General features: G+C 38.3%; 48 protein-coding genes, 1 other RNA gene and 2 other annotated features (2 of these 51 cut by a window edge). Of the genes, 36 read left to right on the forward strand and 13 right to left on the reverse strand.

Annotated elements, in window-relative coordinates; translation table 11 throughout:
* The 7 genes from H5S10_RS03475 to H5S10_RS03505 form a co-directional block, all read right to left on the reverse strand.
* Positions 1-622, reverse strand: the 5' portion of a protein-coding gene (locus H5S10_RS03475; protein WP_182588707.1) for an aldo/keto reductase. 221 nt of this gene lie to the left of the window's left edge; 622 of the gene's 843 nt are visible here — the first part of the coding sequence; the start codon lies at positions 620-622; its stop codon lies beyond the left edge, outside the window.
* On the reverse strand, positions 615-1,712 hold the full coding sequence (locus H5S10_RS03480) for a GntR family transcriptional regulator (RefSeq protein WP_182588708.1): 1,098 nt from the start codon (positions 1,710-1,712) through the stop codon (positions 615-617). The genes H5S10_RS03475 and H5S10_RS03480 overlap by 8 nt, the downstream gene beginning before the upstream one ends.
* 110 nt (positions 1,713-1,822) lie before the next feature.
* On the reverse strand, positions 1,823-2,311 hold the full coding sequence (locus H5S10_RS03485; protein ID WP_003666602.1) for a universal stress protein: 489 nt from the start codon (positions 2,309-2,311) through the stop codon (positions 1,823-1,825).
* An 83-nt stretch (positions 2,312-2,394) separates the two neighbouring features.
* Positions 2,395-2,691, reverse strand: coding sequence for a hypothetical protein (locus tag H5S10_RS03490; RefSeq protein ID WP_019252601.1), 297 nt, complete (start codon positions 2,689-2,691; stop codon positions 2,395-2,397).
* An 81-nt stretch (positions 2,692-2,772) separates the two neighbouring features.
* A non-coding RNA gene (ssrS, locus tag H5S10_RS03495) (6S RNA) lies at positions 2,773-2,960 on the reverse strand.
* Between the two features lie 36 nt (positions 2,961-2,996).
* The gene (locus H5S10_RS03500) at positions 2,997-4,301 is read right to left on the reverse strand and encodes a replication-associated recombination protein A (RefSeq protein WP_182588710.1); all 1,305 of its coding nucleotides are present in this window, start codon (positions 4,299-4,301) and stop codon (positions 2,997-2,999) included.
* A gap of 3 nt (positions 4,302-4,304) precedes the next feature.
* Positions 4,305-4,793 carry a YueI family protein gene (locus tag H5S10_RS03505; RefSeq protein WP_042746802.1) on the reverse strand — a complete coding sequence of 163 codons (489 nt, stop codon included), beginning with the start codon at positions 4,791-4,793 and terminating at the stop codon, positions 4,305-4,307.
* Positions 4,794-4,926: 133 nt separating this feature from the next.
* Here H5S10_RS03505 and H5S10_RS03510 point away from each other — a divergent pair, with 133 nt between their 5' ends.
* Entirely contained in the window at positions 4,927-5,199 is a 273-nt protein-coding gene (locus H5S10_RS03510; RefSeq protein WP_182586022.1) for a hypothetical protein, read from the forward strand.
* A gap of 57 nt (positions 5,200-5,256) precedes the next feature.
* Here the strand turns inward: H5S10_RS03510 and H5S10_RS03515 are convergent, their stop codons facing one another.
* Both H5S10_RS03515 and H5S10_RS03520 read right to left on the reverse strand, forming a co-directional pair.
* The gene (locus tag H5S10_RS03515; RefSeq protein ID WP_182588712.1) at positions 5,257-5,664 is read right to left on the reverse strand and encodes a VOC family protein; all 408 of its coding nucleotides are present in this window, start codon (positions 5,662-5,664) and stop codon (positions 5,257-5,259) included.
* Positions 5,665-5,688: 24 nt separating this feature from the next.
* Positions 5,689-6,432: a hypothetical protein gene (locus H5S10_RS03520; RefSeq protein WP_003666612.1), complete on the reverse strand. Its 744-nt coding sequence runs from the start codon at positions 6,430-6,432 to the stop codon at positions 5,689-5,691.
* 251 nt (positions 6,433-6,683) lie between these two features.
* On the opposite strand from H5S10_RS03520, the gene yaaA reads away from it, so the two are divergent.
* Complete coding sequence (gene yaaA / locus H5S10_RS03525) at positions 6,684-7,433, forward strand: peroxide stress protein YaaA (protein WP_182588717.1); 750 nt, start codon at positions 6,684-6,686, stop codon at positions 7,431-7,433.
* A gap of 227 nt (positions 7,434-7,660) precedes the next feature.
* Here the strand turns inward: yaaA and murI are convergent, their stop codons facing one another.
* The 3 genes from murI to H5S10_RS03540 all read right to left on the reverse strand — a co-directional run bounded on the left by murI (position 7,661) and on the right by H5S10_RS03540 (position 11,438).
* Positions 7,661-8,449: a glutamate racemase gene (murI, locus tag H5S10_RS03530; protein WP_182588719.1), complete on the reverse strand. Its 789-nt coding sequence runs from the start codon at positions 8,447-8,449 to the stop codon at positions 7,661-7,663.
* A gap of 14 nt (positions 8,450-8,463) precedes the next feature.
* The gene (gadC, locus tag H5S10_RS03535) at positions 8,464-9,924 is read right to left on the reverse strand and encodes a glutamate:gamma-aminobutyrate antiporter (protein WP_182586025.1); all 1,461 of its coding nucleotides are present in this window, start codon (positions 9,922-9,924) and stop codon (positions 8,464-8,466) included.
* Positions 9,925-10,031: 107 nt separating this feature from the next.
* Entirely contained in the window at positions 10,032-11,438 is a 1,407-nt protein-coding gene (locus tag H5S10_RS03540) for a glutamate decarboxylase (protein WP_182586026.1), read from the reverse strand.
* 452 nt (positions 11,439-11,890) lie between these two features.
* On the opposite strand from H5S10_RS03540, the gene H5S10_RS03545 reads away from it, so the two are divergent.
* Positions 11,891-13,225: an NCS2 family permease gene (locus H5S10_RS03545; protein WP_182588721.1), complete on the forward strand. Its 1,335-nt coding sequence runs from the start codon at positions 11,891-11,893 to the stop codon at positions 13,223-13,225.
* A gap of 129 nt (positions 13,226-13,354) precedes the next feature.
* On the opposite strand, the gene rpsD is transcribed toward H5S10_RS03545, so the two are convergent.
* The gene (gene rpsD, locus H5S10_RS03550) at positions 13,355-13,960 is read right to left on the reverse strand and encodes a 30S ribosomal protein S4 (protein ID WP_003666632.1); all 606 of its coding nucleotides are present in this window, start codon (positions 13,958-13,960) and stop codon (positions 13,355-13,357) included.
* 390 nt (positions 13,961-14,350) lie between these two features.
* Here rpsD and ezrA point away from each other — a divergent pair, with 390 nt between their 5' ends.
* The 33 genes from ezrA to alaS all read left to right on the forward strand — a co-directional run.
* A complete protein-coding gene (ezrA, locus tag H5S10_RS03555; RefSeq protein ID WP_325064750.1) occupies positions 14,351-16,054 on the forward strand; it encodes a septation ring formation regulator EzrA in 1,704 nt (567 codons plus the stop codon).
* Positions 16,055-16,276: 222 nt separating this feature from the next.
* Positions 16,277-17,425, forward strand: a complete 1,149-nt coding sequence (locus H5S10_RS03560) for a cysteine desulfurase family protein (protein ID WP_182586028.1) — start codon at positions 16,277-16,279, stop codon at positions 17,423-17,425.
* A 21-nt stretch (positions 17,426-17,446) separates the two neighbouring features.
* Positions 17,447-18,667, forward strand: a complete 1,221-nt coding sequence (thiI, locus tag H5S10_RS03565; RefSeq protein WP_003666641.1) for a tRNA uracil 4-sulfurtransferase ThiI — start codon at positions 17,447-17,449, stop codon at positions 18,665-18,667.
* Between the two features lie 42 nt (positions 18,668-18,709).
* Positions 18,710-18,921: a binding site (T-box leader), on the forward strand.
* Between the two features lie 72 nt (positions 18,922-18,993).
* Positions 18,994-21,648: a valine--tRNA ligase gene (locus H5S10_RS03570; RefSeq protein WP_182586030.1), complete on the forward strand. Its 2,655-nt coding sequence runs from the start codon at positions 18,994-18,996 to the stop codon at positions 21,646-21,648.
* A 382-nt stretch (positions 21,649-22,030) separates the two neighbouring features.
* Positions 22,031-23,449, forward strand: a complete 1,419-nt coding sequence (locus H5S10_RS03575; RefSeq protein WP_003666643.1) for a cytochrome ubiquinol oxidase subunit I — start codon at positions 22,031-22,033, stop codon at positions 23,447-23,449.
* Complete coding sequence (gene cydB / locus H5S10_RS03580; protein ID WP_182586031.1) at positions 23,450-24,466, forward strand: cytochrome d ubiquinol oxidase subunit II; 1,017 nt, start codon at positions 23,450-23,452, stop codon at positions 24,464-24,466. It abuts the gene before it with no gap.
* 5 nt (positions 24,467-24,471) lie between these two features.
* The gene (gene cydD, locus H5S10_RS03585; protein ID WP_182588725.1) at positions 24,472-26,202 is read left to right on the forward strand and encodes a thiol reductant ABC exporter subunit CydD; all 1,731 of its coding nucleotides are present in this window, start codon (positions 24,472-24,474) and stop codon (positions 26,200-26,202) included.
* Positions 26,195-27,940, forward strand: coding sequence for a thiol reductant ABC exporter subunit CydC (gene cydC / locus H5S10_RS03590; protein ID WP_182588727.1), 1,746 nt, complete (start codon positions 26,195-26,197; stop codon positions 27,938-27,940). Before cydD ends, cydC begins: the two co-directional genes overlap by 8 nt.
* A 53-nt stretch (positions 27,941-27,993) precedes the next feature.
* Positions 27,994-29,208 (forward strand): NAD(P)/FAD-dependent oxidoreductase, encoded by a 1,215-nt coding sequence (locus H5S10_RS03595; protein WP_182588729.1) that lies wholly within the window; start codon positions 27,994-27,996, stop codon positions 29,206-29,208.
* Between the two features lie 102 nt (positions 29,209-29,310).
* Positions 29,311-30,624 (forward strand): bifunctional folylpolyglutamate synthase/dihydrofolate synthase, encoded by a 1,314-nt coding sequence (locus H5S10_RS03600; RefSeq protein WP_182588731.1) that lies wholly within the window; start codon positions 29,311-29,313, stop codon positions 30,622-30,624.
* A 62-nt stretch (positions 30,625-30,686) separates the two neighbouring features.
* On the forward strand, positions 30,687-31,319 hold the full coding sequence (locus tag H5S10_RS03605; RefSeq protein WP_182588732.1) for a JAB domain-containing protein: 633 nt from the start codon (positions 30,687-30,689) through the stop codon (positions 31,317-31,319).
* 135 nt (positions 31,320-31,454) lie between these two features.
* Positions 31,455-32,456, forward strand: a complete 1,002-nt coding sequence (locus H5S10_RS03610) for a rod shape-determining protein (RefSeq protein WP_003666650.1) — start codon at positions 31,455-31,457, stop codon at positions 32,454-32,456.
* A gap of 133 nt (positions 32,457-32,589) precedes the next feature.
* Positions 32,590-33,447: a rod shape-determining protein MreC gene (gene mreC / locus H5S10_RS03615; protein WP_003667606.1), complete on the forward strand. Its 858-nt coding sequence runs from the start codon at positions 32,590-32,592 to the stop codon at positions 33,445-33,447.
* Between the two features lie 6 nt (positions 33,448-33,453).
* On the forward strand, positions 33,454-33,990 hold the full coding sequence (gene mreD / locus H5S10_RS03620; protein WP_182586037.1) for a rod shape-determining protein MreD: 537 nt from the start codon (positions 33,454-33,456) through the stop codon (positions 33,988-33,990).
* A 51-nt stretch (positions 33,991-34,041) separates the two neighbouring features.
* Positions 34,042-34,275: a binding site (T-box leader), on the forward strand.
* Between the two features lie 185 nt (positions 34,276-34,460).
* Positions 34,461-35,108 (forward strand): amino acid ABC transporter permease, encoded by a 648-nt coding sequence (locus tag H5S10_RS03625; RefSeq protein WP_003666654.1) that lies wholly within the window; start codon positions 34,461-34,463, stop codon positions 35,106-35,108.
* Between the two features lie 14 nt (positions 35,109-35,122).
* Entirely contained in the window at positions 35,123-35,773 is a 651-nt protein-coding gene (locus H5S10_RS03630; RefSeq protein WP_182588734.1) for an amino acid ABC transporter ATP-binding protein, read from the forward strand.
* A gap of 17 nt (positions 35,774-35,790) precedes the next feature.
* Positions 35,791-36,642: an amino acid ABC transporter substrate-binding protein gene (locus H5S10_RS03635; protein WP_182588736.1), complete on the forward strand. Its 852-nt coding sequence runs from the start codon at positions 35,791-35,793 to the stop codon at positions 36,640-36,642.
* A 203-nt stretch (positions 36,643-36,845) separates the two neighbouring features.
* Positions 36,846-38,093, forward strand: coding sequence for an EF-P 5-aminopentanol modification-associated protein YfmF (gene yfmF, locus H5S10_RS03640; RefSeq protein ID WP_182586039.1), 1,248 nt, complete (start codon positions 36,846-36,848; stop codon positions 38,091-38,093).
* Positions 38,094-38,097: 4 nt separating this feature from the next.
* Positions 38,098-39,396, forward strand: a complete 1,299-nt coding sequence (gene yfmH, locus H5S10_RS03645; protein ID WP_182588738.1) for an EF-P 5-aminopentanol modification-associated protein YfmH — start codon at positions 38,098-38,100, stop codon at positions 39,394-39,396.
* A gap of 98 nt (positions 39,397-39,494) precedes the next feature.
* Entirely contained in the window at positions 39,495-40,532 is a 1,038-nt protein-coding gene (locus H5S10_RS03650) for a helix-turn-helix domain-containing protein (protein ID WP_182588740.1), read from the forward strand.
* A 26-nt stretch (positions 40,533-40,558) separates the two neighbouring features.
* Positions 40,559-41,146: a CDP-diacylglycerol--glycerol-3-phosphate 3-phosphatidyltransferase gene (gene pgsA / locus H5S10_RS03655; protein ID WP_182586042.1), complete on the forward strand. Its 588-nt coding sequence runs from the start codon at positions 40,559-40,561 to the stop codon at positions 41,144-41,146.
* Between the two features lie 125 nt (positions 41,147-41,271).
* Entirely contained in the window at positions 41,272-42,519 is a 1,248-nt protein-coding gene (locus H5S10_RS03660) for a competence/damage-inducible protein A (RefSeq protein WP_182588742.1), read from the forward strand.
* 89 nt (positions 42,520-42,608) lie between these two features.
* A complete protein-coding gene (gene recA / locus H5S10_RS03665) occupies positions 42,609-43,694 on the forward strand; it encodes a recombinase RecA (protein ID WP_182588744.1) in 1,086 nt (361 codons plus the stop codon).
* Between the two features lie 230 nt (positions 43,695-43,924).
* Positions 43,925-45,466: a ribonuclease Y gene (gene rny, locus H5S10_RS03670; RefSeq protein WP_011953420.1), complete on the forward strand. Its 1,542-nt coding sequence runs from the start codon at positions 43,925-43,927 to the stop codon at positions 45,464-45,466.
* Between the two features lie 181 nt (positions 45,467-45,647).
* Positions 45,648-48,272, forward strand: a complete 2,625-nt coding sequence (gene mutS, locus H5S10_RS03675) for a DNA mismatch repair protein MutS (RefSeq protein ID WP_220480928.1) — start codon at positions 45,648-45,650, stop codon at positions 48,270-48,272.
* 11 nt (positions 48,273-48,283) lie between these two features.
* A complete protein-coding gene (gene mutL / locus H5S10_RS03680; RefSeq protein WP_182588749.1) occupies positions 48,284-50,290 on the forward strand; it encodes a DNA mismatch repair endonuclease MutL in 2,007 nt (668 codons plus the stop codon).
* 12 nt (positions 50,291-50,302) lie between these two features.
* On the forward strand, positions 50,303-50,902 hold the full coding sequence (gene ruvA / locus H5S10_RS03685) for a Holliday junction branch migration protein RuvA (protein ID WP_182588751.1): 600 nt from the start codon (positions 50,303-50,305) through the stop codon (positions 50,900-50,902).
* Positions 50,903-50,916: 14 nt separating this feature from the next.
* Positions 50,917-51,933 carry a Holliday junction branch migration DNA helicase RuvB gene (gene ruvB, locus H5S10_RS03690; RefSeq protein ID WP_182586048.1) on the forward strand — a complete coding sequence of 339 codons (1,017 nt, stop codon included), beginning with the start codon at positions 50,917-50,919 and terminating at the stop codon, positions 51,931-51,933.
* 12 nt (positions 51,934-51,945) lie between these two features.
* Positions 51,946-53,034, forward strand: coding sequence for a tRNA-ribosyltransferase family protein (locus tag H5S10_RS03695; protein WP_182588753.1), 1,089 nt, complete (start codon positions 51,946-51,948; stop codon positions 53,032-53,034).
* Between the two features lie 71 nt (positions 53,035-53,105).
* Positions 53,106-53,570, forward strand: a complete 465-nt coding sequence (yajC, locus tag H5S10_RS03700; protein ID WP_182586050.1) for a preprotein translocase subunit YajC — start codon at positions 53,106-53,108, stop codon at positions 53,568-53,570.
* 126 nt (positions 53,571-53,696) lie between these two features.
* Complete coding sequence (locus H5S10_RS03705; protein ID WP_182586051.1) at positions 53,697-54,656, forward strand: DHH family phosphoesterase; 960 nt, start codon at positions 53,697-53,699, stop codon at positions 54,654-54,656.
* 13 nt (positions 54,657-54,669) lie between these two features.
* Positions 54,670-56,043: a DEAD/DEAH box helicase gene (locus H5S10_RS03710; protein ID WP_003676050.1), complete on the forward strand. Its 1,374-nt coding sequence runs from the start codon at positions 54,670-54,672 to the stop codon at positions 56,041-56,043.
* Between the two features lie 258 nt (positions 56,044-56,301).
* Positions 56,302-57,671, forward strand: partial view of an alanine--tRNA ligase gene (alaS, locus tag H5S10_RS03715; RefSeq protein ID WP_182588755.1) — the 5' portion only. It continues 1,285 nt past the right edge of the window; 1,370 of the gene's 2,655 nt are visible here — the first part of the coding sequence; it begins with the start codon at positions 56,302-56,304; its stop codon lies off the right edge, out of view.

Raw genomic sequence — 57,671 nt, forward strand, 5'->3', positions numbered from 1 at the left:
TAGCAGCAATCTTATTGAGGGTTGGATTATCGAGGATGGTTCCACGCCCAAGCGGACTCCACGCCTGGGTAGCAATATCATGTTCCTTATCGTATTGGAGCAAGGGTTGTTGGTTGAGGCGTGGGTGACGTTCAATTTGATTGATGACGGGCATCTCATGTGCTTGGGTAGCAAGATATTGGAGGTGGATCATTTGGTAGTTGCTAACACCAATTGAACGAGTCAGACCTTCTTTCTTTAATTCTTCAAGGGCTGCCCAGGTGTCAAAGAAAGCTCGTTCAATTGGCCAATGAATAAGCAGAAGGTTAACATAATCAAGTTTCAACTTTTGAAGTGAGTCTTTAACAGAGGTGATTGTTTGCTTAAACCCTTGATTAGGTTCCGATACTTTTGTAGTAATAAAAAGTTCCTCGCGAGGTAAGCCAAGTGCCTGTAAAGCATTTCCAACTTCTGCTTCGTTTTTATATAATTGCGCGGTATCAAAAAGACGATAGCCAGCATCATAGGCATACTTTATCGCTGAGGTAATCGTACTTTGATCAGTAATTTTATATAAGCCAAATCCTTCTTGAGGCATTGATTGACCATCAGCAAGTAATAATTGTTTTACTTCATTATTCATTGGTATTCTCCTTTGTAATAAGCGGAGCAGTCGATTGTCCCTTAATTATTGTTGGGGTATAAACTTTTGAAGTGACTTCTTCGCCTGCAATCATTTTTAAGATCATTTTCCCGGCATCTTCCCCTAGTTGACGTTTGGGGTGATTAGCAGTAGTGAGGCTAGGGGAGATAATTTGTGCCATTTCATAGTTATCAAAACCTATTACTGAAATATCAGTCGGCACTTGTTTTCCTTGTTTCTGAAGATGACTAATAACTCTTGTTGCAAGGCGGTCATTATAGCAGGCAATAGCAGTAATATCATTATTACTATTAAGCATCATATCGATTTTTTTAATAATATCTTCGTAATTTTCGCTCGATTGGTACATAATAACATTTGATTTAGTGGTGGGGATATTATTATCTTGATATGCTTTGATCATTCCAGCCATGCGGTCAACCCCTTGTTGATCATCTATTTGGAATACTCCTAAAATATTAGTGTGTCCAAGACTAAAGAGGTATTTCACTAAACCCTCCTCTGCTTCCCGATCTTTTGTCAGTAAAGAAGGAAAATCAAAGCCAGGATAAGTGGAGTGAAATAGGATTGTTGGAATTTTATATTTCTGGACTTGACGATAAAGGTCTAAGTTAGGATTAGGCATGGCACTTTCAGACGGCTCAATAATTAATCCAGCAATTTGAAGATCCAACATATTTAAGATTGTTTGGCGTTCACGTTTATGGTCATTAAGCGTATTCCCAACGATCATTGAGTAACCTTGTTCTGTTACTATACTATCAATTCCGGAAATGATTGGAGGAAAGATATAGTCAGCCATATGAGTGCTGATTACCCCAATGATTTTATTCTTTTCACTTTTTGTCCAATCACGTTGCCAGTCTTGAACAAACATCCCACCACCTTGAATACGGTAAATATAGTGCTCGTTTTCTAGGTCACCAACAGCGCGACGAATTGTATACCGAGAGACATTGAACCGTTTCATTAAGGCACTTTCGGTTGGCAATTTTTCATTGATTTTGTACTTTCCATCAATAATTTCGTTTCGTAAAGTTTGCTTTACTGTTTCATACTTCACTTCCAATACTTTGCGCTCCTATCTTAATAAAAGTAGTTTTGAATATATAAAAAATGCCCCATATAATTAGCAACCTGCTAACGCCTATGAAGCATTTGATTGATTTTATCTTGATATTAGAACCGACGCTTCTTTGGATTTTCGATTGGCTTGTTATCCAAATCGGTCCGTACTACTAGAACATCACAAATTGCTGTTCGGGTAACAAATTCGGTAACAGAACCGATCAAAATTCGTTCAACAGCGTTTAGCCCAGTAGCACCAATCATGATGAGGTCAGCACCCATTTCCTTTGGCATATCCCGAGCAATAATTGTCTTTGGAGCACCATATTCAATGGAGTAACTAGCATTTTCAACACCGTGCTCTTTAGCATAGTCGATGTACTTGTCTAAAGTCTTCTTTGCAGTTTCTGTAACTTGCTCAACCATTGAAGTATCGAAACTAGAAATATTTTGGAATGCACGTGTGTCAACAACGTGAAGTAAACGTAATTCAGTGTCTGCACCATTACGTTTTGCTACAGCGACAGCTTTCTTAAAAGCCAATTCAGCTTCTTTAGAACCATCAACAGGAACTAAAATGTGTTTGTATTCTTGTGCCATAATTGTAGTGCCCTCCTGAAATCTTTATATTATATACTTATTATACACTTTTTCACTATTGAGCGTAAAGCGCCTACGAAACATTACTTACGATGATTTATGCGAAAATCAGCAGTAATTGCGAAGGCCATTAATGTTTCGCTTACACAGCCAATGATTATCATAATAACTAGGAATCCAGTATTGTTTGTCCATCCAGAAATGATACTTAGAATGCCGACGATGGTCATCACAATCCCCCAATTTTTTAATTGTGGAGCTAAATATTTGCTTTTAGTAGGGTCAAAAACAAGAAACGGTTTATGGATGTGAGTTAAGAGAAAGATTCCTTCAAAAAGAGCAATCAAACCAAACAGGGTCATTAGAAGTGGTAACAACATAAAAATCTATCCTATCTATAATGAAATTAAAATGAGGGTGAGAAAAAGCAAAAGTCTTTCTCACCCTCACTAAATATGTACGAAAACTCCGTTGGTGCCGTTAATTGTCATTCAGTGTTGACCTGTATTTAAGACAGGTGGGACACGGCTGCCTAATATTCAACTACCAAGTGTAAAGGCATGTTGTCCAAAAGGCAATGCACTAGTCCCAAAGTAATAAGATTGTAAGGCAAACCTGCGTTTAGACAACGCGTACACTACAGAATTTTCACTTTTATAATAGCATTTTTAAGTAGTTGGCGCAATTATTTGCTCGGGTGATGTTTACCTCGTAAAGTATGTTGTTGTGCCTTCCGTAATTGCCAATATTGACGGCCTAAACTGGCTTCAAAACGACCATTATTTTTTGGCTGGTAATATTGAGCATCTTTGATTCGGTCAGGCAAGTATTGTTGAGCTACCCAATCTTGGGGATGGTCATGAGGGTAATCATAATCTAGCCCGTGGCCTAACTTAGCAGCTCCTTTATAGTGGGCATCTTTAAGGTGAGCTGGAACGTCACCAAAGCCACCTTGCCGAACCTGAGCAAGAGCTTCGTCAATTGCATTAATTCCCGAATTGGATTTTGGTGACAGGCATAATTCGATGACAGCATCTGCTAAGGGAATTCGTGCCTCTGGAAAGCCAACTCGTTCTGCCGTTTGAACTGCCGTAACAGCTCGTTGCACAGCAGGCATATTGGCGAGACCGATATCTTCGTAGGCTGTGACCATTAAACGTCGTGCAATAATAGGCAGGTCACCGGCTTCGATTAAACGTGCAAGATAGTGGAGGGCTGCATCAGTATCTGACCCGCGAATAGATTTTTGAAAGGCCGAAATGACATCATAATGAGCATCGCCATCTTTATCAGCGGATAATGCTTTCTTTTGGACGCTTTCCTCGATAATTGGTAGCGTAAGATGTACTTTTCCATCTTCACTTGGATCAGTTGATTTGGCCGCAAGTTCTAGCCCATTTAATGCACTTCGAAGGTCACCATTGGTTGCTGCTACTAGTTGGTCCTCAGCATTTTCTTCAAGGACTAATGGTAAATTACCTAAGCCGCGTTCCTTATCAACCAATGCATGCTGGATAGCAATCTTCATCTCATCAGTCGAAAGTGGGTGAACCGGAAAAATTTGGGTTCGACTACGAATTGCGGGATTAATGCTGATATATGGATTTTCTGTTGTCGCCCCGATGAGGATGATTCGTCCATTTTCGAGGTGCGGAAGAAGAAAATCTTGTTTTACTTTATCTAACCGATGAATTTCGTCGAGTAGTAAGATTACCGTCCCGCTCATCTTAGCTTCTTCTGTGACAATTTGTAAATCCTTTTTTGTATCAGTTGCCGCATTTAGTTTTCGAAAAGCATATTTAGTTGAACCGGCAATCGCACTGGCAATACTAGTCTTACCAGTTCCGGGAGGACCGTACAGAATCATTGAAGAAAGCATTTTTGCTTTAACCATGCGTGAGATGATTTTACCTGGTCCCACAAGGTGCTGTTGACCGACCACTTCATCTAACGTTCGTGGCCGCATTCGATAAGCAAGTGGTTGTTGCATAAATTAGCCACGATCCTTTCTATGGAAGAGGTGGTGGAAAAAGCTTTGATGTTGAGCATTTGTTTTTTCAGCCGTATGATTATTTGAATTTACCAGATTAGGATATCGTTTTTTGACATCGACTGGTGATTGGTAGACAGCTGTTTTTGCTGCTACGACAACTGCTAATGAATCTGGATCAGTTTTATATTCCGGATCAGTTTTTAATGTAAACTGAGCATTATCTTTAGCGGCAGTTTGAATGTATGGATGAATTTCATCGTGAGGAAGATTACCGTTGATAAAAACTAGGTTGCCAATTCCACGATCTAACTCGGCAGTTAATGCCTTTGTCCAATCTTGTTCGTGTAGTTCTTGAACACTAATTGTTAGACAGACGCGTTCACGGAATGTTCCGAGGTATTTTCGCTGTTCATCGGGCTTGATTTTTGGTGTACCGTAAACAGCATTGTCAATTCGCTGTTGAGCAGCACTTTTTTCTTGTTCAGACATATTGAACGCCTCCTTATCATGCAATTGTAACACGAAATGCCGAAAACTATATTTCTTGATAATATTATAATTTTTGTTATATCATGACTATGAAGAAACAAAAGTAAGCTAACATATAAGGGAAGTGATTATTATGTTTAGTGCAGTATTTTGGGTTTTAGCATTTTGGTTTATTGTCAATTTAGTCTGGACAATTGCGCGCCTTAATAATCGGATGATGTCAAGAACGTTTGCCTGGATAAATGTAGTGGCAGTAGTAATTGGCTTTTGGACGTTCTATGCTGCCAGCAATGGGGGTGGCGGAGTTGCTCCTTGGTTTCGGTTGATTAATTGGACTAATATTGTCCTTGCGATTTTTCAATTTTATAATGGATACCGCCCACATCAATATGGTAAAAAATCGTAGTTCTAATTAAAAAGGCGAGGCTGGAAGAATTCTTCTTCCGGCCTCGCCTTTGGTGTTTTATTTTACGATTTCACAGAATTCAATTGTTTCACTGTTAGGACCTTCAATATTAAAGAACTTAATTCCCTTATTCCAGAAATCAAGATGTTGAACTTCGTCGTCCTTTAGTTTGAAACCTTCATCCTTAGCAGCCTTGAAAGCCGCATCAGCATCGCTAGTATTAAGGGAAATGTGGTTAATAGCACCAGTTTCGTGAACCGCACCGTCACCAGTCCAGATTTCTAAAGTAAGGTGACCGTATTGCATGAAAACAACTTCATTTCCTTGGTCATCAGTATCAAATTCGCCAAGCTTCTTAAAACCAAGCTTTTCCCAAAAAGCAATTGTTTTTGCCATGTCATCGGTTGGAATCCCAATGTGTTGTACATCGTCAAAGTAACCTGCTAAACTCTTGTTAAATGCCATAATAAATCACTCCTGTATAAACTTTTAATTACCAATATCAAGGGCCTGGTGTTTTAATTTAGGGAAGATATAACGGTCTGCCCAACCAGTAATTGCACCTTGGAAGGCAAGGGCAAATAATGTTCCTAATCCAAAGTTGTAAATACCGCCTTGCATGAATGCAGCGATAATTGCCATAATTGTTGGCGGAATGTATGATAACCACATCGCAATTGTTGCGTTACCATGGCAATAACGGAAACGAATAATTTGGAAAAGGTCATCAGCGGGGTGTAACACGAGGTTGACACGCTGATAAATTGAAATGGCGGTTCCGATGAAAGCAACCCCTAAGAAGTTAATGAAAACATATAGGATAATCATCGGTAAAGTAGTGGCGTCCGGCATAATGCGGTTAAAAATGTCAGAGAACCACTGAATAAAAATAGAAAATGGCAACATGAAAATAAAATTACCACCAATTCGTCGCCAGTCCCACTTATGCATCAAAATTGCGTTGAGGACAGAGGTTAACATCCCTAAGACCATGAAAGCCCAGAAAAGGGTCATGGAATTATTCCCTAAAACGGCGATCCCCAGGTTGTTTTCTGCGGCTGTCCAATAAGCGGAGCCAAGAAATTGTGGGTGAACGTGTGAACTTGTAACAAGTGTTAAAACGTTCCCCATTGAGTTAATAACAATTGACAGTGCAAAGTATGCCCAACTAGCAGTTAATGAAATTGTTCGCTCGGCAACTTGACCTTGTACTGGAACTTTTTCTTGTTCCATTATATTCTCCCTTCCAACTTGACCAATTATTTGGTGAAGTTATTCACTTTCTCTCTACGATGAATTAATTTACAACCATCAAAAAAACTTGTCAAGCGCTTCACAAGCTGAAATGACGGGTTTTATACTATACCAAAATTATTGAAACGATTTACTGAAAGCGCAATCATTAAATAGGCGTAGGAAACATAAATCTAATTAGACCAATTAACTGAAAAAGCTTACAAAAAAATTTTGAAAGGATGAGATATGTGAAAATAATCATTTCTCCAGCACGAACAATGCAAGTTGATACCGACTCCTTACTTTACAAAGATTTGCCGGAATTTCTTCAGCAGACAAAAGACATTTTAGGGTGGATGAGGAGTTTGTCTTATGATGAGTTACACAAAGTATGGGGGAATTGCAGCTCGCGTTTAGCAATGAAAAATTATCAATGGCTCCAACAAATGGATCTTCAACGAAAGCTGACGCCAGCAATTATTGCCTTTACTGGTCTGCAATATCAATATATGGCGCCAAGTGTTTTCTCAGATGATGGGCTGAAATACGTTCAAGATAATTTACGGATATTATCAGGATTTTATGGTATTTTACGGCCGTTTGATGGGATAATACCTTATCGCTTAGGGATGGGTGACATGGCGCCAGTGAATGGATATAAAAACCTTTATGACTTTTGGGGAGATCAACTTTATCAGGAGCTCTATAAGAATAATGATTTAGTAATTAGCTTAGCCTCGGTCGAATACGAAAAGGCAATTACTCCTTATCTACAAACTCAGGATCGATTTATCAAATGTATTTTTGGAGAAGAAATAGATGGGAAGATAAAACAAAAAGCAACATTAGCTAAAATGGCGCGTGGGAACATGGTGCGATATTTAGCAGAAAACCAAATTCAAACAATTGAAGGGGTCAAACAGTTTAATATCGGCGGTTATCGTTTTCGGAAAGATTTGTCTACTGATGTAAAATTGGTTTTTGAACTAGTGAAGTAAAAGCAATCATATTATTTGCCAAACTTTTTGAATTGTTTTACGAAAGAAACTATGTACAACAGGGATCAATCTCTTAATTAAAGTCCTACGAAAGAACGAATGTATGGAATAAAAGTTTGGTGTGGTTAGAATAATGCTAGGATCAGTTTAAAAATATAATGGCATAACTCCAGTACCAAACTGAAATTATGCCACGGTAACTTACCATTTTAATTTTTGGATTCACTTTATAAGGTTAAGCTTGCACAGGATGTATAATTTCCATGCAGCCATTTATTAGCACCTGTTATTAATGTGTTTTTATTACCTGTTGAGTAAAGATGATATGTTGCGGTGGTAGTACTCAACAAGTTTTTATCTTTTAATAAAGTTTGTAGATGGATAACTGTTTCTTTTGCAGGATCGACTAATTGGACGTGTTTGCCAACCTTATTTTGAATTTGCTTTTTTAAAAATGGAAAGTGAGTACACCCTAAAATTAAAGTATCAATTGGATGAGTATCGAAAATAGATAACTGCTCATTAACAACTTGTTGAGCTTGTGGTGTATCAGTAAGTCCATGCTCAACGATTGAGACTAAAGGTTGGGCTGCTTGGCTGATGACTTTAATTGTTGGATCAATTTTGTGAATTTCTCTTTCGTAAGCTCCGTCTTTTATAGTTGAATCGGTTGCGATTACTCCAATAGTATGTGCATGTGTATTGACTGCTGCTTGGGCGCCAGGATGAATTACACCGATGACTGGAATAGGCAGTGCTTTTTTGACTGTAGATAAAGCTGCTGCTGTTGCTGTATTGCATGCAATTACCATTAATTTTACTGGGTACTTTTCTAAGTATTTACCAATTGTTAAAACAAACTTTCTTACTTCAGCCTGGGGCTTCGTACCATATGGAAAATGTCCCTCATCTCCTACAAATACTATTGATTCATCGGGTAATTGTTGTTGGATAAGTCTGACAACGGATAATCCACCAAGTCCTGAATCCATGACTCCAATAGGTTGATTATTCATATTTTGCCATCTCCTTACTTATGATTTTCTTGATTCTTTATATTTTCGTCTAATAAACCAGTATGATGCTTTTTTGTTAGCTGAAAAATAATAAATGGAATTGTCAAAACAACAAGGAAGCTTATGATTAAAATCGCCATATATGTTCCATGAGATGAAGCAGGTAGTGAAGTAGTTGGGAAAAATGAGATGATAAAAGCAAATAATGTTACTAAGAAACCACAAACAGCAATTATTGTTTTTCCAAAAGTGCCGCCTGGTACATTATAAGTTCTTGGTAAATCTTTCTTTTTATATACTAAAACCAAATAACTAATAAAGAATAGGAAGTAAGCGACTAAATAAATAACAACCGTCAAACCCATGGCGGCAAAGAAAGAAACATTACCGCCGCCACCACCGAGGGTTAAAACGGCATCCCAAATTGAAACGATAATTCCCTGGACAATGATTAGCCGAACAGGAATATCATGTTTATTTGTTTTCTTGAAATAGCTAGGAAGAATACCGATTTTGGCGGTATCGTAAATAGCACGAGAAGGTCCTGTTACCCATGAACTAATCTCTGCAATAACACCACATGCCAACATTAGCCCGACAATACGAGTAAGCCAGCCTAATTCACCATGGCTTAAATTAATAAATAGGTAGTTAAATGCTTGGACAACACCGGCACTTAATGAAAGTTGGTTTTGTGGAATAACAGCAGCAACGGTTAAACCACCTAGTGTATCTAAACAAATTGCTAAGATAACGAGGATAAACATAACTAACGGATAATTCTTATTTGGATTTTTGAGCTCATTAATGTAAGAAGCAGAAGCCTCTCCACCCATGTAGGCTAAAATAAACGAGACAAAAACAACGAGTGTATCAACTTTAGAAAAATCAGGTATAAATTGATGTGCTGAGAAAGTAATCAATAACTTTCCGCCAGAACATAGATACCAAATGGCAAGAATAAATAGTATTGCTGACGGAATTAAAATGCCGATTAAAAAGCCAAATTTTGCAATTTTTTGAGTATATTTGGTTCCACCAAATTGGGAAAATGTAACTAACCAGAAGACAATCAATACTCCCCAGAATTTAATCCAGGCATTATTAGTTAGTGCGGGCCAACCCACAACAAATGATAATGCTCCCAAAATAAAGTAAATCATTGTACAAAAATTGACCGTAATTTGAAACCACTGGAAGAAGATTGCAGCGAAACCAAACCTCGTTCCAAGGGTATGGCTAACCCAACTAAACTCACCTCCACCATTATCGTTCCAACCTTTAACTGTAGCCATTTCAGCAGCACATAATGCCACAGGGATAAACCAAAATAGACCTCCTAATATCAGAAAGAATACAAGATGAAGTTTGGAAGTAGCAAAAGTTGGATATTCATAAACTGTTAAGACCATTGCTGCAGTAATTGAAAAGAAACCCCACATTGTAAGAGTCCTTTTATTTTGTAATGTATTCATAATGATGATATACCTCCTTTTTCATTTAGGTGATATAAAAAATGTTCTACATAATTAAAAAGCTTTCACCAAGGCTTAACTATGTAGAACAAATGCAGTCTTAAAAATTAATGTGCAAAGCCATACTTTTTAAGTTCAGTTGTTTTTTTTCCAACTAAAGTCGAGTTGTTTAAAGCTTTAATATCACGTTGCATATCATCAATAAATTCATGTGCTCGGCTCATCCCGAAATCTGCTCGACATACAATTCTTTGCACTTCTACTGTATCTAAATTCTTCGGTAGAGGGTAGGCAGGGACTTGCCAACCTTGCATTCGTAGACGATCAGCTAAGTCGTATAATGACCAATTTTGAGCAGTTAGATCTTTTAGCTTATAACAGATAATTGGAAGTTGTGATCCATCATTAACCATTTCAAACATACCCATTTTTTCAATTTCCGTTGAGAGATAAACGGCGACATCATGAGTACGCTTTTGAATCTTTTGATAGCCATCAAAACCAAAACGTACAAAGTTGTAATATTGCCCAATGATTTGGGAAGCACTGCGTGAGAAATTAATCGCCATTGTCGGCAATTCACCGCCCAAGTATTGGACTTTGAAAATTAAGCTTTCAGGTAGAAACTTTTTATCACGCCAAAGAACCCAACCAATTCCTGGATAAACTAATCCGTACTTGTGACCAGAAGAATTAATTGAAACAACATTCTTAAGTTGAAAGTCCCATTTTATATCTGGTTCCATAAATGGAGCATAGAAACCACCAGAAGCGGCATCAACATGAATATATACTTTATAGTCAGTAGTTTTGTTATATTCTTCAACAAGATCATTTAATTTCGCAATATCATCGTAACGACCGGTATAAGTAATACCCATAATGCCAACGATTCCAATAGTATATTCATCAACGTAATCCATTACAGTATTCATATTAAGTGATTGGTGTTCTTCATCCATTGGAACGGTTCGAAGTTCAACATCAAAATAGGTTGCAAATTTTTCCCAGCAAACTTGGTAACCGGATGATATTACTAGATTTGGCTTTCGGGCATGAATGTCAAGGCCTAACTTTTTAGCACGCTCGCGCCATGCAAATTTCATTGCCAAGCCACCAAGCATACAACCTTCAGAAGAACCAACAGTTGAAGTTCCAATATAATCTTCATCTTTTTGACCATGCCATAAATTAGCAATAATATTGACACAGCGGTTTTCTAATTCAGCAGTTCGCGGATATTCATCTTTGTCGATAGCGTTTTTTTGCATCGTTTCTGCCATAATTTCCGTTGCTTTAGGTTCCATGTATGTTTGACAGAAGGTTGCTAGGTTTTCACGAGCGTTGCCTTCATCAATTAGTTGATCTTTTACGATACGATAAGCTACTTCTGGAGTAACAGATTCTTGATTTAATTCGTATTTTGATAAAGCATGATCAGAAGTATACGAGCCAAAAATTGGATCTAATACATCACGCTTTTCCTTATCATTTTTTCCATATAGTCCTGCCATAAATGATAGCCTCCTTAGTCAATTTACTAATTGTCTCTTTTTTGCATTCTTAAATAAAATTAATATGTGATAACTAAAATAGTTAATTATAGAAGTTGAATGCATATTAAAACGAAGGCAAAAAGCAATACAAAATAAGCTGTCAGCACTGAAGAAAATTTGATTGTCTATAAATAATAATTATTATTTACACTTTCAACTATATGCTTTTTTTTTTTGCAACGATTGTGCTATTAAAAAAATTATAATCAAAGCTTGCTATGTTGGTATAAATGAAATAGAAGATAAGACATGAACGAGCTTGAAAGATAGATTAAAAGATATATTGTTCGTTATTTAGTGAAAAACATTAATTATCTTTGCTTTATCCGAATTTAAAGTAAAGATTTGCATTGAATTATTCTTAAATATATGTAATAATCGCACTATCATATTTGTTTGGGGTGTGTATTTTGGAAGAAACACGAACAATCGGTTTTATTGACCGAACCTTTCATTTATCAGAGAATGGCACGAATATTAAACAAGAATGTTTAGCTGGATTGACGACTTTTGTTTCAATGGCCTATATTCTTTTTGTTAATCCGAGCGTACTAGGAGTAGCCGGAATGGATAAAGGAGCGGTTTTTACTGCTACTGCTTTATCAGCAATTATTGGCTGCTTTTTGATGGGAATTTTGGCTAATTATCCAATTGCGATTGCTCCGGGATTAGGTGATAATGCTTTCTTCACTTATTCGGTCGTATTAGCAATGGGAATTCCGTGGCAAAAAGCAATGGCTGGTGTTTTTGTTGCCTCTGTCTTATTTACGATCTTGTCTTTCCTTAAAGTACGGGAAATTGTAATTAATGCTATTCCTAAAGATTTGAAATACGCAATAGCTGCGGGGATTGGAATTTTTATCTCTTTTGTTGGTTTGCAGGGTGGTGGAATCATTGTTTCAAGTAAATCATCATTAGTTGAATTAGGGTCTTTGACAGTGCCTACAACTTGGATTACGATTTTTGGGATTTTCTTGATTGCAATTTTAATGGTCAAAAAGGTTCCAGGAGCAATTTTTATCGGCTTGGTTGTAACAACGCTTCTTGGTTTATTAACGGGATTGGTTAAGATGCCGGATCATTTAATTTCAATGGCTCCTAGCTTAGAACCAACTTTTGGAGTAGGGATTAAGTTCTTGCCAACAATGACTGATCCGAAGATGTGGGCTGTTGTCTTAATCTTCTTATTGGTAGCTTTCTTTGACACTGCTGGAACCTTGGTTGGGTTAGCCCAAGAAGCAGGTTTAATGAAAGATAATAAAATGCCCCGGATTGGTCGGGCTTTGATGGCCGATTCGCTTTCGATGTTAGGAGGGGCGGTAATGGGAACAACCCCAACTTCTGCCTATGTTGAATCTTCAGCTGGTATTGCGGTTGGTGGGAAAACTGGCTTGACGGCGATTGTAACAGGGACGCTTTTCGTTTTAAGCATGGCATTTTCTCCTTTACTCGAAGTTGTTACTACTCAAGTGACTGCGGCTGCCTTAATTGTGGTTGGAGTATTAATGGTTTCAGCCTTAAAAGACATCGAATGGGATAAATTCGAAATTGCTTTGCCATCATTCTTGGTTGCTATTGGAATTCCGCTAACTTATAACATTTCTTATGGGATTGCATTTGGTTTTCTTACGTATCCGATCTTGATGGTTGCTGCAGGACGTCGCAAAGAAGTAAACGTTGTAATGTGGAGTATGTTTTTTGTTTTTATTGCATTGCTGTATATTTTAAATGTTTTGCCAAAATGAAAAACACCCTAAGATTGTTTAAGCTCAACAATCTTAGGGTGTTTTGATTTAGGGTGATACATAAAAAGGCATTCCCAATTCCTGGAGAATGCCTTTTTTAGAGTTGAACCAACAAGTAATACCTAGTGATTACTTGTTGTAGAATTCAACGATAAGAGCTTCATCAATATCAGCGTTCATATCTTCACGTGCTGGAATGCGGTTAAGTTTACCTTCAAGCTTGTCGGCATCAAAGTCAACGTATGAAGGACGAGAAACAACAGCTTCCACAGCGTTCTTGATGATGTCTAAGTTCTTAGACTTGTCACGAACGGCGATGATTTGACCAACCTTAACTTCGTATGATGGAATGTCAACACGCTTACCATCAACAGTGATGTGGCCGTGGTTAACTAATTGACGAGCTTGACGACGAGTAGTGGCTAAACCAAGACGGTAAACCATGTTATCAAGACGACGTTCAAGCAATGCCATAAAGTTGGCACCGTGAGTACCTTCCTTAATCTTACCGGCACGAACGAAAAGGTTTGAGAATTGACGTTCAGTCATACCGTACATAAAACGTAGCTTTTGCTTTTCACGTAATTGTGTACCATATTCTGAAAGCTTGCCGCGACGATCACGACCGTGGTCACCAGGAGCGTAAGCCCGACGTGCTAATTCTTTACCAGTACCTGAAAGTGAAACGCCAAGACGACGTGAAACACGCCAACTTGGACCAGTGTAACGAGACATAAATAAATTCCTCCAATAATTTTAGTTGGAGTAAAATAATCCGATTGTGAGCTTGGCATTCGTGCAGGCTGATTTGAATCTTTCACCCTAGCAGCCGGGTTACTAAAAACACCGTTTGGCACCAGTCTGTTGACGAGCTTGCTCCTCACTGCTGCATTATTTTACACAAAGCCTAGTGTACAACGTTTTATAATAATAAGTCAATCTTTTCTTTAGAAACCTTGTAACTTTTTAAGCAGAATGATGAATAATATAAAAGTTTATTAAACGTAGATGTTTTTTCATATCTTTTAAAGCACGTTCATTGTGGTATGCTATAATTTTGAATAGGATTATACGGATAATTATTGTTCAAGAGCAATAAACAATAAAAAATAGTAGGTGGAAAAAGTGGTTTTTCAAATATTGATTGGTATTTTAATTATTGTTGTAGCAATATTAGCTTGCGTATATTTTTATCAACGACGAGCTGTTAAACAGATCAACGACCTAATGGAAAGCGAGAAAAAGCTAGCAGATCAAAAAGTTGACCAGCAGATAAAGAATGTTGAAGAATTGCAATTAATTGGGGATGCTAAAAAGCAATTTGAAGCAATTAAAAACAAGTATGAAAAACAAGTGCGACCAGCAATCACGGTCTTTAATAAACAAGCTCCCCAATTGTTAGCAGATTCACGGACAAGCAAGTTACTGACAATTAACACTCAGATTCGGGATCTGCAAGCGGATTTGGCAAAGTTAACGGCAACTCTTCAACAGATTCAAAAAGACTTACAACATCTTCGTCAACAACAACATACCCATAAGCAAGCGGTTGAGCAGATTAAAAATAAATATCGTCAATTCCACCGGCAACTAAATGAGAAGAGCTTCGAATATGGAGACAGTGAAAAACAGTTAAATAGCAGATTAAATGAATTGGAAGATCAATTCGCGCAATTTACTGATTTAACTAATAAGGGCGATATTGAAGCGGCCCAAGAAATTTTAAGCAATTTGCAATCTGAAAACGACAAATTTGAACAAGATCTTAAGAAGATTCCTCAGCTCTATAAGCCAATTGCAACCGAGTTTCCAGAACAATTATCCGAGCTAAAAAGTGGTTATGAGACACTTGTAAAGCAAAATTTCCACTTTACGGAGAAAAATATTGATAAGCAAATTGAACAGCTCCAAGCTAAACTGGATCAGACGATTGACCAACTTAACAATTTACAATTAGATGTTGTGGAACAATCTAATAAAGATCTTAGTGATCAGATTGATTACTTATATGGGGTAATGCAGAAAGAAATTGATGCTAAAAATGAGGCTGTTCATTTGATTGAAGTGATGAAGGACTTCACAAAACACGCTCAACGGCAAAATGACGAACTTGGTGTAGAATTAGACCGGTTAAGTTTGAATTACACACTTACTAATCATGAACAAGAAACCGTTCGTGAACTTGGTGAACAAATTAAAGCAATTATTAAGCAGTATCGTGATGACGCAGAAGCAGTCGCTAATAAAACTGCTGTTTATAGTCAGGTGCTTGATCGGCAAAAGTCTAATCAAAAGAACTTGACTGAGATTGAAAAAAGCCAAGAAAAACTTAACGATGAAGTTGCTAAATTGCAGACTGATGAACAACGCGCCCGCCAAATGCTTCAAAAATATTCCACCCAGATTCGTACAATTCATCGGCAAGTAGAGCAATTGAATCTTCCTGGCTTACCTAAAGATTACTTAGATTACTTCTTTGGTGTAAGTGATGAGATTAAAAAGTTAGCTGATGAATTGAATGAATATAAGATCAATATGGATGAGATTACGAAGCAACTAATTATCGTTGAGTCAGACCTAGACACATTAAATGACAAGACTGATATTCTTCGTGATAGTGCGGAATTAACTGAACGATTCCAACAATATGCGAACCGTTTTAGTGATAACGAAAAGATTGCAGCGGCAGCTAAAAAATCCCAAGAACTTTTTAAGCAGTTTAACTACACTGCAAGTTTAGAGGCAATTGCGACCGTTTTAGAGGAAATAGAACCTGGTAGCTACAAACGAATTGAAGATACCTATTATCGTGAAATTGGTAAAAATTAAAAGCTCTGAGAGGAAATTAGGCAAAGAATTCTAATTTCCTCTTTTCTTATTAAATGATAGTGATAATTAATGCCTAATAGCTAATTTTCTGTTATAATATAAAACCGTTTTAAGAAGAGTCGAAATCTTCAGCAGTAGCCTATCCTATACTGTTGAAATCATAATCAGAGTAGGTTACCCATTTGTAACAACCCTGTGTATTATTTTAGGAAGGAAATTAGTATGATCTATTTTGATAATAGTGCGACGACAAAGATACTACCGGATGTTTTGTCGACATACGAAACCGTGAGCCAAAAGATTTGGGGGAATCCAAGCAGTTTACATAATTTTGGTGAAAATGCCTGGAACCTTCAAGAACAGGCACGCCAACAGATTGCAAAGCTATTCGGAGTTAAACCTAGTGAGATTATTTTTACTAGTGGTGGTTCTGAAGGAGATAACTGGGTAATCAAGGGCACTGCAATGGCTAAGCACCGTTTTGGCAAACACATTATTACGACCAGTGTTGAACATGCGGCGGTAAAAAATGCCTTAGAGCAACTAAAAGATTTCGGATTTGAGGTTACTTATCTCCCTGTCGATAAAGAAGGACGGATAAATCCTGCTGATGTAAAAGCCGCTATTCGTCCAGATACTATTTTAGTGTCTATCATGGCGGTTAATAATGAAATTGGAACGATTCAGCCAATTAAAGAAGTGGGAGAAATCCTTAAAGATTATCCCAATATTCACTTTATGGTGGATGCTGTTCAGGCAATTGGTAAGGGATTAGATGACCAAGTATTTAGTGATCGCGTTGATTTTGCTACTTTTTCTGGTCATAAATTTCATGCCCCACGAGGAACCGGTTTTGTTTACGTCAAGAGTGGTCGTAAGTTAGAGCCCTTGATTGCTGGTGGCGGTCAAGAGCGGACACTACGAAATGGAACAGAAAATACACCTGGTAATGTTGCAATGGCAAAAGCAATTCGGTTGGTAAAGGAAAATGAAGCAGAATCAGTCAAACGTGAACAAGCAATCAAAGAACGGATTTACGACCATTTAAGTAAATTTGATCATGTAAAAGTGATTTCTGGCCGCGATCAAGGTTTCGCTTCCCATGTACTGTGCTTTGCAATTGTAGGAGTTCGGGGCGAAACGATTGTTCATGCCTTTGAAGACAAGGATATCTATATTTCAACTACTAGTGCTTGCTCGTCTAAAAAGCATTCCGAAGCTGGAACATTAGCTGCCATGAAGGTTCCAGAAAATATTGCGACAAGTGCAGTTCGGATTAGTCTTGGGGATCAAAATACCCTTGAAGAAGCTGATCAGTTCAATAAAACATTTGATGAACTATACGCTGGTTTTAAGAAAATTATTGAATAAAATCTGAAAGGAGGACATAACGTGCAATATACAGAAATCATGGTTCGCTATGGTGAGCTTTCGACAAAGGGACATAATAAAAAGTCCTTTATTGATCGTTTAGGGGTAAACGTACGAAAGGCCCTTCATAGTTTTGACCAAGTAAAGGTGCATGCACAACGTGATCGGTTACATGTTGAATTAAATGGAGCTGACTATGATCAAGTGATGAATCGCTTGAAGTTAGTGTTTGGGATTCAAAACTTTTCTCCATCAATTAAAGTTGATAAGACTTTTGAAGCAACTGCAGAGGCAGCCGCTCAAATGATCGCTGAACAAGTAGATAAACCAATTACCTTTAAAGTGGAAACTCGTCGGTCGGATCACCAATTTGCAATTGATACATTTGAAATGAACAACAAGCTAGGAGGATACCTCTTAGATAAGTTTCCTGATAAATTAAAAGTTGATGTTCACCATCCGGACCTAACTTTACGAGTTGAGATCCGCCTTAATGGAATTTTCCTTTCAAGTGAAACGATTAAGGGTGCTGGTGGCTTGCCAGTCGGTACTGCTGGTAAGGGAATGATGATGATGTCTGGTGGAATTGATTCACCAGTAGCTGCTTACTTGGGGATGAAGCGTGGTGTTTCAATGGAAATGGTTCACTTCTTTAGTCCGCCATATACTAGTCCCCAAGCTTTAGCAAAGGCCAAGCAACTAACTGAACGTCTTGCAAAATATAGTGGAAGTATTAAGTTTATTCAGGTGCCATTTGCTGAAATTCAGGAAACAGTCAAGGAAAAAGTTCCTGAAGGTTACCTAATGACGATTCAACGGCGGATGATGCTTCGGTTGGCAGCTGCCTTAATGATCAAACGTCATGGCCTGGCTATCTTTAACGGTGAATCATTAGGTCAAGTTGCTTCTCAGACAATGGAAAGTATGCTAGCGATTAATGATGTAACTTCTTATCCGGTATTGCGACCAGTATTGTCATTTGATAAGACCGAAATCATTAAAATTGCCCAAGATATTGATACCTATGATCTTTCAATTCTTCCATATGAAGACTGTTGTACTGTCTTTACACCGCCATCGCCAAAAACTCGGCCAAATGTTGAGCGGGCTCGTGAATACGAAAAACGACTTGATATTGAAGGATTAATGCAACGAGCTCTTGATGGGATTGAAATTACGGAAATTCATCCTGGTGAAGATTATTTAAACCAAAATGAAGATGTTTTTGCTGAATTACTTTAATTAGGCCTTGACGAGGTTTGATAATTTAGCTATGATACATTTTAATAAGCATTGACCGAAAGAGTAGTAAAGCGGCACCTAAAAAGCGAGATCCTGATAGTGAGAGAGGATTAGTTAAACTTTATGAAGGTAGTTCGGGAGCTGATATACTGAAATTAATAGTAGGTATATTCCGGTTCATTTACCGTTATGAAATGATAAAGTGGAGTATTTTATACTCAAATTAGGTGGTACCGCGATGATTCGTCCTATCGATTGTGATAGGGCGTTTTTTAGTTAATGCACAAAATAAAAATGAAGATTGCTTTCTGAAAGGAGTTTCTGCCATGACAGAAAAAGATATGTCAACCAAGTACGATCCAGCGGCGGTTGAAGAAGGCCGTTATCAATGGTGGATTGACCAAGGATTCTTTAAACCAAGTGGTGACAAAAAAGCTCACCCATATTCAATTGTTATTCCACCACCGAATGTTACTGGTAAGTTGCACTTAGGCCACGCTTGGGATACAACTTTACAAGATATGATTATTCGACAAAAGCGGATGCAAGGCTATGATGTATTATGGGTTCCTGGAATGGACCATGCTGGTATTGCCACCCAGGCGAAAGTTGAAGCCCGTCTTCGTAAACAAGGAATTTCTCGTTATGACCTTGGCCGTGACAAGTTTGTTCAACAAGTTTGGGACTGGAAAGATGAATATGCTGATATTATTCACCAACAGTGGGCTAAGATGGGTATTTCTGTGGATTATGACCGCGAGCGTTTTACCCTTGATGAAGGATTAAATAAGGCTGTTCGGAAAGTCTTTGTTGATCTCTACAATAAGGGCTTAATTTATCGTGGAACTTACATCATCAACTGGGACCCACAAGCACGGACGGCCTTATCAGATATTGAAGTTATTCATAAGGACGATAAGGGTGCATTTTATCATGTTAAGTATCCATTTACTGATGGCACTACTTTTAATGGTAAGGATTACATCGAAATTGCCACTACTCGTCCAGAAACAATGTTCGGGGATGAAGCAGTTGCCGTTAACCCTAATGATGAACGTTACAAGGACTTAGTTGGTAAGAAGGTCATGGTACCACTTGTCAACCGGGAAATTGAGATTATTGCTGATGACTATGTAACACCTGAATTTGGTACTGGGATGGTTAAGATTACCCCAGCTCATGATCCAAACGACTTCAAGGTAGGTAAGCGTCACAATCTTCCTGAACTTAATACAATGAATGAAGATGCTTCCATGAACGAAAATGCTGGTAAATACGAAGGTATGGACCGTTTTGAAGCTCGTGAAGCAATCGTTAAGGATCTTCAAGATCAAGGTTACATGTTAAAGATTGACCCAATTGTTCACTCTGTTGGTCACTCAGAACGGACAGGGGTACAAGTTGAAGCCCGTCTTTCAACACAATGGTTTGTTAAGATGAAGCCATTAGCCGAAGCAGCTCTTAAAAACCAAGATACTGATGACCGGGTTAATTTCGTTCCAGAACGATTTGAACACACCTTTACGCAATGGATGGAAAATATTCATGATTGGGTTATTTCTCGTCAATTATGGTGGGGTCACCGGATTCCAGCTTGGTATAACAAACAAACTGGCGAAGTTTATGTTGGTATGGAAGCTCCTAAAGATGCCGAAAATTGGGAACAAGATAAGGATGTTCTTGATACATGGTTCTCCAGTGCGCTTTGGCCATTCTCAACAATGGGTTGGCCTAATACAGATTCAGCAGACTTCAAGCGCTACTTCCCAACTAATACTTTAGTTACTGGTTATGACATCATCTTCTTCTGGGTTTCCCGGATGATTTTCCAATCGCTTGAATTTACGGGTCGGGCACCATTTAAGAATGTCCTTCTTCATGGTTTGATTCGTGATGAACAAGGACGAAAGATGAGTAAATCCTTGGGAAATGGTATTGACCCAATGGATGTTATCAAGAAGTACGGGGTAGATGCCCTACGGTGGTTCTTAATTACTGGCTCAACGCCAGGTCAAGATATTCGTTTTAGCTACACTAAGATGGATGCAGCTTGGAACTTTATTAATAAGATTTGGAACGCTAGTCGTTACGTTATCATGAACCTTGGTGAGATGCCTGCCCCTGTCCTTCCTGATAAGAGTAAGTGGGATTTAGCTGACCGGTGGATTTTGAGTCGGTTAAATGCAACTGTAAAGCAGGTTAACGAACAGTTTGACAAGTTTGAATTTGGTGAAGCTGGTCGGGCGCTTTACAATTTCATCTGGAATGATTTCTGTGACTGGTATATCGAAATGACCAAGGAAAAGCTCAATAATGGGACTGACGAAGAAAAGAATGATACTAAGAATATTCTTGGTTACGTTCTTGACCAGACTTTGAAGATGTTACATCCAATCATGCCATTCGTTACCGAAAAATTATGGCAGTCAATGCCGCATGATGGTGAATCAATTATGGTTGCAGATTACCCAGTTGCTAATGCCGAACTTGATGATCCAGCCGCAACTGAACAAATGAATAGTTTGATTGAATTGATTAAGGCTGTTCGGAACATTCGAAATGAAGCTAATGCACCAATGTCTAAACCAGTTGATATTCTGGTAAAGGTTGATAACGATCACTTGGCTCAGATGTTGAATGATAATCGTGACTATATTGAACGTTTCTGTCATCCAGAAAACTTAACTATTGGTAAGGATGTTGAAGCTCCTAAGCTTGCGATGAGCGGGATTTTAACAGGAGCAGAAGTTTACATCCCAATGGCTGAATTGGTTGATCTTGATGAAGAACGAGATCGGATGAAAAAAGAAATTGCTAAACTTGAAAAAGAAGTAGAACGTTCACAAAAGAAGCTTGGCAATGAAAAGTTTGTTAATAACGCACCGGAAAAGGTTGTTGAAGCCGAACGGCAAAAGGCAACAGAATGGCAACAAAAATTAGCAGCTGCTAAGGAACGACTTCAATCATTACAACAAGCATAGTATCAATTTATAGTAGGATAATTAACATTTTTAATGATAAATGAAAAAATATATCATTTTATTAAATCGATGAACCTACTGTGGAGATACTATTTGACGTAATGTTTATAAATATAGTTTAAAATTAGATTAAAAAGGAATTGGCAATTGCTGATTCCTTTTTTAGTTAATATGAAAAAGCAATCATACATCGTTCTAAAATCTTTATCATTCGATAAGGAATAAAAGTTGATAGTTAAGCGTTTTATTTAGAAATTATTTCACATATTTGCCATTTATTTATTGTAATTATTTATCGCAAGTATTATGATTAATTGTGGAGAAACAGGAAACGGTTTCAACTATTCTTTTTATTGATGTACTTCGGAGGGAGGTATTTATAATGACTATTCTTAGTCTGGCACGTTTCCAATTTGCCATGACGACGGTTTACCACTTCTTCTTTGTTCCATTTTCGATTGGAACAGCTTTTATCGTCGCCATTATGGAAAGTATGTACGTCTCAACTAAAGACGAAACATACAAAAAAATGGCAAAATTTTGGGGAAATATTTTCTTACTTAGTTTTGCGGTTGGTGTTGTTACAGGTTTGATTCAGGAGTTCCAATTCGGAATGAACTGGTCGGATTACTCACGATTTATGGGTGATATCTTTGGTGCCCCGTTAGCTCTCGAAGCTTTGCTATCATTCTTTATTGAATCAACATTTATTGGCTTATGGGTATTCACCTGGAAAAAGGTTAAGCCAGGGCTGCACCTTTTCTTTATTTGGATGACGAGTTTTGGCTCTTTAACATCTGCTTTATGGATTTTAACCGCCAACTCATTCATGCAACACCCAGTTGGTTATGAAATCAAGGGTGGCCGTGCAGTAATGGTCAACTTTGGCGCATTGCTTAAAAATCCTCAATTATGGTATGAATTTGGGCATGTTATCCTTAATGCTATCATGATGGGTGGAATTATTATTGCTGGTTTAACGGCATTTCAGCTTCTCAAGAATCAGAAACTTTCTGAAGCTAATAAGAAGTTTTACAAGAAGTCAATGCGGTTGGGACTTTTAATTTCATTGATTTTCTCTATTGGTGGAATTGCCTTAGGGGATGCCCAGATGCAATACTTAATCAAAGAACAACCAATGAAATTTGCAGCTACTGAAGATGTTTTCACAACTACTGGTAAGCATGCACCATGGACAATTGTCGGTATTGCTGATATGAAAGACCATGAAGTAAAAGGAAATATTGATATTCCATATGCTCTAAGTATTTTGTCATATCATAAAACTACTGGTGCAGTTACCGGGATGAATGAACTTAATGCCCAATATAAGAAAAAGTACGGTAAGAATCTTGATTACTATCCACCAGTAAATACATTATTCTATAGTTTCCGAATTATGTGTGCTGTCGGTGCTTGGATTTTCTTAGTTTCATTAGTTGGTCTAATTATGACCAGAGAAAAGAGTAAGAAACCACTTGCACAACGACGCTGGGCGCTTTGGTGTATTGCAATTACCACTTTCTTACCATTTATCGGTAATACTGCTGGTTGGTTTGTGACAGAATTTGGTCGTATTCCATGGACAGTTTATGGCTTATTTACAATTGCTGAAAGTGTATCGCCAAATGTTTCGGTTGGATCATTGTTAACATCAAATATTGTTTACTTTGTATTATTTACAACTCTTGCAATTACATTAATTTGGTTAATTGTTCTTGAGTTACGTAAAGATCCATCGGAAGCAATTGAACCTAAATTCAAGAAGGTTCTGGACCCATTTGACAAGGAGGCGTTCTAGATGAGTTTTCTTCAATTATTATGGTTTGTATTGATTGGAGTGCTTTTTGCCGGCTTCTTCTTCCTAGATGGATTTGATTATGGGGTAGGAATGGCGGTCGAAACACTTGCTCATAATGAATCAGAGCGTGATCAACTTGTGCGGACAATTGGACCGGTTTGGGATGCAAATGAAGTGTGGTTAATCACTGCTGGTGGTGCAATGTTTGCCTCTTTCCCATACTGGTACGCTAGTCTTTTCAGTGGATATTACTTAATCTTAATGATTATTCTAGCTGGTTTAATTATTCGTGGTGTTTCTTTTGAATTTCGCAAAAATAGTCCAATGCCACAAAAGCGGATTTGGGATTGGGCATTAGCAATTGGTAGTGCCATCGTTCCATTTTTCCTCGGTATTATGTTTGTTAGCATGATTCATGGAATGCCAATTGATGCTAATGGTAATTTCCATGCTGGATTCTTTGATTATTTCAACTGGCTTTCAGTTGTTGGCGGAATTGCCTTATTGCTATTAACCTACTTACATGGAATTAATTATGTTGCTTTGAAGACTACTGGTCCGGTTCAAGAACGAGCTCGGAACTACGCTGAATTTTTGTACTGGATTCTTTATGCTGGCGAAGTTGTCTTTGCATTATTATTAATCTTTATGACTGACTTTATGGCTGTCCACCCAGTTGGCACAATCATCATGCTTGTATTGATTGTTGGCTTCTCAGTTTTGGCTCAAGCGGAAACCTTTGCTGGTCATGAACTGGTTGCATTTATTTCAAGTGGGTTAACCTTAGTATCATTGGTTGTATTGATCTTTATTGGTCTCTTCCCACGGGTACTAATTAGTAGCATTAGTCCGAAGTACAGCATTCTTATTCAAAATGCTTCCTCAACAGAATATACGTTAACAGTGATGACAATTGCTACTTGCTGTCTTTTACCATTTGTTTTGGCATATACAATCTGGGCTTACTGGATTTTCCGTAAACGGATTGCAATGCCGGCTATTCCGGAGGTTAAATAAAATTTATGATTGATCGACTACTCTTCAAAATCGAGGGGAGCAGACATATCATGATTAAGCTTGTGGGGCTTTATGTCCTGCAAGCTTTTCTTATCCTTGGTCAGGGATTGAGTTTGGCTGCTTTACTAACAGGCTTATGGCAAGGACATTCGCTCCTAAGTCAAATATATGGCTTAAGTGGATTTATTGTTTGCTACCTTTTGCGCCATGGGCTAACCGAAATCGCTAATAATTGGCTTGATAAGTATTCAGCTGGTGCTGCGCAAAATTTTCGTCAGCAATTATTAAAAAAAGTCTTTGCACTTGGACCAGTAATTGTTCAGCGAGAGGGAACCGGTAATATGGTTACTTTGGCTCTTGATGGTATTAAAGAAGTTGAAAATTATATTCGACTTATTTATAGCAAGGTGATCAGCATGATGATTATTCCAGTCATTATTTTGGTTATCTGTTTTTGGCTTGATTGGATTTCTGGTATTGTTATGCTGTTAGTTTATCCTTTGATTGTTTTATTTATGATTATTTTAGGTTATGCGGCGAAGGCCAAAGCTGATCGCCAATTTGCAGCTTTTCAAATACTGTCCAATCATTTTATTGATTCTTTGCGGGGAATTGATACATTGAAGTACTTTGGTCTTAGTAAGAAGTATTCGCAAAGTATTTATCGGTCAAGTGAACGTTTTCGAAAATCAACAATGAGCGTGATTAAAGTAGCGATGTTATCAACGTTTGCTCTTGATTTTTTTACCACATTAGCTATTGCAATCTTAGCGGTCTTTCTTGGCTTACGGTTAATTAATGGTCACTTATTGTTATTCCCGGCATTAGCAATTCTGATCTTGGCACCTGAGTATTTTTTGCCGATTAGGAACTTTGCAAGTGATTATCATGCAACGTTGAATGGTAAAAATTCATTTCATGCTGTTCGACGAATTCTTGAGATGCCATTACCAAAGCGGTCGACTGTTGAATTACACCAGTGGACAGGAGTAGATGAGTTAAGTCTTGAGAATATCGAGTTTATGTATCCTCAAAATGGCAGTGAATTAACAAACCTTGATTTAACAGTTAAGGGAAATCAAAAAATTGGCATTATTGGAATGAGTGGAGCCGGAAAAACAACTTTAATTAATCTTTTGAGTGGCTTTTTGGCGCCAACAAGTGGTCAAATTACCATTCAAGGGAAAAAAGTAACGACTTTGGATATCTATGACTGGCAAAAACAGATTCTCTACATTCCACAGACTCCTTATATTTTTGCAGATACGTTAAAAAATAATATTGCCTTTTATACTCCAAATGTCAGTGAAGATAAAATAAAAGAAGCAATTCATGTTGTCGGCTTAGATAATCTTGTTGCTGAATTACCTCGAGGCTTAGAGACAATGATTGGCAGCGGCCACAGAGCATTAAGTGGTGGTCAGGCACAGCGAATTGCTTTAGCTCGAGCATTCCTTGATCCAGAACGCCGGGTAATGATTTTTGATGAGCCGACCGCCCACCTCGATATTGAGACCGAACTAGAGTTGAAAAAAAGAATGCTTCCTTTAATGAAAAATAGGTTAGTCTTTTTTGCTACCCACCGTTTGCATTGGATGAAGCAGATGGACTACATTTTAGTATTGAAGAATGGCAAGCTAATTGAACAAGGAACGTATCAGCAATTGCTTGATGAACATGGTTATTTTACAGAATTGATGGACCAAACACGCGGAAAGGAGATAACCCATGAATAAGATTCCTTTACTTAAAGCAATGAAACATGATCGGTGGGTGAAACCCTTCCTGAAGCGTTACAAGTGGACCTTGGTATTAGCAATTACCCTTGGGATTGTTACCTTTATTTGTGCTAGTGGATTGATGTTCACTGCGGGCTACTTAATCAGTAAGTCCGCAACGATGCCTTTTAATATTTTGTTAGTATATGTTCCCATCGTTCTTACTCGTGCCTTTGGGATTTTTAGACCGGTGACTAATTATTTTGAACGATTGGTTAGTCATAATTGGGTTCTTAAAATGACTTCTGCATTTCGTAAAAAGCTTTATGATTCGTTAGAGCAGGATGCTGTTTTCTTTAATAGTAAGTATCGGATTGGAGACATTCTTGGGTTACTTTCAGAGGACGTTGCCCACATTCAAAATTTGTATTTACGAACGATTTTTCCGATGCTAGTTGCATTTGGGCTTTATGCCATTATCGTTATTGGAATGGGGGTAATCTCTCCGCTTATGGGACTTTTAATGTTAGTTCTATTCGGCTTAATTATTATTGCTGTTCCCGTGTGGTCAGTGCTTGTTAATGGTGCGCGTCAGCAACTAGAAAAGCAATATACCAATACCTTGTATGCTGATCTTACTGATAATATCATGGGGATTACAGACTGGGTATTTGCGGGGCGAAGTGCGGATTATCTGCAGCACTATGACCAAAGCGAGAAAAACGTATTAGCATCTCAAAAAGCGATGAAACGTTTTGAACATTGGCGTGATTTTATTCTTCAGGTAATGATTTTATTAGTGGTTGTTAGTCTTATTATATGGGGAACAGCGCGTTTTGGCGGTCATTGGGGAGGTAGTGCAAATTGGATTGCGGCCTTTGTTCTTTGTGTCTTTCCCCTTGATGAAGTGTTGTCTAGCTTGCCGGCAGCTGCTCAAGAAACTAATGTATATACGGATTCATTAAAGCGATTGAATGAATTGCCGCAACCGCCAGCTCCTTCTAAAACTAATATTGATATTGCTGCTCCTTATCATCTTAAAATTACAGATGTTTATTATCGCTATCCCAAAACGGAGAAGATGATCTTGCAGGGAATTAATCTTAATGTGAATCCAGGTGAAAAGCTTGCCATTCTTGGTCGTAGTGGGGCTGGAAAGAGTACGTTAGCTAGTTTAATTCGGGGAGATCGGAAGCCTACATTGGGCACTGTTACTCTTAATAATGTGCCAACAGACGAATTTGGTGATGAGATTTCGGATTATATTGGGATCGTTCACCAATCACCATATCTATTTCATACCACAATTTTAAATAATATTCGTTTAGGGAACGAGAATGCGACAGAGGATCAAGTATGGGATGTTCTTGAACGCGTTGGGTTGGCTGCTATGATTAGGCGACTGCCAAAAGGACTTCATACGATGGTTGATGAGGCAGGGTTACGGTTTTCTGGCGGAGAGCGTCACCGGTTGTCTCTTGCACGGATTTTGCTCAAGGATGCACCCATTATCCTTTTAGACGAACCAACTGTCGGATTAGACCCGGTAACAGAAGAAAAGGTAATTGAGACATTTATGAAGCAGCTACAAGGAAAAACTTTGATTTGGATTACTCACCATTTACAAGGAATAGAAATGATGGATCAAGTTGTTTTTATTGAAAATGGTAAAATTACAATGCAAGGTAGCCCGGTAGAATTACAAAAAACAAACGAACATTACCGGGCGTTAAAAATGGCAGATGAGGGTATCTAGCTAGTTTAGAAATGTTATAATAAATAGGACTATTGATGAAGGGATGAATAGTAATGAAAGAAGTTGTTGTACTTGGAGCTGGTTACGCTGGCTTAAAGACGGTCGTATTATTACAAAAAAAGCTGAAAAATAATGTTCATATTACATTAGTTGATCGTAATAATTATCATTATGAAGCTACTGATTTACACGAAGCTGCTGCGGGAACGCAAAGTGCTTCAAGGATCACTTATCCAATTAGTGATGTGATTAATCCACAAATTACTACCTTTATTCAAGATGAAGTTGTAAAGATCGATCCTGATAAAAAGACGGTTAAACTTGCTGGTCATGAAGAACTACTGCACTATGATTATTGTGTATTAGGGCTCGGTTTTGTTTCAGAAACATTTGGAATCCCTGGTGCTAAAGAAAATGCATTACCAATGACTAATGTTAAAGAAGCTTTAGCAATTTATGACCACATCATTGCTAAAATGAAAGATTATCGTACCACTCACAATCCAGATGATCTTCAAATTATTATTTGTGGTGGTGGATTTACTGGAATTGAATTAGCAGGGGCGCTTGTTGACGCTCGAGCAAGTTATGCCAAAATTGCCGGGGTTTCACCAGATGAAATTAAAATCACGCTGATTGAAGCTTCGACAAGATTACTTCCAATGTTTAGTGAAAAACTTGCTGAATATGGGGTGAACCTTGTTAAGAGCCTTAACGTCCAACTACTTGATGGTTCACGAATTAGCAAGATTGAACCTGGCAAGGTCATCTACAAACATGGCGATGATAATGAAGAGTCACTTACTGCTGGTACAATTATCTGGACAACTGGAGTAAGTGGTAATCCATTGATGGAAGAATGCGGTTTTGATGCTAAGCGTGGTCGGGTAATCGTTACTGACCACTTAACAGATCCTAAGCACGATGATATTTACATCGTTGGGGATGTTGCTGCTGTAATGCCACCGGATGGTAAACGCCCATACCCAACCACTGCACAAATCGCCCTAGCAATGGCTGATTACACAGCTGAAGATATTGTTAGCCGTATTAAGACTGGCAAACATGAAGCTAAACCGTTTACCTACAAGTCATTAGGAACTGTTGCTTCTGTTGGTAATACACGAGCATTTGGTGAAGCAATGGGGCACGAATTACGTGGATATCCTGCTTCAGCAATGAAGAAAATTATTGCAGACCGTTCCTTGTTAGAAACAGGTGGTTTGAAAGAGCTATTTGCTAAAGGACGCTTTGACTTATATCACTAGAAAATGAATGAGGCTGAGAAAAAACTTTTGTTTTTTCAACAGCCTCGTTTTTATACTTATATGCTAAAAAGGTATGGCGATAATAAATAAAGGGTGAAATAAATGATTAAAACTTATGATGAAGCATTATCTTTTATTCATGGACGAACACAATTCAAGAAAATTCCAACACTCACACGGATGAAACGATTCTTGGCAGAATTAGGAAACCCACAAGAAGGACTTAAATACATTCACGTTACAGGAACTAATGGCAAAGGATCAACTGTTGCAATGATGAGGTCTGCTTTACTGGAAAGCGGCCTGACTGTTGGAAGTTTTACATCGCCTTTTATTACGCGATTTAATGAACGGATTGAGTACAATGGAATCCCAATTAGCGATGATGACCTTTTAAGATTAGTTCAAAAAATCGCCCCATTTGTTAAAAAACTTGATGATACATTGGAAACAGGCGGACCAACTGAATTTGAAATTGATACAGCATTAATGTTTTGCTACATGGCTGAAAAGAAGCCTGATGTTGTATTGCTTGAAGTAGGAATTGGGGGACTATATGATTCTACCAATGTAATTACGCCAGTTGTTAGCGTGATCACGACAGTTGGCTGGGATCATATGAAGTATTTAGGTAATACTTTAACTAAGATTGCATCCCAAAAAGCAGGAATAATCAAAAAAGGTGTCCCAGTTGTTTTAGGTGCTCTCCCAATAGAAGCGCGCGAAACTATTCTTGCAGATGCAAAGGAGAAAAAATCTCCGGTTTTTGAATTAGGAAAAGACTTTACTGTTCACAAACTTAATGGTCATCAGTTCCACGCGAAAATTCGGTATCAAGGAAAAAATCTGAAAAAAATAGAAACAATTCTTGGCTTGCCGGGCGACTATCAGATAGAAAACGCAGCAGTTGCTTTGATGGCTGTTGAGCTTTTTATGGAGAAGCATGAACTGGCAATTGATCGTCGTGCTTTGATCGCGGGATTAGAAAATGCTGCTTGGCCGGGGCGATTAGAAGAAATAAATACTACCCCCCTCGTCTTATTAGACGGTGCTCATAACCTTCCTGGTATCCAAGCTCTCGTTCATACTATTAAGAACGATTTTGTCGATCGGGAAGTTTATCTCTTGGTGGCGATTCTGGCTGATAAGCAATATGAATTAATGCTTGGTGAATTAGCAAGTTTAGGAAATATTCACTTAACCGTTACGCACTTTGCTGGCCCCGGTCCTAAACGACCAAGCGCAGACTTAGCCAAAGCTGTTGCTGATATTCCAACTAAATACCCCATTCAGATTATTAACGACTGGCGATTAGGAATTGGACAGGTGGCAAGTCAAATGAGTGCGGACGATGTAATGATTATTACTGGTTCTCTTTATTTTGTTTCAGATGTTCGTAAATTCTTTTTAAATTAAAAAGTGTAAAAGCACAAATTTTCCGTATTTAAATATATAGAGTGTAAAAAGGAGAATTATTTATGGAAAATGAAGTGATTAACGAATATACAAAATTAGTCTGGACGGCTATTCCTGATAAATTGGGAGATAAGAAACAGGAATTATGTCAACGTTTCTTACGTAAGTGTCCTAATCCCCTAGCAGTCAAACGACTTTCACGTGTTGAAAAAAATGAAATAAATGAATGGGCACCAGAAATGTTTAATTTTTTTGCTGCAATTGAACTAGGAAAGATGGTAACTAAAAGTCACGAAGAAATTATCGGCCATGCTTATTCGAGCATCGAATTAGGCCGCAAGATGGTCGATCATTTTCAAAGTGAGGAGCAAGAAAGTGTCTGTATTGCCTGTACAGATATCCATAATGAGATAATTGATTGGAAAATTTTGTTTGTGGGTGGCGGATGTGAATGTATTCTTTATCCTGATAAGATTTTTCAATATGCACTCCGGTGTTCAGCCCAAGGAATTATTATGATCCACAATCATCCGACGGGAGACATTCATCCTTCCAAACAAGATGAAGCTTTTACTCGGCGCTTAGAACGAGGGTGCGAGATTATCGGGCTTCATTTGGTTGACTTTATGATTATTGGTCGCGATACATATCATAGTTGGCGTGAAGCTAGTCTCGTTAATGAGCTTAAAAAGTAAAGAAACTTTTAATTTATTGCAATAATTACGGTCTCTTTGTTCGTATTAATGTATATTAATGTTCGTATGTACCGAGTGGCTATGGTATAATATGCACGATATTAATTTGATTTTAAGACGAAGGGAAGAAGCAGATTGCTAGGAATTGGAACAAAAAATCTTGGCATTGACCTTGGAACTGCTAATACAATTGTCTATCTTGAAGGTAAGGGAATTGTATTAAGAGAACCATCAGTTGTTGCTCGTAATTCTAAGACTAACGAAGTAATCGCTGTTGGCAGTGATGCCCGTGATATGATCGGACGGACGCCAGAGAGCATTGTGGCTATCCGACCAATGAAAGACGGTGTTATTGCTGATTACGACACAACCGTTGCAATGATGAAATATTATATTGATAAAGCACTAGGAAATAATGGTAAGCCATATGTTATGGTGTGTGTTCCTAGTGGGATCACGGAAGTTGAAAAGCGGGCAGTGATTGATGCTACTCGAGTTGCAGGTGCTCGCGATGCTTATGTTATTGAAGAACCATTTGCAGCAGCAATTGGAGCAGGCTTACCGGTTATGGATCCAACTGGTAGTATGGTTGTTGATATTGGTGGCGGTACTACAGATGTTGCTACCATTTCATTAGGTGGTATTGTCTCAAGTCGTTCAATCCGAATGGCAGGAGATAAGATGAATGACGCGATTGTTCAATATGTTCGGCAACATATGAATTTATTAATTGGTGAACGAACAGCTGAAAAGCTTAAGTGGGATATTGGTTCTGCATCTGTTGAAGCTGCTGAAGAAATGGGAACAACACAAGTTCGCGGTCGTGATCTTGTGACTGGCTTGCCAAAGACAATGCAAGTATCTGCAAAAGATGTTTCAACGGCCCTCCAAGATGTTGTTGATAGTATTATTACGGCAATTAAAGGAACACTTGAAGAAACTTCTCCAGAAATTGCTGCCGATGTTATTGATCACGGGATTGTATTAACTGGTGGAGGCGCATTATTAAAACATTTACCAGATGTTATTGCAGATGCAACTAAAGTACCAGTATTTATTGCCAATGATCCCCTTGACTGTGTTGCTATTGGTACCGGCGAGTCATTAAAGAGTATTGATGTAATGAAGAAAAAGTAAAATGATTCTCTGACAGTGACGTCAGCGATGAATCATCATTAGTACTAACTAATGATTGACGGGGCTGATTGCCAAGCAGGATTGTTTGGCAGGCCCCGTCTTAATTACCTTGTGTATGCATTGGAGGGTCATAATGCAGAAATTTTTTTCCAATCGCCGATTAGTTATTGCTGTGATAATTCTAGTTGTCTGTTTTGGACTAATGGCAGGTTCTGTTTCTTTACGGAATAGACGAAATACACCACCGATCATCCAACAATTTGGAAATGATATTGTTGGCTTTGTTGATAGTGCAGTTGCTCTCCCTGTAAATTGGGCACAGACAAGTGTGAGTTCAATAAATGGGTTGATGAATACTTATTCTGAAAACCGTGAACTTAAACAGCAAGTAACTGAATTAGCACAAACTAAAGTCCGTGATCAGACCTTAGCTCATGAAAATAAACAATTAAAACAACAGTTAAAACTTAATAATTCAATGACCGACTATAATACAGTTACAGCGGCTGTATTAATGCGCACGCCATCTTCATGGCAACGACAACTTGTAATTAATAAAGGTCAATCTAGTGGTATTAAGAAGAATATGCCCGTTATGAGTGGTAGTGGATTGATTGGTCGGATTACAGAAGTAAATAAAACCAATAGTAAAGTTGAATTATTGAGTGATACTAGTGAATCATCAAACCGTTTTGCAATAACCCTTAATGGCCAAAATGGGAAGGTGATTAATGGGATTATCACCGGATATAATGCAAGAAATAACGAGCTTGAAATGGGACAAGTAACTTCTAAAGCTAAAATAAAAAAGGGTACCCGAGTAGTAACCAGTGGAATGGGTGGTGTGACACCAAAGGGACTTTATGTTGGTCGCGTGTCACGTGTCGGTAAGGATGATTATGGCCTCGCCCAGAAAATTTATATTACTCCAGCAACGGACTTTAATGATATTAATATTGTTACAGTTGCTGAAGCAGCTTCACAGGAGTGATAAATTATGTATCGTTTATCACGCTTAAAATATGTATTCCCGATTGGCTTATTTGTATGTCTGTTTTTGGATGGAGCCTTAAGCCATGTGTGGGCACCATTATTTTTCAGTTATCCTTATTCAATGGTGAGTGAACTTGTCTTACTATGGTTAGTCTTATCGTATTTCTTTCAAGATGATATTGAGATTCCATTAATTCCATTTGCAATTGCTGCCGGTGCAGTTTATGATTTATACTTTTCGGGAATTTTAGGATTATATATTTTCTTGTATCCATTAGTTGTAGAAATAACTAAAATTTTATCTCGTTATTTTAGTTCATCATTTCTTTCGATGATTATGATTTTCTTTGTTGATATTGTCGTTTTTGAGACGTTTAATTATTGGGCATATTATTTAGTGAATGTTACCAATGTTGGTTTTGGTGATTATCTTATTTATACGCTTGCTCCAACATTAGCATTAAATTTGGTTTATTTTGTTGTCCTTTTCTGGCCAATTCGCGCAATATATCGTTGGGCGTTAGACGATGATCAAATTTAAAATTAGTGCTTGACACAATAGATATTCCAGTATAGGATATTTACAATATCATAAATGACAGTGAACAGACTAGTAGAGCTTTAAGCATTGTAAAGAGAGTCCTGAATGATGGGAAGGGATCGATGTTTTAGCTTGAATCACATCTGTGAGTTGGCCTTCTGAAAGCCATAGTAGGAAGACCCGGGGAAGCCCGTTACAGCGCGGAGTTTATTTTAATGAACTCACTAAGGCTATTTTTCGTGAGAAAATAGCAAGATGAGGTGGAACCGCGGAAACGCCCTCGTAGCCATTTTAGGCTCGAGGGCGTTTTTTATTTCATTAAAATAGACTTACTAAGGCAAATATTGTGAAATGTTTGTAAACATGAGGTGGAACCACGATGTATTCGTCCTCTAGGAGGTATCTCTCCTAGAGGATTTTTTCTTTTCCTGTTATTTCTATTAGGCAATTATTTAAGGAGGCAATAGTAAATGTCGATGCAATATATAAGTGAAATTCTACCTTCATTATTTCAGGGGGCTGCTCTTACATTACAAATTTTCTTCTGGACATTGGTTGGGTCTCTCCCATTAGGAATTTTGGTTAGCTTAGGACTTACTTCTAAAATTAAACCTTTGAAGTGGATATTAGAAATTTATGTTTGGTTAATGCGGGGCACGCCTTTACTGCTTCAATTAATCTTTGTGTTCTATGGGTTACCGATTATTGGCATTGTTTTTGAACGTTATGATGCCGCCTTGGTTGCTTTTATTTTGAACTACGCAGCTTATTTTGCTGAAATTTTTCGTGGAGGTTTCCAATCTGTTGATCAAGGCCAGTTTGAAGCAGCTCGTGTTTTACGACTAAGCTACTGGCAAACCCTTCGAAAAATTATCATTCCCCAAGTAATAAAAATTGTTATTCCATCAATTGGGAATGAAGTTATTAACTTAGTAAAAGATTCTTCATTAGTTTATGTAATTGGTCTTGGCGATTTACTACGAGCAGGAAATGTAGCAACTTCACGAGATGTCACCCTTGTACCATTGATGCTAGTAGGGTTAATCTACTTGATTCTTGTGGGAATTTGTACACTAATTCTACGGCAAGTCGAAAAATGCTATGCGTACTTTAAGTAAAGGAGGGAATGTAGATGTTAGAAGTTCGAGATTTAAAAAAGAGTTTTGGCGATCGGCAAATTTTAGATGGGGTTAATTTAACAGTTAAAGATGGTGAAATCCTTTGTATTGTTGGTCCATCAGGTGCTGGGAAAACAACCTTACTTCGTTGTATTACTGGACTGGAAACTCCTGATAGCGGTGAGTTTTTTATTAACGGGCGTCAATTTGATCCGCAGGGAACGGATGCAGCTGATCGTGTAATCGGTGTAGTTTTTCAAGATTTTAAGCTTTTCCCAAATCTTTCGGTAATGGAAAATATCACGTTAGCGCCGATGATGGTATTGAAAAAGGATAAACAAGAAGCGATTGCTGATGCGCAAAAACTACTTGAAGAATTAGGACTTAATACAAAAGGAAAATTGTACCCTTACCAACTTTCGGGTGGGCAAAAGCAACGGGTAGCAATTGCTCGTGCATTAGCAATGAAGCCTAAAATTTTGTGTTATGATGAACCGACATCGGCTCTTGATCCAAACCTTCGAAAAGATGTTGCTAATATTATTTTGGGATTAAAGAAGGACGGAATGACTCAATTAATTGTTACTCATGATTTAGAATTTGCGGAAGATATTGCTGATGATATTTTACGAGTACAACCACTTGATCAACGTCAAAATAAATAGGGAGAGGAGAAAAACTGATGAAAAAAGTGAAAGCAATTTGGTTACTTATTTTGTTAGTAGTACCTGTTCTTCTTCTTAGTGGCTGTGAAAGTGTAACAAAACGTGCTGATACGCAAGATACATGGAGTCGGATCGAGCGACGGAAACGAGTGATTGTCGGCCTTGACGATAGTTTTGTTCCAATGGGATTTCGGCAAAAGAATGGAAAACTAGTTGGTTATGATGTTGATCTTGCCCGGGCTGTCTTTAAGCAGTATGGAATAAAGGTTGATTTTCAGCCAATTGATTGGTCAATGAAAGAGACAGAGCTAAAAAACGGTACGATTGACTTATTATGGAATGGTTATTCTGTTAATCCTAGCCGTGCCAAAAAAGTTGCCTTTAGTCGTTACTATTTAGAAAATCGGCAGATATTAGTAACTAAAAAGAAGAGTAACATTAAAAATTTGAACGGAATGACTGGTAAAATACTCGGAGTACAGAATGGTTCAACGGGAGTAACCGTTTTGGATGAGAAGCCAAAGTTGTTAAAAGATAAAATAAAGAACCATACACCAGTGCTTTATGATACATTTCCGAATGCATTCATTGACTTAAATGCAAATCGAATTCAAGGAATTTTAATGGATGAGGTTTATGCTAATTACTATATTAAGCACCAACCAAATAGTAATTCATACCGCACTTATATTAGCAAAGAGTTGCCAATGGAACATTTTGCAGTAGGAATGCGGAAAGGTGACAAGACTTTAAAGAAGAAAATTAATCAAGGTTTAGGTAATTTACAGAAAAACGGTGAATTACGGAAGCTTAATGAAAAATGGTTCGGCCAAGATAGTAACTACTTGGGACCAGATAACACTAAATAAAAAGAGCAGGGACTTGGAAAATAGTTTCTGCCCTTTATTATTTCCTACAAACAAATTAATAAAAATATGATGAATTTACGTAATCGGTTTGTAATTTACTCATATTTAACGTATCATTATTCAGTATGATAATTCGAATGTAACTAGGTTGCAGCTAGTGGACCTCCTCTTGCTGCATTTTATATTGAAGGGAGAAAGAGAACGTGGATTTTAATCTTGCTCGTGGCGTGGACTTGCACATTATACCCACAAAACAATTTAAGATGAATCACGTCTTAATAGATTTTGCGACTCCGCAAACACCAACGAATGCTACTGCACGAAATTTATTGGCAAACCTATTAGAGACTAGCACGCATCGCTATCCAACGCAGACGGCTTTGGCTCGTCAATTAGCATCTTTATATGGTGCTTATGTTAATTTATATGTCAACCGTTTGGGAACATTGCATACTGTTCGATTACGAGCGAGTTTTGTCAATAATCGCTTTGTTGATGAAGATTTATTTGAAAAGATTAGTGGCTTAATAAATGAGATCATTTTTCATCCCCTAATCGATGACGGGGAATTTGATGGTCCTACTTTTAGGATTCAATCTAACAATTTAAAAAGTGCGATAAAGTCGCTTTATGACGATAAACAATTTTTAGCTAATCAACGGCTTATGGATTTGTATTACCAAAATGATTCTGTAATGAAGGTTCCTAGTTTCGGTCAAATTGCCGATCTTGAAAACCTCAATGCTAAAAGTTTAGTTTCAACGTACCATTCAATGATTAATGAAGATAAAATTGATATTTTTGTGTTAGGTGACATTGATCCGATGCGTGCTCAGCAAGTTGTTGCTAAGCTGCCTTTTAAGGATCGCGAGATTGTTAATAATTCACCTTTATATCAACAAACATTGTATGATCAAGTTCAAAGAAAAACAGAATATCAACAAGTAAATCAAGCAAAGTTAAATTTGGCATATTCTTTACCTGTCTATTACCATGATGCCGATTACTATGCTGGATTGGTTTTCAATGGACTTTTTGGTGGCACGCCATATTCAAAACTTTTTACGAATGTCCGTGAAAAAGCTAGTTTAGCTTATTATGCTTCTAGCCGGCTTCTTCCGTTTAATGGGATTGTAAGTGTTCAAACGGGAATTCAAGCGAGTGATCAAGAAAAAGTTCAGAATATGATTCAGGAACAATTGACTGCCTTAAAAAATGGTGATTTTACTACTGAGACGCTGAGTGAAGTTCAAGATAGTTTGATTAACCAATATCGTGCAGGGCATGATTTGGCAAGTAATGTTTTGGAACAACAATTGATTACCAAATTAGTTAATGAATCGGATAAGGACTTTATTACTGAAATAAAAAAAGTGACCGCAGCAGATATCATGCGTGTTGCTCAACAGATGAAACTTCAGGCAGTTTATTTATTAAGTGGTGAGAAATAATTATATGGATAGAGAAGTTTATCAAAAATTTAACCAATCCATTTACCGTGAACAATTATCAAATGGTTTGAAAGTTCAGCTCTTACCAATGGAAGGCTATCATAAGACATATGCTATTTTAACAGCTGACTTTGGCTCCATTGATAATCATTTTATCCCATACCATCAGAAGGAGGCGATTACTGTTCCAGATGGGGTTGCCCACTTCCTTGAACACAAAATGTTTGAGGAAAAAGATCATGATGCCTTTGATTTGTTTGGTAAACTAGGAGCTGATTCAAATGCCTTTACTAGTTTTACCCAAACAAGTTATCTTTTTTCGACGACCAGTAATCTCCATGAGAATTTAGATGTTCTATTGGATTTTGTTCAAGATCCATACTTTACTGCAGAAACAGTGAAGAAAGAGCAGGGAATTATTGGCCAAGAAATTCAAATGTATGAGGATGATCCGAGTTGGCGGCTTTACCTAGGTATTTTAGGTAATTTATACCCCAAAGATCCGATGCGGATTGATATTGCGGGAACAGTTGAATCAATTAGTCATATTACCCCAGAAATTTTGATGGATAGTTATCGGACTTTCTATCAACCAACCAATATGAATCTTTTTCTTGTAGGGCGCTTAGATCCAGAAGAAACAATGGCGTGGATCAAGCAAAATCAAGAACAAAAAGTTTTCGCTCCTGCAGAGACACCACAACGGTTATTTAGCTTGAACGATCCAACTGCTCATGATGTAATTCCATTCCGTTCATTAACGATGGATATTGTTCGCCCTAAAGTGATGGTAGGCTTACGAGGGACCAAGCAATTTGATGATGGTAAAGAACGGCTCCACTACAAATTAGCAATTGATCTTTTGTTAGATGTTTTGTTTGACGATACCTCAGATAACTATTTACGTTTATATAACAATGAAACATTGGATGACACGTTTAGCTACAACTTTGAAATGCAACGGGGCTTTCATTTTGCATACTTTAGCTCTGATACTGATCAAATGGAACGTTTTGCAGATGAAATCATTGATATCCTTGAAAGTGCTGATCAGCAAATTGAAGCGGCACGGACAAGGTTTGAAGGAATTAAAAAAGCAGAACTAGGGCGGTTGATTGGTTTATTGGATTCTCCAGAAGCAATTGCTAATCGTTATGCTGGAGACCTGTTTGCTGGCGCTAGCTTGATTGATGAGATTGCGATCTTGGAAACTATTACAATTGATGATCTTTATCAAGTTGCAAAAGAGTTTATTACTCCGCAAGGTATTTCGGTATACCAAGTAGTTCCGCAACATCAATAAACTAAACTTTTTCTATAGATTTATTCCGATAAGCTAATATATAATTGAGCATGATATAATATCCAAGAGTAAAGATAAATGAAAATGGAGATAGAATAATGAGTGAGAACGAGAACGATCAAAAACGACTTGAAATCGGTAAAATTTTACGAAAAGCACGGGAAGGAAAGGGCTATACCCTTGATGACCTTCAACAAATGACTAAGATTCAAAAGCGGTATTTAATCGCGATTGAAGATGAAAATTTTGATGAACTTCCTGGTGACTTTTATGTTCGTGCGTTCATTAAGCAATATGCCAATACGGTAGGCTTAGATGGTAATGAATTATTGCAAAAATATGATGATCAATTGCCACAGACTAAAACGGAAGAGTATTCCGATCATTTAGCTCAAGCGGTTGAAACTCGTGCCAACCAACGGAAGACGGTTAGCGGGAGCGTCGACAAGGTTCGTAACTACATGCCAACGATTATTATTGCTTGTGTGATTATTTTAGTGTTGGCAGCTATTTGGATTACTGCCATTGCACGCAATCATCGTGATTCTTCTACACGGATTGATAATAGTTCGGTATCCGTTTCTGGAGAGAGTCGTAAGAAGGCCTCTACCTCTGCTAAAAAGGCAAGTACAAAGCAGAGCAAATCAACAGCAATCAAGCTCCAAGAAGCACCTAATCGGAATGATACAAGCGTTACTTATACAGCAAGTCAACTTACTAAAGACACAACGCTACAAATTGAACCAAGTGATCGTTCTTGGATGCAAGTAAAAGCAAATAATAATGACTTATTAAATAAAACATTGAATAACAATGAAAAAGCCAATGTAAAAATAAGTCGTGATACAACTTCATTAGTAATTACGGTTGGTAATGCTCGAGCAACAAAACTAAAGCTCGGTAATCAAGAAATCGACTTTACTAATAATGGTCGTTATCAAAACACGCGGAATGTAACAATTAACTTTGGTAGTGCCCAAACAAGCAACAGTTCAACAAGTCAGTCGTCAAATAGTTCAAGCCAAGCTTCTTCATCCTCGGCTCGTCCTAATAATGCTACTCAACCGTCTGCTGCTAATAACAACAGTCGTCCTCAGACAAGTGCTAGTCAACAAAGTAATCAACCGACTCGTTAATTAAGAGTACTAAAGGAGTTAGAACATTGAATTTACCAAATAAACTAACTGTTATACGTTTAATTATTATTCCCTTTTTCTTATTATTAATGGTTCTGCCATTACAAAGTTGGGGAGCTGTAAGCTTTTGGGGAGCAACTATTCCAATGGCTCAGCTTATTGCTGCTATTTTATTTATTGCCGCAACAATTACTGATAATCTTGACGGACAAATTGCACGACGACACCATCTCGTAACTAATTTTGGGAAGTTTACTGATCCGCTTGCTGATAAGTTACTTGTCATGACTGCATTTATCGTTTTAACTGGAAATGGTGTTGTTCCATCATGGGTAACTTCAATCATTATTTGGCGAGAATTATCTGTTACTGGTTTACGCTTACTATTAGTAGAACAAGACGGAGTGGTATTGGCTGCTAAAATGCCGGGGAAGATTAAGACAACTACTCAGTTTATTGCAATTATCTTCTTACTCTTAAATAATGTTATTTTTGCTATTTGGAATATTCCATTTGGCCAAATCATGTTATATATTTGCTTGTTCTTTACTATTTATTCTGGAGTGGATTACTTCGTTCAAGGACGCGATGTCTTTTCAGATGGATTTAAATAATAGGATATGGAGGGTGAGAAAAAACAAAAGTTTTTTCTCACCCTCACGTTTTTTATTCATAGTTTTAAGATTTTAGTGAAAATGACTATACTTTACGTATATATATTAATAGGGGATGAAGTTTTATGGATGCAGAAATTATCTCAGTAGGAACTGAGATCGTCCTTGGACAAATAGTTAATACTAATGCAGCGTACTTAGCTAACAGACTAACCCAACTTGACTTACCGGCTACCTATCAAACGACTGTTGATGATCAATCACAAAGGTTAGAACGTGTTATTACTCATGCGTTGGCTCGTGCACAATTAGTTTTTGTTTGTGGGGGACTTGGGCCAACTGCAGATGATATTACAATGCCCACCGTTGCCAAAATCTTAGGGAAAGAGTTGCGGACTGACGAAGAACATTGGAAATGGATTCAAAAAACATTTGAACAACGACAAATAAAAATGGAACCAGAGAATATTCGCCAAGCGCAGTATCCGCAGGGAGGAGAACCACTTGCTAATCCTGTGGGACTTGCTCTAGGATGTTGGTATGAAACTAAGGGTAAAGTTGTGGTTGTCTTACCGGGACCACCTGCTGAATTTAAGGAAATGGTTGAAAAGAGCCTGGTGCCTAAACTCCAACAATATTTCCAAACGGGAAAGCAAATTACTAGTCGGACATTAAACTTTTTAGGGCGGCCGGAGTCACAATTAATGGATGAAATTGAAGGTGCTACTAACGATATACCAGGGATAAGCATTACCTCTTATGTTCAACCAACGGCAATCCAGGTTCGCCTCACCGTGCGAGATTTACCAGTTGATAAAGCTGAAGAAAAAATTGATCAGGCGCAGGAGGCAATTCTTGCAGTTGAAGAACCATTTTTCTTTGGGGTGGGAGATGAACTCACACTTGCTAAAGTCGTTGTTGAACAATTAAAAAATTGCGAGTGGAAATTGACCGCAGCAGAAAGCTTAACAGGGGGGATGTTCCAAAGTACTATTTGTTCCGTACCAGGAGCCTCGACTGTTTTTAATGGCGGGTTTGTTACTTATGCTGCTAGTGCAAAGGAAAAGCTATTAGAAATTCCTCACAACACGATTGAACAGTACGGAGTAGTAAGTTCTGAAACTGCTGCAGCAATGGCTGAAGGATGTCGACGAAAGCTAAATGTTGAAGTTGGGATTGGTTTTACTGGTGTGGCAGGTCCAGATGTGTTAGAAGGACAACCAGCAGGAACGGTCTGGATTGGACTAGCAATAAAAGGACGTCCAACTAAAACCGTTCAATTGCATCTTGCATCCTATGTTGGAAGACAAGCAATTCGTACGTTAAGTGTTCAGTATGGGCTTCAATTAATCTACCTTGAACTAAAAAAATAAACGAACTTTTGTTCACTTTTTTCTTGTTTTTTTGGCTAAAACTGTTATTATTAGTTATCGGATAAACCGTAAAAAAGGAGGAATTTGATTTGGCTGACCAACGAAAAGCAGCATTAGATGTTGCTATCAGAAAGATCGAAAAGAACTTCGGTAAGGGTTCTATTATGCGAATGGGTGACGCCACTGATATGAAGATTGCTTCAGTTTCTAGTGGTTCCCTTGCTATTGACAAGGCACTTGGAATTGGTGGATATCCTCGTGGTCGGATAGTTGAAATTTACGGCCCTGAAAGTTCTGGTAAGACTACTGTAGCATTGCATGCAGTAGCGGAAGTACAACGTCAAGGCGGGACAGCAGCCTATATTGATGCTGAAAATGCTCTTGATCCTCAATATGCAGAAGCCTTGGGTGTTAATATTGATGACCTATTGCTTTCACAGCCTGATAGTGGTGAAGAAGGACTAGAAATTGCTGATGCATTGATTTCAAGTGGGGCCGTTGACTTAGTAATTGTTGATTCGGTTGCAGCATTAGTTCCTCGTGCGGAAATTGATGGTGATATGGGTGACACCCATGTTGGATTACAAGCTCGTTTGATGTCGCAGGCTCTTCGGAAACTTTCTGGTGAAATTAATAAGACAAAGACAATCGCTATCTTTATTAACCAGATTCGTGAAAAAGTTGGAGTGATGTTTGGTAACCCTGAAACAACAACTGGTGGACGGGCACTTAAATTTTATTCAACTATCCGTATGGAAATTCGTCGTGCGGAACAAATTAAGAATGGTACAGATGTGATTGGAAATAAAGCTAAAGTAAAGATTGTTAAAAATAAGGTTGCTCCGCCATTCAAACGTTGTGAAGTTGATATTATGTATGGTGAGGGAATCTCTAAGACTGGTGAATTGCTAGATATGGCAGTTGAAAACGATCTTGTTGACAAGAGCGGTGCCTGGTACTCATATGGAAATGAACGTATTGGGCAAGGTCGTGAAAATGCTAAAAAGTGGCTTAAGGAGCACCCAGACAGCATGAATGAATTAATGGATAAAGTTCGTGTTGCGAATGGGATGGAACCATTAAATGAAAAGTCAACGAAAGAAACTGCTGATGATAAAGCCAGCGGTAAGACAGGCGAAAATAAACAAGAAACAATCGAAGAAGCAAGTAAATAATAATATTTGAAATTGAAATTCCCTAATTTTTTAGCATTAATAGCTGAATATTAGGGATTTCCCTTTTTATGATGGCTGTTTAAGTAATTGCTAAATTCAATAGTTGACACCTTAGTGTGGCAAGATTAAAATTTAACTTGTGTGATGTTTTTTGATGTTACACGGTGAAATTAATTTATTCATACCAACAACATAATAGTTGAAGCGGAGGTGAAATAGTGAAAATTTTAATGTTCGCCGCGCTTGCTATGGTTGTCGGAATTATTGTCGGCTATGTAATTCGCAAGGTTTCATATGAAAAACAAGTTGCAGAAGCACATAATGATGCTAAAGGTATTATTTCTAAAGCAAAACAAGAGGCAGTAACGGCGAAAAAAGAAGCTATTTTAGAAGCAAAAGAAGAGAGTCATCAATACCGCGAGAGAGTGGAAGATGAGTTAAAACAGCGGCGGAGTGAGGTCCAACGACAGGAAGATCGATTACTCCAACGGGAGGCTTCTTTAGATCATAAGGATAGTGCTCTAGAAAAAAGAGAAAATGCAGTTGGTGTTCGTGAACGTAAATTAGATCAAGAAAAAGAGCAGCTTCATCAATCAAAGGAACAAGCAGAAGCCTTAATTGAACAACGCAAACAAGAAGTTGAAAAAGTTGCTCAGATGTCACAAGAAGATGCTAAGCAGTTATTATTATCTGAAGTAAAAGAACAGTTAAAGACTGAACGTGCAGTAATGATTCGTGACAGTGAACAAGAAGCGGAACTTTCTGCAGAACGTAATGCAAAGAAACTAATTGTTGAAGCAATTCAGCGTAGTGCTGCTGATGTTGTCTCAGAGACGACTGTTTCGGTTGTTAATCTTCCTAATGATGATATGAAAGGAAGAATAATTGGTCGTGAAGGTCGAAATATTAGAACTTTAGAGACGTTAACAGGTATTGATTTGATTATTGATGATACGCCAGAAGCTGTCGTATTGAGCGGCTTTGATCCTGTACGACGTGAGATTGCTAAGATTGCGCTTGAAAAATTAATTCAAGATGGTCGGATTCATCCTGCACGAATTGAAGAAGCAGTTGATAAGGCTCGTAAGCAGATGGATACTCAACTACGGGAAACTGGGGAGCAAGCATTATTTGATTTAGGAATTCATTCAATGCATCCAGATCTAATTAAGACGGTTGGAAGAATGAAGTACCGGACTAGTTATGGTCAAAATGTTTTAGACCACTCAATTGAAGTTGCTAAGTTAGCTGGGATTATGGCTGCTGAACTTGGGGAAGATGTTACGTTAGCAAAACGTGCTGGTCTCCTCCATGATATTGGGAAGGCAATTGATCATGAAGTTGATGGCTCACATGTTGAGTTAGGTGTAGAACTAACACGCAAATATAAAGAAAATAAAGTGGTTATCAATACGATTGCTTCTCACCATGGGGATGTTCCCGCCAATTCTGTAATTGCTGTTCTTGTACAAGCAGCAGATGCAATTTCAGGGGCCCGTCCTGGTGCTCGAAGCGAGTCATTAGAACAATACATTCAACGTTTAAAGAAACTAGAAAGCATAGCAAACAGTTATGATGGTGTCGACCATAGTTATGCAATTCAAGCTGGTCGAGAACTTCGCGTGATTGTCAAACCGAAGAAGATTTCTGATTTGCAAGCAACAACTTTGTCACATGATATTAAGAACAAAATTGAAAAGCAATTAGAATATCCAGGACATATTAAAGTAACCGTTATTCGGGAAGTTCGAGCAGTTGATTATGCTAAATAAACTGATTTTTCAGTTCCTATAAAGAGGCTGGGTATAACCTTCAGTCTCTTTATTATTTTAAACAACATCTATCATTAACAGAGATCTTGCAGCAAATTTAGACAAAAAATATAATTAGTTTATTATTAAGATAAAAAATATATTAACGGGGTGAAATTTAGTGGCAAAAAAAACAACACCGATGATGGAACAATATCAAAAGGTAAAAGATCAATATCCAGATGCCTTTTTATTTTACCGACTTGGTGATTTTTACGAGCTATTTAATGACGATGCGGTTAAAGGAGCGCAACTTCTTGAGCTAACACTAACAACTAGGAACCATAGTGCAAAAAATCCAATTCCAATGTGTGGAGTGCCCCATCGCGCAGTTAATAACTATATTGATATTTTAATTGATAAAGGTTATAAAGTAGCAATCTGCGAACAGATGGAAGACCCTAAAAAGGCGAAGGGGATGGTTAAACGAGCAGTTACCCGTTTAATTACACCTGGAACGCAAATGGATTTGAATGGTGAACAGGCACGCGATAACAATTATCTAGCAGCGATTAGCGCACAAAATGGGTTATTTAGTATTGCCTATACCGACTTATCAACTGGTGAGCTTAAAACGACAAGCTTGAATAATGCGAATGACGCGGTTAATGAATTGGTTAATCTCCAAAGTAAGGAAGTAGTTGTGGATGGTGAGCTGCCAGTTGAAATAACAACTCAGTTTAAGCAACGAAATATCCTTCAATCACATCAACCAACGGTCCTTAAAAATGCTGAGATTAGTTATCTTACTCAAGACCTTGAAGATAAAGCTCAACAGCACGTTGTTGCGTTACTTGTGTCATACTTATTAACGACCCAAAAGCGTTCCTTGGCCCACCTGCAGAAAGCAATTGCATATCAACCAAGTTCTTTTATGAAGATCGACCACTATTCGAAAACAAATCTTGAATTAATGCGTAATATGCGAAGCGGGAAGCGTCAAGGGACCTTAGCATGGCTTTTAGATGAGACAAAAACAGCCATGGGTAGTCGACTTCTTAAACGGTGGATTGACCGGCCATTAATTAATCAAAATGCAATCAGTGAACGACAAGATAAGGTCCAAGAATTATTAGACCACTATTTTGAAAGAAGTAATTTACAACAAGAACTAATTAAGGTATATGACCTTGAACGCTTGGCAGGGCGGGTTGCCTATGGAAGTGTTAATGGACGTGATCTTATTCAACTTAAGACTTCCTTAAAGCAAGTTCCTAAAATAAAATACGTTTTAGAAACCCTTGACTCTCCTGTCTTTGAAGAATTGCAAAAACAATTAGACCCCTTGGACGATGTGGCAGATTTAATTGATCAATCAATTGTTGAAGAACCGCCAATTGCTGTTACTGAAGGTGGCATAATTAAGGATGGCTATAATGACCAATTAGATCAATACCGCGATGCAATGAATAATGGGAAACAATGGATTGCAGACCTGCAAGAACATGAACGGAAATTAACAGGGATAAATAACCTCAAAATTGGTTATAATCATGTATTTGGTTATTATATTGAGGTTACGAAAGTTAATCTTGATAAGCTTCCTAAAGATCGTTATGAGCGTAAACAAACATTAGTTAATGCTGAACGTTTTTCTACTCCAGAATTAAAGGAAAAAGAGGCATTGATAATGGGGGCGCAAGAAAAGTCAACAGCTTTGGAATATGATATTTTTGTTAAAATTCGTGAACAAGTCAAAGGACAAATTACACGCCTGCAAAAATTAGCACAACAACTTGCGGAATTAGATGTTCTCCAAAGCTTTGCGGTTGTTAGTGAAGACTACCACTTTGTTCGTCCTAAAATGAATACTGGCCATGTATTAAAAATTAAAGATGGTCGTCACCCTGTTGTAGAAAAGTTTATGGGGCACCAGGAATATGTGCCTAATGATGTTTTGATGGGGGAAGATACTGATATTCTCCTGATTACTGGGCCAAACATGTCAGGGAAGAGTACCTATATGCGTCAGCTAGCATTGATTGCGGTAATGGCACAAATTGGCTGTTTTGTTCCTGCTAAATCCGCTGAATTGCCAATTTTTGATCAAGTCTTTACGCGCATCGGAGCGGCTGACGACTTAATCTCTGGTGAAAGTACCTTCATGGTTGAAATGATGGAAGCAAATAATGCTTTGACCCATGCCACAGATCGTAGTTTGATTCTCTTTGATGAAATTGGCCGGGGAACCGCAACATATGATGGAATGGCGTTGGCGCAAGCGATTATTGAGTACGTTCATCAGCATGTTCATGCTAAAACTCTTTTCTCAACTCACTATCATGAACTAACAGCCCTTGAGAATAGCTTGTCACGGCTTAAAAATGTTCATGTAGGGGCAACAGAAAAAGATGGGGAGTTAGTATTCTTGCATAAGGTAAGTGCGGGCCCTGCAGATAAATCTTACGGAATCCACGTGGCTAAACTAGCAGGAATGCCATCCTCATTATTAAAACGTGCAGATACTATTTTACAAAAGTTAGAGCAAAAGGATGTAAAACTACCAAACACCCCTAAACCGGCAACAGATAATTACCATACAGAACCAATATCAGCAAAGATAAATGAAGCGGCAACGGTAAAGAAAGAGGCTGCACCAGTTGTTGAAGATAATGGTCAACTTGAATTATTTGCTACTCAACCTGAGAAAAAAGAAGCGAGTGTTGATCGGCGGATTTTACATCAATTAAAAGAACTTAATTTAATGGGGATGACCCCCATGGATGTAATGAATCAAATTTATAAGTGGCAGCAGAAATTGAAATAAGGTGATAGTTAATGGGAAAGATTCATGAATTAGATAATATTTTAGCCAATCAAATTGCTGCCGGTGAAGTAATTGAACGTCCAGCATCAATTGTAAAAGAATTAGTTGAAAATTCATTGGATGCCCATAGTCACCGTGTGGATATTATTGTTGAAAATTCTGGCTTAGATAGCGTGCGCGTGATTGATGATGGGGATGGAATTGCTGCTGAAGATATTAGCCTTGCATTTCACCGCCATGCAACCAGTAAAATTAATTCGCGTCATGACTTATTTAAGGTGCAGACGATGGGGTTTCGTGGTGAAGCGCTACCTAGTATTGCATCAGTCGCTGATGTAACGCTTACGACTGCTCAGGCTGGTCAAAAAGAAGGAACAATGATTCATTTGCGAGGAGGAAAAGAATTAGTAGTAAAGCCAGCAGGTGCGCGTCAAGGAACCGATATTAAGGTAACTGACTTATTCTTTAACACTCCTGCACGATTAAAGTACTTGAAATCCCCCCAAACGGAGCTAACCAGAATTACAGATATCATTAATCGGCTTGCTCTTGCTAATCCAGCGGTTGCTTTTAGCTTTACCCACAATGGGCGGGAACTATTTCGTTCAGCAGGTAATAATAACTTACAACAGGTAGTTGCCGCAATTTATGGCGTTCAAGCAGGACGCAAGATGCTTGAGATAAGCGGCGCAGATGATGATTTTAAGGTTAGGGGTTTTGTTTCTTTACCAGAATTAACACGAGCATCACGCCAATATATAACAATCACAATCAACCATCGGTATATTCGTAATTTTGAATTAACAAAGGCCATTATTCAGGGATATGAATCAAAACTAATGGTTGGCCGTTATCCGATCGCGGTAATTAACATTGATCTGGATCCAGTTTTAGTTGATGTGAATGTCCATCCGGCTAAACGTGAGGTCCGTTTAAGCAAAGAACAGCAACTAGTAGAATTGATTGCTGAGACAATTCGGAAGCGGATAGCGGTTGAGAACTTGATTCCGGATGTCGATGCCGACCAATTTATTCCTAACGATGACGAGGTAGCGAACCTTGATCGCCGGTTAAAGGAAGCATCGCCTGTTTATCATGCCGCTCCGATTTCAGCAGTGCCAGTAAAAGAGAAGGCAGCAACTGAGATTCCAACTCCAGAAGCTGATAATCCAGCACATGCTGACGCGCTTGATAGTGAAATTCCAGCACCGATCGTTATCCACCATCTTGAAGATTTAAATACACCAGCAATGCAAAAATTTGATGAGCGTTATCAAAATGAGGGTGAAGTTACGCCGTTTTCTGCTCCAGTTCCTATCATCGCTGAGAAGTCCGTAAAACCTACAAATATTGAATTAGATGTTCATGATAAACAAGATCAGCAGCAAAATCGGTTTCCTGATCTTCAATATATTGGTCAGCTTCAGGGAACCTTTTTATTAGCACAAGCAGGAGATGGTCTTTACATTGTTGACCAACATGCTGCTCAGGAGCGAATCAATTATGAGTATTACCGCCAAAAAATTGGTGAAGCGAGCGCTGATCAGCAAAATTTCTTGGTTCCGCTTGTTCTTAATTATTCGACTGTCGATGCAATGACAATTAATCAGCATCTTGATACGCTGGCAGCGGTTGGATTAGAATTAGAGTCATTTGGCCAGAATAGTTTTATTTTGCGCTCCCATCCCACCTGGTTTAAAGAGGGCCAAGAAGAAGATACGGCCAAAGAAATGATTGATTGGTTAATTAAGAATGGGAAGCTAACCATCAAAGAATTTCGAATGAAGACAGCGATTATGATGAGTTGTAAGCGGGCCATAAAGGCTAACCACCACCTTGATGAACGGGAAGCTAAAGCCTTGCTGAAACGGTTGCCACAATGTGAGAATCCCTTTAATTGTCCACATGGGCGTCCGGTAACTGTTCATTTTAATGATCAGGATTTAGAAAAGATGTTTAAACGAATTCAAGATTCTCATACCCCGTATGCGGATGATTTTGATGACCATGAATTTTAAGGAGGAATTACCTTGTACGAATACTTAACAGGCCTTGTAACCGTTGTTGCACCACAATATATCGTTGTTGATGTTAATGGGGTTGGCTATAAATTATTAGTTGCTAATCCCTATCGTTATCAAGAGGATCGGACTAAGAAGGTCCAAGTATATGTTTACCAAGCAGTTCGTGAAGATAATATTTCCTTGTTTGGCTTCACAGATCAAAACGAAAAAAATCTATTTATGCAATTAATCAATGTTTCTGGAATTGGACCAAAGAGTGCTTTAGCAATTTTAGCGAACCCTGATCACCAGGGACTTGTTGATGCAATTACTAATAATAATGTTAGCTATTTAACTAAGTTCCCCGGAATTGGGAAAAAGACAGCTTCGCAAATTGTGTTAGACTTACGTGATAAGCTTACTAATGAAAGTAGCGGCTCATTATTTGCAACAACTCAGCTTGCCGTTGATGCAACAGTAAATAGTGAGCTGAAAGATGCTTTAGAAGCATTGGCGGCATTAGGATACAAGGAACGGGACATTAAAAAGATTCAAAAGACATTAATGAAAGAAGAACAAATGGCAACCGATGAATACTTAAGACAAGCATTAAGGTTGCTTAACTAGGAGGTGCAAGACTTGTGGAAAATGACCATGGTATTTTATCAGATCACCCATCAGGAGAAGAAGAAAGCCAAGTGGAGATAACTCTTCGACCACAGAAACTAAAAGAATATATTGGCCAGCCTAAAATCAAGCACGAACTAGAAGTATATATTAAGGCAGCCCAATCCCGCGAAGAAGCCCTTGATCATGTATTGCTGTATGGTCCTCCGGGATTAGGGAAGACAACTTTGGCGATGGTAATTGCTAATGAGATGGGCGTTAATATCAAAACAACGAGTGGACCAGCAATCGAAAAACCAGGAGATTTGGTTGCTTTATTGAATGAGCTAAAGCCAGGAGATGTCCTTTTTGTTGATGAAATTCATCGGTTACCTAAAGTCGTGGAAGAAATGCTTTATTCAGCGATGGAAGATTACTATATTGATATTGTTATTGGTGAGGGACCAACTGCGCATCCCGTTCATTTTCCCCTTCCTCCATTTACATTAATTGGGGCAACGACACGGGCTGGAATGTTATCGGCACCATTACGTGATCGTTTCGGGATCGTTGAACACATGAACTACTATACTCAAGATGAATTAACAAAAATTATTTTTCGTTCTGCCAAGATTTTTCATACTAGTATTCAAGATGAAGGAGCCCATGAACTATCCCTTCGTTCACGTGGTACGCCGCGAATCGCAAACCGCCTTTTAAAACGGGTGCGTGATTTTGCTCAGGTAGCAGGGAAACAAAGCATTGATTCAGCAATTGTTAAGCAAGCATTATCGCTTCTCCAAGTTGATGATCGGGGCTTAGATGAGATTGATCGAAAAATGTTGTTAACGATGATCAATTTCTACCATGGAGGTCCAGTGGGATTAAAAACAATTGCAGCAAATATCGGTGAAGAAACTAATACGATTGAAGAAATGTATGAACCATATTTATTGCAGATTGGCTTTATCAGTCGTACTCCTCGCGGTCGGTTAGTGACACCGACAGCATATGAGCATTTAGGGATTGAATATCCAACTGATAAAAATTAATTGAGGAAAATTATGAGTAAGTTAGAATTTACAATTAATCAAAATGATCGCCAAGCAAGAACCGGACTTTTGCAGGTTAATGGACGACAAATTGAAACACCGGCTTTGGTTGCTAGTGGAGATGAATTAGCAAAATTATCACCCAGCCAGCTTAATCAGGCTGGTGTAAGCGCAGTTAAGACAAGTGGGTTAAAGCGTTGGCTAAAATATGACTCGGTGACTGAAAAATTAGGAGACCTCCATCAGCTTTTTCAGTGGGATGGTCTTTTATTTGTGGACTTGGAAACTGAGGAGGCTTATCGCTTAGCAAAGCCGCGTGGAAAAAAACATGATGGTGTTCGTTTTCATGATCCGGTAACGGGACAACTAAAATTCTGGCAACCAGAAACTGCTCTTCAAATTCAAGAAGTACTCGGGGCTGATATTTTTCAAAGCTTTGACCAAGCAACAGATTATTATGCGCCAGTTGATGATTTAAAAGCAGGGGTAAAACAAACAAATGACTGGTTATCTGTTGTCGTATCTCAAAAAGAAGAAGCACTTGGTTCGATTGTTGGTGGCGGCTTAAAGGATTTACGGACAGCCAGTATTGAAGCAGTTGATGAAGCTGGATTAAGCGGTTATCGTTTGAGTGGGATTCCTAGCAATTTAGACGATCAAGAGTTTAGCCGAATCATTAATGAGATTACGCCTAAACTAGCAGAGCAGAAACTACGCTACCTCCCTGCCGAACTTTCTTTTGACCAGATGCTAGTGGCAATTTTAGCAGGAGTTGATTTAATTGATAGCAATCTAGCAGCCAAAAAAGCGGCTAATGGGATTGCATTAGTTAATCAAGGGGGGGCAGCTCTTCATCTTGAGCGTCAACATTTTAGCTTTGATTCACAAGCACTTGATCGTCAATGTGCGTGTGCAACTTGTCACGCGGGGTATTCACGGGCATTAATCCATAGCTTAATTACCAATCATAGTTTTTACGGTGAACAACTCTTGCTGCAGCATAATCTTTTTACCTTGAATAAATTAATGAGTAGTTTACGACAAGCAATTAAAAATCATCAAACAAAAAAATTTGTTCAAGAATTATTGCAGAATCAATAGAGCATATAGCTTTTTATGGTAAAGTTTGTTAAAGTTAATATTAGTTAACTTTTTGAAGGGATGGATAAACCGTGAATAGTTTGAGTAGTTTTGTTCTTGGCGCTGCTTCATCTAATAATGCAAGTGGTTACTCAGGAATTATTTTAATCATCTTAATGGTAGCATTAATGTACTTCTTTATGATTCGCCCACAACAAAAGCAACGTAAAGAACACCAGGAGATGATGAACGAATTACACCCAGGTGATGAAGTTGTCACGATTGGTCGGATGCATGGTAAGATTGATTCAATCAATAAGGCTGATCGGACTGTTACTTTAGATTGTGAAGGGATTTATCTTACTTTTGATATGGTGGCAATTGCCCGCGTTATCAAACGAGCAGATGCACCAGCAAGTGAAGCTCCACAAGATAATAAAGCTGTTGCTAGTTCTGCAACTGACAGTTCTAAAGATGCTGCAGCAGATAGTGCTGCTAGTGAACCTGCATCTGCAGCGAGTGCTAGCGATGAACAAAAGGACAGCGAAGAAAAGTAATTTAATTTAGATGAAAATAGTCGTAAACTGGCGAATGTTTTCATCTTTTTTATTTGGTTGTTAATCGTGTTTATTGCTATACTAAAAGATAGTGTTAAATTTTATTCGGGTAAGGAGAATAGCATAATGGCAGATCCATTAACAGCAATTTTTGAACAAATCAAAAAATACAATAAAATAATTATTCATCGGCACCAGCGTCCTGATCCAGATGCAATCGGTTCACAAGTTGGCCTTGCGGAAATTTTGCGAGCTTCATTCCCATATAAGCAAATTTACGTTGTAGGAAAGCATATTCCAGGGTTTAATTGGATCGGTGAGATGGATACGATTGACAATCAGACATTTGATGATGCATTAGTAATTGTTACCGATACAGCAAATGCGCCACGAATTGATGATCGGCGTTTCGACAATGGGGACGCGCTTATTAAGATTGATCACCACCCTAATGATGAACCCTTTGGCGATATTATGTGGGTTGACCCAGATGCTTCTAGCTGTTCTGAAATGATTTATAGTTTTTATCAACGATTTGCAAAAGAATTAACTCTTCCCCAAAAGGCTGCCCATGCCTTATACGCAGGAATTATTGGCGATACAGGTCGTTTTCTTTATCCAGCAACAACTCCACGAACGATGCTAGTTGCAGGTTCGTTAATGGCGGCCGGGGCAAATGCAGCGGAAATTAGTCAGCACGAAAATGAAATTACCTTACCAGTGGCCCGTCTATCAGCATATGTTTATGAAAATTTGCAGATATTAGATAATGGAGCCGCATATGTTATCTTAACCAATGAAATTTTAGAACAATTCGGATTGACTGAAGCCGGGACATCTGCAATTGTTTCTTTACCAGGTCGAATTCATGATGTTATTGCCTGGGCGATCTTTGTAGAGCAAGAAGATGGCCATTATCGCATTCGTCTCCGTTCAAAGGGGCCGACAATTAATGAATTAGCTAAGCAGCACGATGGCGGTGGGCATCCCCTTGCTAGTGGTGCTAAGGCTAAAGATGAGGCAGAAATTAAACAAGTGATTGATGAATTGGACAAATTAACACAAAGTTATGCAAACCAAAAATGAAAGGGAAATAGCTATGAGTGATAAAAAATTCGCTGATTTTCAGTTACAACCTTATCTGTTAACAGCAATTCAAAAAATTAATTTTCGTCAACCAACACCGGTCCAACAACGAGTAATACCAGTGATTATGGCGGGACGAAGTGTTGTGGGGCAATCAGCGACCGGTAGTGGAAAAACACATGCCTTCCTTTTACCGATTTTTTCAAAGATTAATCCAGAAGATCAAACCGTTCAAGCAGTAATTACAACTCCTAGTCGGGAATTAGCATACCAAATTTATAATGCGGCAAAACAACTTAATAAGTATGCTCCTCATCCTCTTACCATTCACAATTATGTTGGTGGTACAGACAAGCAGCATCAAGTTGACCAATTAAGCCGAAAACAACCCCAATTGGTCATTGGAACGCCAGGGAGAGTATTAGACTTAATCAAGAGTCAGGCATTGGATATTCACACAGCGAAAATGTTTGTGGTAGATGAAGCAGATATGACCCTAGATATGGGATTCTTACATGAAGTGGACCAAATTGCCAGTCATTTTCCTGATGACCTTCAGATGATGGTTTTCTCAGCAACGATTCCGCAGAAACTGCGCCCATTCTTAAAAAAATATATGGAAAATCCAGTAGTTGAAGAGATTCCGACTGAAGCAGTAATTAATCCAGACGTTGATAATTGGTTAATGTCAACTAAGGGGCAAGATCGTAATCAACTAATTTATCGTTTGTTGACTCTTGGTGAACCATATCTTGCGTTGGTATTTGCTAATACAAAAGAACGAGCAGTTGAATTAACTCAGTATTTAGAAAATCAAGGGCTCAAAGTAGCGATGATTCATGGGGGACTAGAAGCTCGTCGTCGTAAACGGACAATGCGACAAATCCGTGATCTTGAATATCAATATGTTGTAGCGACTGATTTAGCAGCTCGTGGAATTGATATTGATGGAGTATCACTAGTAATCAATGACGACTTGCCAACTGACCTTGAATACTTTGTTCATCGGGTTGGTCGTACAGGACGAAATGGGATGAAGGGAACTGCCATTACCTTATATGAACCAGCAGAAGATGATTTAATTGCTAAGCTTGAGGAGCGGGGAGTTAAATTTGTACCAAAAGAATTAAAGAATGGTCAACTAGTAACTACCCATGACCGGAATCGCCGGAAGCATTATAAGCGACGTCAAAATGAACTTGATCCGTCAATGAAGGGGTATGTAAAAAAGACTAAGAAGAAGGTTAAACCTGGTTATAAGAAACGGATTAAAAAGGCGATTAAAGAAGACGAACAGCAAAAACGGAAACTTGAATTACGGCATAAAATTCGGAAAGCTAAGCGTGCCCGTCAAAAGCAACATCGCCGTGAACGAAATGCCCGTTGATTTTAAAGTAATTGTTCGCTATAATATGACACGTTTGGGACATGCTATGGTTAATGGGAAATTTCAGAGACAGTTGATAAGGTGTGACAACTGATTTCCTAACTTTAGTGCTCCCCATTCGGATAATTTGATATTTAACCTTGGGCAACCAAGAATAAAGAGGTAAACGAATTCCATCGTTGCAAGCAGAGTGGTACCGCGTCAATCCGGCGTCTCTGATTCGCAATGGTGGTTTTTTGTTTTAGAAAGGGCGATTTGATGAAAGAGTTAAAGAAGCTGAATAGTGCTCAAGTACGGCGAATGTACTTGAAGTTTTTTGAAGAGCATGGCCACCAAGTTATGCCGAGTGCATCATTAGTTCCAGTAAATGATCCAACATTACTATGGATTAACTCTGGGGTTGCCACAATGAAGAAATACTTTGATGGGAAAGTTGTTCCTGATAATCCACGGATGACAAGTTCACAAAAGAGTATTCGGACGAACGATATTGAAAACGTCGGTAAAACTGCTCGGCACCATACCATGTTTGAAATGCTGGGTAACTTCTCTGTTGGTGATTACTTTAAAAATGAGGTAATTCCATGGGCTTGGGAATTGTTAACAAGTGATGAATGGTTTGGCTTTGATCCTGAACGGCTATACATTACTTATTACCCTAAAGACCATGACGCTTATAATCGTTGGCGTGAAGTAGGCGTGGCTGAAGATCACTTAATTGCTGATGAAGATAATTTCTGGGATATTGGTCAAGGTCCATCTGGCCCAGATACAGAAATTTTTTATGACCGTGGTCAAGAATTTAATAATTTAGCCGATGATGATCCAGAAAACTACCCTGGTGGTGAAAATGAACGCTACCTTGAAATTTGGAACATTGTCTTTAGTCAATTTAACCATACGCCAGAAGATACTTACGAACCACTTCCTCATAAGAATATTGATACGGGGATGGGTCTTGAACGGGTTGTTTCAATCTTTGAAAATGCCCCTACTAACTTTGAAACCGACTTATTTATGCCATTAATCAAGCAAGCGGAAGAGTTTAGTGGTACTAAGAAGTATGGTCAAAACAAAGAAGATGATATTCAATTTAAGATCATCGCTGATCATATTCGGACAATTACCTTTGCGATCGGCGATGGGGCCTTGCCTTCAAATGTTGGTCGTGGATACGTTATTCGGCGTTTACTTCGGCGAGCAGTTGTTGCTGGAAAGAAGCTGGGAATTGATGAACCATTCTTAGCAAAGATGGTTCCAACAGTCGGCAAGATCATGGAAGACTACTATCCTGATGTTCTTAAAAATGCTGACTATATTGCTTCAGTTATCAAATCAGAAGAAGATCGCTTCAGTGCAACCTTAAATGGCGGATTAAACTTGTTGAATAACGTGATTGCTGAAGCTAAGGAAAATAAGACTAACGAAATTGATGGACGAACAGCCTTTAAGCTTTATGATACTTATGGCTTCCCAATTGAATTAACCAAGGAATATGCTGAAGATGAAGGACTAACAGTTGATGAAAAGGGCTTCCAAGCAGCAATGACAGAGCAGCAAAATCGTGCTCGTAATGCCCGTGACATGGATAACGGGATGGGGGTTCAAACTGATTTATGGACTTCATT

The organism is Limosilactobacillus balticus, from assembly GCF_014145615.1.
Lineage (GTDB): Bacteria > Bacillota > Bacilli > Lactobacillales > Lactobacillaceae > Limosilactobacillus > Limosilactobacillus balticus.

What these genes read in the sequence shown, in the direction of transcription:
- H5S10_RS03710 (WP_003676050.1), top strand. Translation starts at nt 54,670, where the DNA reads ATGAGTGATAAAAAATTCGCTGATTTTCAGTTACAACCTTATCTGTTA.
- mutS (WP_220480928.1), top strand. Translation starts at nt 45,648, where the DNA reads ATGATGGAACAATATCAAAAGGTAAAAGATCAATATCCAGATGCCTTT.
- murI (WP_182588719.1), bottom strand. Translation starts at nt 8,449, where the DNA reads ATGAATAATCAACCTATTGGAGTCATGGATTCAGGACTTGGTGGATTA.
- H5S10_RS03490 (WP_019252601.1), bottom strand. Translation starts at nt 2,691, where the DNA reads ATGTTGTTACCACTTCTAATGACCCTGTTTGGTTTGATTGCTCTTTTT.
- H5S10_RS03595 (WP_182588729.1), top strand. Translation starts at nt 27,994, where the DNA reads ATGAAAGAAGTTGTTGTACTTGGAGCTGGTTACGCTGGCTTAAAGACG.
- H5S10_RS03570 (WP_182586030.1), top strand. Translation starts at nt 18,994, where the DNA reads ATGACAGAAAAAGATATGTCAACCAAGTACGATCCAGCGGCGGTTGAA.
- H5S10_RS03660 (WP_182588742.1), top strand. Translation starts at nt 41,272, where the DNA reads ATGGATGCAGAAATTATCTCAGTAGGAACTGAGATCGTCCTTGGACAA.
- H5S10_RS03510 (WP_182586022.1), top strand. Translation starts at nt 4,927, where the DNA reads ATGTTTAGTGCAGTATTTTGGGTTTTAGCATTTTGGTTTATTGTCAAT.
- H5S10_RS03650 (WP_182588740.1), top strand. Translation starts at nt 39,495, where the DNA reads ATGAGTGAGAACGAGAACGATCAAAAACGACTTGAAATCGGTAAAATT.
- H5S10_RS03575 (WP_003666643.1), top strand. Translation starts at nt 22,031, where the DNA reads ATGACTATTCTTAGTCTGGCACGTTTCCAATTTGCCATGACGACGGTT.
- yfmH (WP_182588738.1), top strand. Translation starts at nt 38,098, where the DNA reads ATGGATAGAGAAGTTTATCAAAAATTTAACCAATCCATTTACCGTGAA.
- rny (WP_011953420.1), top strand. Translation starts at nt 43,925, where the DNA reads ATGTTCGCCGCGCTTGCTATGGTTGTCGGAATTATTGTCGGCTATGTA.
- H5S10_RS03635 (WP_182588736.1), top strand. Translation starts at nt 35,791, where the DNA reads ATGAAAAAAGTGAAAGCAATTTGGTTACTTATTTTGTTAGTAGTACCT.
- H5S10_RS03705 (WP_182586051.1), top strand. Translation starts at nt 53,697, where the DNA reads ATGGCAGATCCATTAACAGCAATTTTTGAACAAATCAAAAAATACAAT.
- H5S10_RS03540 (WP_182586026.1), bottom strand. Translation starts at nt 11,438, where the DNA reads ATGGCAGGACTATATGGAAAAAATGATAAGGAAAAGCGTGATGTATTA.
- cydC (WP_182588727.1), top strand. Translation starts at nt 26,195, where the DNA reads ATGAATAAGATTCCTTTACTTAAAGCAATGAAACATGATCGGTGGGTG.
- H5S10_RS03695 (WP_182588753.1), top strand. Translation starts at nt 51,946, where the DNA reads ATGAGTAAGTTAGAATTTACAATTAATCAAAATGATCGCCAAGCAAGA.
- mreC (WP_003667606.1), top strand. Translation starts at nt 32,590, where the DNA reads ATGCAGAAATTTTTTTCCAATCGCCGATTAGTTATTGCTGTGATAATT.
- mutL (WP_182588749.1), top strand. Translation starts at nt 48,284, where the DNA reads ATGGGAAAGATTCATGAATTAGATAATATTTTAGCCAATCAAATTGCT.
- H5S10_RS03520 (WP_003666612.1), bottom strand. Translation starts at nt 6,432, where the DNA reads ATGGAACAAGAAAAAGTTCCAGTACAAGGTCAAGTTGCCGAGCGAACA.
- H5S10_RS03605 (WP_182588732.1), top strand. Translation starts at nt 30,687, where the DNA reads ATGGAAAATGAAGTGATTAACGAATATACAAAATTAGTCTGGACGGCT.
- mreD (WP_182586037.1), top strand. Translation starts at nt 33,454, where the DNA reads ATGTATCGTTTATCACGCTTAAAATATGTATTCCCGATTGGCTTATTT.
- H5S10_RS03600 (WP_182588731.1), top strand. Translation starts at nt 29,311, where the DNA reads ATGATTAAAACTTATGATGAAGCATTATCTTTTATTCATGGACGAACA.
- cydB (WP_182586031.1), top strand. Translation starts at nt 23,450, where the DNA reads ATGAGTTTTCTTCAATTATTATGGTTTGTATTGATTGGAGTGCTTTTT.
- H5S10_RS03505 (WP_042746802.1), bottom strand. Translation starts at nt 4,793, where the DNA reads ATGTCTGAACAAGAAAAAAGTGCTGCTCAACAGCGAATTGACAATGCT.
- cydD (WP_182588725.1), top strand. Translation starts at nt 24,472, where the DNA reads ATGATTGATCGACTACTCTTCAAAATCGAGGGGAGCAGACATATCATG.
- H5S10_RS03485 (WP_003666602.1), bottom strand. Translation starts at nt 2,311, where the DNA reads ATGGCACAAGAATACAAACACATTTTAGTTCCTGTTGATGGTTCTAAA.
- rpsD (WP_003666632.1), bottom strand. Translation starts at nt 13,960, where the DNA reads ATGTCTCGTTACACTGGTCCAAGTTGGCGTGTTTCACGTCGTCTTGGC.
- H5S10_RS03630 (WP_182588734.1), top strand. Translation starts at nt 35,123, where the DNA reads ATGTTAGAAGTTCGAGATTTAAAAAAGAGTTTTGGCGATCGGCAAATT.
- H5S10_RS03515 (WP_182588712.1), bottom strand. Translation starts at nt 5,664, where the DNA reads ATGGCATTTAACAAGAGTTTAGCAGGTTACTTTGACGATGTACAACAC.
- H5S10_RS03625 (WP_003666654.1), top strand. Translation starts at nt 34,461, where the DNA reads ATGTCGATGCAATATATAAGTGAAATTCTACCTTCATTATTTCAGGGG.
- H5S10_RS03500 (WP_182588710.1), bottom strand. Translation starts at nt 4,301, where the DNA reads ATGCAACAACCACTTGCTTATCGAATGCGGCCACGAACGTTAGATGAA.
- H5S10_RS03560 (WP_182586028.1), top strand. Translation starts at nt 16,277, where the DNA reads ATGATCTATTTTGATAATAGTGCGACGACAAAGATACTACCGGATGTT.
- gadC (WP_182586025.1), bottom strand. Translation starts at nt 9,924, where the DNA reads ATGAATACATTACAAAATAAAAGGACTCTTACAATGTGGGGTTTCTTT.